The organism is Oerskovia sp. PE-21s (genome assembly GCF_056158145.1).
Genome location: NZ_JBUXJM010000006.1, coordinates 56,763 through 112,684 on the forward strand (window position 1 = coordinate 56,763; position 55,922 = coordinate 112,684).

Consider the following 55,922-nt stretch of genomic DNA (forward strand, 5'->3'; position numbering starts at 1 on the left):
GTGGCCGTGGGCGTGCACACGACGCAGTTCGAGATCCGCGACGTCGGTCTCTACCGGCCCGTGCTCGAGCTCGCGGCCGAGGTGTCGCGCGAGACGCTGGGCGGGAACGCGCCCGCAGGTTCCGCGACCACGGGGCCGCGTCCGCTCGTCCAGGTCGCCGGAGCCGCGGGCCCCACGGCCCAGGCCGTGACCGAGGCGCAGGTCGCGGCCGAGCTCGGCTACGACGCGGTGCTCCTCGCACCGCGTGTCGCGGGGCTGAGCGGCACGCGCGAGGAGGTCGAGCGCTACCTGCTCGACCGCGCGCGGGCCGTGGGCGAGGTCCTGCCCGTGATCGGCTTCTACCTCCAGGAGGCGATCGGCGGGCCGCGGCTCTCGGTCGACTTCTGGCGCGAGTTCGCGGCGATCGAGGCCGTCGTGGCCGTCAAGGCCGCGCCGTTCGACCGGTACCGGACCATCGACGTGCTGCGCGGCGTGGCCGAGTCCGGTCGCGCCGACCAGATCTCGCTCTACACGGGCAACGACGACGCGATCATCGCCGACCTGGTCTCCGAGGTCGACGTCCCGGTCGCGGGGAGCGCGAGCCCGTACACCGCGCGCTTCGTCGGCGGCCTGCTCGGCCAGTGGGCCGTGTGGACGCGGGGTGCGGTCGAGACCCTGCGCCTCGCGCAGGCCGCGCGCGGCGTCACGTCCGACGGCACGCTCACCGTGCCCGACGACGCGGCCCTGCGCCTCCTGGTCGCCCGTCAGACCGGGCTCACCGACGCCAACGCCGCGGTGTTCGACTCCACGAACGACTTCGCGGGCGTCATCGCGGGGGTGCACGAGGTCCTGCGCCGCCAGGGACTGCTCGAGGGCATCTGGTGCCTCGACCCCGCCGAGACGCTGTCGCCCGGGCAGGCCGACGATCTCACGCGCGTCACGGCCGCGTACCCGTGGCTCGGTGCGTCGGACGACGCGTTCATCGCCGAGCACCTCGACGCGTGGCTGGGATGATCCTGCGATGAGCCGCACCACGAGCGTCGTCAGCGTCTCCCCCGCGCTGCGGGCCGAGTTCTTCACGCCCGCGGCATGGGAGACTCTGACGGCGCTGACCGACGTCGTCCTCGTCGACGACCCGGCCACGCTGGGCGCGACGCTCGACGCCCGGACCGGTGCTGCGCCGTCGGGCCCCTCGCGTGCTCAGGTGCTCGTCATCTCGTGGGGCACCCCGCGCCTCGACGCCGCGCTGCTCGACCGCCTGCCGGACCTGCGGCTGGTCGCGCACACGGGCGCGAGCGTCAAGCCGTTCGTCACGCCCGAGCTGTTCGCGCGCGGCGTGCGCGTGACGCAGGCCGGGCAGGGCATGGCGCAGTCGGTCGGCGAGGTGTCGGTCGTGTTCGCCATGGCCCTGCTGCACCAGCTCCCGCGGTTCCACCACGGCCTCGCGTCGGGCGCCTCGTGGGAGGACGCCGAGGCCGCGCCACCGCGGTTCGAGATCGCGGGCACGCGCGTCGGCGTGATCGGCGCGTCCCGGACCGGGCGCGCGGCGATCACCATGCTGCGCGCGCTCGGGGCCGAGGTCGTGGTCGCGGACCCGACGCTGTCGGCCACGGACGCCCAGGCGCTGGGCGTCGAGCTCGTGAGCCTCGACGCCCTGCTCGCGACGAGCCGCATCACCATGCTCCACGCGCCCACGCTGCCCGAGACGCACCACCTCGTCGGGGCGCGCGAGCTCGCGCTCATGCCCGACGGCGCCGGGCTCGTCAACACCGCCCGGTCGTGGCTCACCGACGAGGAAGCCCTGCTGCGCGAGGTCGCGAGCGGACGGATCGACGCTGCGCTCGACGTGTTCGACGCCGAGCCGCTGCCCGTCGACCACCCGCTGCGGACACTGCCGAACGTGCTCCTCACGCCGCACCACGCCGCCGCGACGGTCCAGGGGCGGCTGCGGCAGGGGTCGATCGTGGTCGAGGAGGTCGGTCGCTTCCTCGCGGGCGAGCCGTTGCAGCACGAGGTCGACGAGGCTGCGCTCACCCAGATGGGCTGAGCCCCCCGACACGTCGGCCGCGGGGCGGTGGGAGAATCGGGACCATGCCCGACGACGTCCCCTCCTCCCCCGTGCCCGCACCCTCGCCCGGGGCCGCCGGCGCAGAAGACTGGCGCCCGCACCTCGGCACCGGCGCCGAGCGCCCGGCCCCGACGCTGCCCCACCTCGTGTTCTTCGAGCCGCGCATCCCCGGCAACACGGGCAACGCGATCCGGCTCGCGGCCGTGACCGGCGCACGCCTGCACCTCGTCGAACCCCTGGGCTTCGACCTCGACGAGCCCAAGCTCCGCCGCGCGGGCCTCGACTACCACGACCTCGCCGCGCTGGAGGTCCACGCCGACCTCGACGCAGCCCTGGCCTCGATGCCCGAGGCACGCGTCTTCGCCTTCACGACCAAGGCCACGACCCGCCACACCGACGTCGAGTACCGCCCGGGCGACGTGCTGCTGTTCGGCCCCGAACCCACCGGCCTGCCCGACGACGTCCTGGCCCACCCCCGGATCACCGACCACGTCAAGATCCCCATGCTGCCCGGTCGCCGGTCGCTCAACCTGACCAACAGCGCGTCGATCGCGATCTACGAGGCGTGGCGACAGACGGGCTTCGCGGGCGGCGTGTGAGGGATTCCCCGTACAGGGTGAAATGTCCCTGGAGGGGTTTTCACGGATGTCCTGGCACCGGCGTCCAGGATGGACTGGACCGGTCCGGGGGACGACGACGTCCCCTCACCTGAAGCGAAGGAGCTCCATGCGAACCACCGGAAAGCGCGCCCTGGCAGTCTCAGCCATCGTCGCCGCCACCGTCGCCCTGGCGCCGGCCGCGAACGCGGCCCCCTACGACGCGGGGCCCTGCACGTTCGACCTGACCCGCACCGGGAACACGTTCCGCCTCGACGCCGGCACGTGCGACTGGGTGCACCTCGAGGTGACCGCCAACGCCTGGGGCATCAACCTCTCCCGGTCGGCCTCGACGACCGACGTCACGACGTTCACGATCGAGGGACCGGCCTGGTCGGTCACCAAGGGGCTCGCCGTCGGGCGCCTCGGCGCAGTGACCGGGCCAGTGGTCCGGGTGCTCTGACGCCATGACCTGAGACGTGAGCCCAGGTGGGCCCGGTACCCGCTCGGGGACCGGGCCCACCTCGTGCGCGCGCCCGGAGCGGGTCAGCCGTCGAGGACCGAGAGCCGACCGGTCTGGACGTCCTGGACGATCACCTGACCCGGCACACGGCTCGGCGGGAAGGCCACGGCCACCATCACAGCCACAGCGACCACACAGGCCACCACGACGACCAACCACCGGGCCCGAGCCGGCCGGGCTGATGCGGCGACGTCGGGCCGCGCCAAGGAGTCCACGAGGCGCGCCGCTCGAAGCACCGCCACGGTCAGGACCGCCGCTCCCGCCCCGACGGACAGGACGTGCGCCGCGAACGCCCCCTCGCCGACCGACCACTGCCAGCTCGAGAGGTCGACGCTCCCGAAACGGTCGACCGCGGACGCCTGGAGCACGCGCCCGAGGTGCCTCAGCAGCGATGAGGCGCCGAGCAGCAAGGCCCCGGCCACGAGGAGAGGGAAGACCCGAGCAGCATGTGGTCCCGCCGCACCGGCCGACTCGCACGCCTCGTCCGGAACGGGCGGTTCGAGGGCGTCAAAGCCCTCCGCGTCCACAGGGATAAGGTCGATGGGATGCACCATCCGTGCATCCTGGCAGAAAGCACGGTCCGCGGACAGATCCATGCCTGGAGAGGCGCACGCAGATGGCCGTTCCTGGACACGGGGTCCTTTTCTGACGCTCTGCCCGCTACAGTCGTCGCGTGCTGTCGCCGGCGGTCGGTCTGCTGCGCGGGGTTCGAGCAGGGTTGCTCGCCACCGCGGTCGTCGGGCTGTCCCTGGTCTCGCACCGCCTCGCCGGGGGCGCGGGACCGGGAGCCGTCCCGGTCGTGGTCCTCGTGATGCTCACGGCCGTGGTGCTGCGCGGCCTCCTGGGCCGCCGCCTGGCGTTGCCGCTCCTGCTGGGCGTGCTCGGTCTGGGCCAGGTCGTCCTGCACTACACGTTCGAGCAGTGCGCGCTCCTCGCGGCGTCCCCGGTGCCCGCGCACGCGCACGCCGCCGAGAACCCCGTGCCCATGCTCGCCGCGCACGTGCTCGCGACGCTCGTCGTCTCGGTGCTCCTGACCCACGCGGACCGGGCGCTGTGGGCCCTGTGGTCATGGCTGACCATGCGCTCGGTCCCGCGCCTCCTGCGTCCTCCCGCTGCCCGGGGGCGGGGCGTCCTCGTCCTCGCCTCGACGTCCCCCGCCCCCGCCGCCCCCGGCCGCGGTGCGGTCATGGGGCGCGCCCCTCCCGTCCTGGTCCACGCAGCACCTTGACCTCGGTCGCGGCTCCCTGCCGCGACCCGCTCCCTGCCGCCTCGACGGCGCACCCGTCGTCGAGCCGCACCCCCACGCGTCCAGCGACCGCGGGGCCCGCGTGCCCGCGGCGGGAGCGACCCTGCGTTCGACCACGGAAGGCCTGTGCCCCGATCATGAAGCGTTCACCGAAGCTCCTCACCGTCGCCGCGGCGACGACCCTGCTCCTCGCGCTCGGCGCGAGCGGCGCGTCCGCCCACGTGTCGGTCAACCCCGACACGACCACCGCGGGCTCCTACGCCCTCCTGACGTTCGGCGTCCCGCACGGCTGCGGCGAGTCGTCGACGACGAAGGTCTCGATCCAGATCCCCGAGCCGCTCACGAGCGTGACCCCCACGGTCAACCCCGGCTGGGACGTCGAGAAGGTCATGGTGACCCTCGCGACCCCGATCGACGACGGTCACGGCGGCCAGCTCTCCGAGCGCGTCGGCGAGATCGTCTACACCGCGAGGACGCCGCTGCCCGACGGGTACCGGGACGCCCTCGTCCTGTCGACCAAGCTCCCCGACGCCGTCGGCGAGACCCTCGTCTTCCCGACCGTCCAGACCTGCCAGGAGGGCGAGTCCGCCTGGGTCCAGGTCGCGGCCGAGGGCGAGGACCCGCACGACCTCGACCTCCCCGCCCCGACCCTGACGATCACCGAGGCCGAGGAGGCGCACGGGGACGTCGAGACGGTCTCCGACGCGGCCGCCTCAGAGGCCGCGAGCGCTGACGGCACTGACGACACGGCCGACGCGGCCGGGTCGTCGGACGAGCCGTCGTCGCTGCCCCTCGTCCTGTCCGGGGTGGCGCTCGTGCTCGGTGCGGCGGGGCTCGTCCTGGGCGGCGCCGCGTTCGCCCGTCGCCCCAAGGCCTGACGCGACCGATGAACGTCGCCCGCGTCCTGCGCGGGGTGACGGCGGTCGTGGTGTCGGCCGTGGCCGGGGTGGTGCTGATGCTGGCGTCAGCGTCCCCGGCCGCGGCCCACGCCGTGATCGTCGACAGCGATCCTCGGGACGGCTCCGTCGTCGAGGACTCCCCCGCCCTGCTGACCCTCACTTTCAACGAACCCGTGCAGGTGCCGCCCGGCGGCGTCACGCTGCTCGACGCCGCCGGGACGGCCGTGGCCGTCACGCCCACGGCGGTCGACTCCCGCGTGGAGATCGCGGTGCCCGCGGTGCTCGACGACGGCACGTACGTCGTGAGCTGGCGCGTCACGTCCGGGGACACCCACCCGCTCGCGGGAGCGTTCACGTTCTCGGTCGGAGCACCGAGCGACACCGTCGCCGCGGTCCCCGAGCCCTCGACGTCGGCGGCGGTCTCGACGCTGCGGCGGGCGTCCCAGGCGCTCGTGTACGTCGGGACGCTCGGGGTGGCCGGCCTCGTGGTCTTCGAGCTCCTGCTGCTCGACGCGACCCCGGGGGCCATGCCCGTGCTCCGGCGTCGGCTCGACCGCACGCGCCGGGGGCTCGCGGTCCTCGCCGGGGCGGGGCTGCTCGTCTCGGTCCCGGTCACGGCCGTGTGGCAGGCGGGCCGCGGGGTCGGAGCGCTCCTGGAGCCGGAGGTCTGGACCGCGGCCCTGGGGTCCGAGTCGGCCCTGGCCGCGCTCCTCGGCCTGGTGGGACTGGTCGTCGCGACCATGTTCTGCCCCCGGGCGGGCCGGGCGACGCGTCGGCGGTGGCCCGTCCCGCTCGCGCTCGGCGCTGCCGCGCTGGCCGCGACCTCGCTGACGGTCGTGGGGCACACCCGGACGTTCGGCCCGGCGTGGCTCGTCCTCGGTGCCGACGTGCTGCACGTGGCCGCAGGGTCCGTGTGGTTCGGCGGGATCGTGGGGCTGTGCCTGCTGCTCGCGCGCTCCTCGGGGGCGTCTGCCCAGCGCTCGGCACGCACGGTCCTGCGCTTCTCGACCGTGGGCGCGTGGCTCGTCCTCGCGCTCGCCCTGAGCGGCGTGCTGCTGGCCTGGCGCATCCTCGGCTCGCTCGACGCGCTGGTGACCACCGGGTACGGCCGGACGCTCCTGGTGAAGGTCGCCCTTGCGCTGAGCCTCGTGGCGATCGCGGCGTGGAACCGGTACGGGTTGGTCCCGCACGTCGCGGAGGGCCCCGAGGGGCGCCTGCGTCTGCGCCGGACGGTCGTCGCCGAGGCGTCTGTCCTGACGGTGCTGCTGATCGTGACCGGGGTGCTCGTCTCCCAGAGCCCGGTCGAGGCGCAGACCCGGGCCCCCGTCGAGGCGCAGAGCGCTGCGCCCGCCCGGGAGTTCGACGAACCCCTCGGGTCCGGGTCGCTCCAGGCCAGGGTCACGCCGGGCGCGCTCGGCATCAACTCGCTCGAGCTGACCGTGCTCGACGCCGACGGCGCCCCGTTCGACCCCGTCGCGCTCCCCGAGGTGGGGCTCACGCAGCCCGAGCTGGGCATCGGCCCCTTCACGCCCACCGTCACACGGACCGGTACCGGGACCTACCTGGCCTCGATCGACCTGCCGATGGCCGGGTCGTGGGACGTCACGGTCGGCGTCCGCACCTCGAAGTACGAGAACCCGGTCGTCACGCTTCCCGTGGAGGTCTCCCCATGACGCGCCGTGCTCGCGCCGCCGCGGCCCTCGGTCTCGCCGCGCTGCTGACCCTGACGGGCGTGCAGGGCGCGGCGGCCCACGTCCTCCTGGAGACCGCGACGCCGAACGGTGACGGCACCACCACGCTCACGTTCTCGTTCGAGCACGGGTGCGACGGCGCCCCGACGACGGGCCTCGACCTCACGCTCCCCGCAGGGGTCGAGGCCGTCTCGACCGCCGAGCCGGAAGGATGGGTGTCGACCCAGGAACCGGGAGGGGTCCGCTGGGAAGGGACCCCGGTCGCCGACGGCACCGCTGCCCGGTTCGAGCTCGTCGCCAGGGTCACGGGCACCGCCGGGCAGGCCTTCTGGTTCCCCACGACGCAGACGTGCACCGAGGGCTCGTACGACTGGGTCGACACCGACCCGGCGGGCGGGCACCCCGCGCCGAGCTTCGTCGCGACCACCGCGACGCTCGCCCCGCCGGCCGCGCAGCCGGTCGCACCGGGCGGGCCGGGCACGAGCTCCGCGCCTGGAGCGAGCCTCGCGCAGACCCTCGCGGCGATGGCCGCGGCCTCGCTCGCGGCGGCGGCAGGGGGTGCCTGGTACCTCGCCCGGCGACACCCCTGAGGGCACTCCAGGTCGCGGACGGAGAAGGGGCCGCCGTTCCGGCAGGAACGGCGGCCCCTTCTCTCGACGCGTCGACGACAGCGCCCATGACCTCAGGTCAGGTCGCGCACCGCCGCGTACCCCGCGCGGATCCCGGGCTCGGGGTCCGCGTCGTAGCCCGTGCTCGACGACGTCTCCCACCGGGGAGCCTCCGCCTCGCCCGACAGCACCCACGCCGCCTGGCGAGCGGCGCCGTCGGCGACGTACTCGCCCGGCTCGGGGACCGTGACGGGCAGGCCGAAGACCTGCGGTGCGATGCGCCGCACCGCCTCGGACTGCGCGCCGCCGCCGATGAGCTGGAGGCGCTCGACCTGCACGCCCTGCGCGCGCAGGGCGTCGAGCCCGTCGGCCAGGCCGCACAGCATGCCCTCCACGGCGGCCCGCGCGAGGTGCGCGGGCGTCATGGTCGCGAGACGCATGCCGTGCAGGGTGCCGCTCGCGTCCGGCCGGTTCGGCGTGCGCTCGCCCTCGAGGTAGGGGACGAGCACGAGGCCGTCGGCGCCCGCCGGGGCCTGGAGCGCGAGCCGGGACAGGCCCGCGTGGTCCACGCCCAGGACCCGCGCGGTCGCGTCGAGGACGCGGCTCGCGTTGAGGGTCACCCCGAGCAGCAGGTAGTTGCCCGTGGCGTCGGCGAAGCCGTTGACGAGCCCGCTCGCGTCGGCCGTGGGGGACGTCGCGATCGCGGAGACGACGCCTGAGGTCCCGATCGAGACCGCGACGTCGCCCGCGCGCATGCCGAGGCCCAGGGCCGCGGCCGCGTTGTCCCCCGCGCCGGGGCCGATCAGGGCCCCGTCGCTCACCGCGGCACCGGCGACGGTGGCCGAGGCCACCCCGCCGTCCTCCCCCGGGCCGAGGACCCGGGGCAGCACCACGTCCGAGCGTCCGAGCGCGAGCTCGAGCAGGTCGGTGCGGTAGGCCCCGCGCCCGCCGTCGGCCGAGGCGTCGAAGTAGCCCGTCCCGGACGCGTCGGAGCGGTCGGTCACGAGCGCGCCGAGGTCGGGCTCGAGGCCCTCGCTCCGCGGGCCGTAGCCGGCGATCCGCCACGTCAGCCAGTCGTGCGGGAGCGCGACGGCCGCGACCCGTGCCGCGTTCTGCGGCTCGGCGTCGCGCAGCCAGCGCAGCTTCGTCACGGTCAGCGATGCGACGGGCACGGACCCGACGGCCTCGGCCCACGCCTTGGCCCCGGCACCGGTGTCCCCGGCGCCGAGCTCACGGACCAGGTCCAGCGCGGCGCCGGCCGAGCGGGTGTCGTTCCACAGGAGCGCGGGACGGATCACCTCGCCGTCGGCGTCGAGCACGACCATGCCGTGCTGCTGACCGCCCACGGCCAGGGCCGCGACGTCGTCGAGCCCGCCTGCGACCTCGGCCGCGGTGCGGAACGCCGCCCACCAGGCGTCGGGCGAGACCTCGGTGCCGTCGGGGTGCGACGCCGAGCCCGAGCGCACCAGCGCCCCGGTGCGCGCGTCACGGACGACGACCTTGCACGACTGCGTCGACGAGTCGACCCCTGCGACGAGGACGCCGGCGGCCGACCCGGGAGAGCCGCCCATCAGCCGATCAGGTGCTTGAGCGCGAGCTGGTTGAGGCGCACGAAGCCGAAGTCGCGCTCGGCGGCGGCCTCGACGTCGAACTCCTCGTAGGCGCCGCGGTCCGCGATCAGGTCGGCGACGGTCTCGCCCGCACCCAGGGTGCTCTCGCCGAGCTCGAACACGCCCGCGTGCTCGAACGCGGCCTGGACCTCGGGATCGGCCCGGTACTCGGCGGACTTGCGCGCGAGCATCGAGTAGGTCTCCATGTTGGCCTTGGCCGAGTCCCAGACGCCGACCTCGTTCTCGGTGCGCGAGGGCTTGTAGTCGAAGTGGCGGGGGCCCTCGTAGCGGGGTCCGCCGTTGGGGAAGCCGCTCTCGATGAGGTCGACCGTGAAGAACGCGGAGAGCAGGTCGCCGTGGCCGAACACGAGGTCCTGGTCGAACTTGATGGACCGCTGGCCGTTGAGGTCGATGTGGAAGAGCTTGCCGGCCCACAGCGCCTGCGCGAGGCCGTGCGTGTAGTTCAGGCCCGCCATCTGCTCGTGGCCCGTCTCGGGGTTGAGGCCCACGATGTCGCCGTGCTCGAGCTTCGCAATGAGCGCGAGGGCGTGCCCGATGGTCGGGAGGAAGATGTCGCCGCGGGGCTCGTTGGGCTTGGGCTCGAGCGCGATCTTGATGTCGTAGCCCTGGTCCTTGATGTACGCGGCCGTGAGGTCGAGGCCCTCGGCGTAGCGCTCGTGCGCGGAGTGGAGGTCCTTGGCACCGTCGTACTCGGTGCCCTCGCGGCCGCCCCACATGACGAACGTCTTGGCGCCGAGAGACGCGGTGAGGTCCACGTTGCGCAGCACCTTGCGCAGCGCGTAGCGGCGGACGCCGCGGTCGTTCGAGGTGAGGCCGCCGTCCTTGAAGACGGGGTGGCTGAAGAGGTTGGTCGTGACCATCTCGATGGTCAGGCCGGTCTCGTCGGCGGCCTTCTTGACCTCGCCGAGGAGCTGCTCGCGGGTCGCGTCGTCGGAGCCGAAGGGCACGACGTCGTCGTCGTGGAACGTGAAGCCCCACGCGCCCAGGTCGGCGAGCTTGCGCACGGACTCGGCCGGGTCGAGGTGGGGGCGGCTGGCTCCGCCGAACTGGTCCTGGCCGGTCCAGCCCACGGTCCACAGGCCGAAGGAAAAGTTGATGTTCTGGTCGATCGCGTCAGCCACGACAGTCTCCTCGTCGAGATGGGCCGGCTCCGTCATCGAGCAGGCCGTCATTTGTTGTATGGATGAACTTATGCGGTCCTGTCGGTAAGGTCAAGACGTGAACCGCGACGAGTCCTCGACCGGCGTCAGGACGCCCACCCGGGCGCGCCCCACGGCCGCCCGCCAGCACACCCTGCGCGAGTACAACCTCGCCCTGGTCTCCCAGGCGCTCTTCGACGCGCCACGGCCCCGCTCGCGCGCCGACATCGCCGCCGCCACCGGGCTCACGCGCGCCACGGTGTCCGTGCTCGTCGACCAGCTCATCGAGGCCCGCCTCGTGCGCGAGCTCCCGCCCGTGACCCCGCTGCGCGCCGGACGCCCCGCCGTCCCCCTCACGCCCGCCGAGCGCACCATCGTCGGGCTGGGCCTCGAGGTCAACGTCGACTACCTGGGCGGCACCGTCCTCGACCTCACGGGGCAGGTCGTCGCGCAGGAGGTCGTGCCGGGCGACCTGCACGGCAGCGACCCGGCCGAGGTCCTCGGACGCCTGGGCGCGCTCGCCCGCCGCCTCGTCGAGGATGTCGAGGCCCAGGACATGCAGGTCGCGGGCGCGCGCCTCGCGCTGCCCGGCCTGGTCGACGCCCGCGCGGGCCGCCTCCAGGTCGCCCCCAACCTCGGCTGGTCCTCGTTCCTGCCCCTGCCCCTGCTCGGCCTGCCCGACCGCCTGCCCGTCGAGATCGCCAACGAGGCCAACCTCGCGGGCCTCGCGCAGCTCGTCGCGGGTGCGCAGGACCACAGGCCCGACGACGCCGCTCCCCCCGTGCCGTCGTCGTTCCTCTACGTCTCGGGCGAGGTGGGTATCGGCTCCGCGATCGTGATCGACCGCGAGCTCTTCCTCGGGAACCGGGGCTGGAGCGGCGAGATCGGGCACGTCGTGGTCGACCCGCACGGGCCGCGCTGCCTGTGCGGCGCCACGGGCTGCCTCGAGCAGTACGCCGGCAAGGACGCCATGCTGCGCGCGGCCGGCATCCCCGTCGACGCGCCCGTCGAGACGTTCCTCGAGGCGCTCGCGGAGGGCACGCCGTCGGCCCGCGAGGCCGCGACCTCGGCCGGGACCGCTCTGGGGCGCGCGCTCGCGAACTTCGTCAACCTCGTCGACATCGAGACCGTGCTGCTGGGCGGCATCTACACCGACCTGCTGCCCTACCTGCGCGAGGCCCTGACGACCGAGCTCACGACCCGCGTCCTCGCGTCGCCCTGGACCGAGCTCGACCTGCGGCCCGCGCTCGTCGCGGGGCACGCGGCCATGATCGGCGGCGCGCGCACCGTGCTGCGGGACGTGGTCGCGGCGCCGTCGGCGTGGACGACGAGCGACTGACCGGTCACCTCGAGGCGTCGCGGGCGCGCACCGGCGCGCACCGGCCGGTGGCCGGTGTGACCCGCGACGCACCGTCCGCCGGGAGAACGCGGGTACCGTCGTTCGTTGGACCACCGGGGACACCCACGCCCCTGATCTGGTTGACCCACCCTCGGAAGGACCGGGCATGACGACCACCCACATCCTGCAGGCGCGCGACCTCTGGGCCGGGCACGGCGGCGAGGACGTCCTGCGCGGCGTCTCGATCGAGCTCGCGGCGGGGCAGGAGCCCGTGGGGATCGTCGGCCCGTCGGGCGTCGGGAAGTCGACGCTCGTGAGCGCGCTGCTGGGCGAGGTCAAGCCCACGAGCGGGACCGTGACGTGGGGCGGACGGACCGTGACGCGCCTCGGACGGCGCGACAAGAAGACGTTCAAGGCCGCGGTGCGACGCGTGTCGCAGGACGGCCTGCCGGGCATCGACCCCGCGAGCACCGTGACGCACGTGCTCAAGTCGGGGCTCACCGACGCACGCAAGGGCGGGCGCCCCTCGGGGCAGTCGATCGAGGACCTGCTGGACCTCGTCGCCCTCGAGCACCGCTACGCGGACCGCCCGCTGCGCACGCTGTCGGGCGGCGAGCGTCAACGCGTGGCCATGGCCCGTGCGCTCGCGACGCGGCCCGACGTGCTGCTCCTCGACGAGCCGCTCACGGCGCTCGACCCGACCATGCGCGGCGAGATCGCCGGGCGGGTCAAGGAGACTGCCACGCGGCTCGGCACGGGCGTGCTCCTGGTGTCGCACGACCTCGAGCTCGTGCACCGCATGACGTCGTCGGCGCACCTGCTCGTCGACGGCGAGTTCGTCGAGTCCGGTCCGCTGCAGCAGGTCCTCGCGGAGAGCGAGCACCCCGTGGTCCGTGAGCTCGCGGAGGCCGCGCCGCTCGCGGTCCAGCGCTGGAGCTGAGCACCTCGGTGCCGCGCCCGGGGTCGGTCAGGCACGCGCCTGACCGACCTCGGGTACCGCCGCCGGGTCGAGCGGGTGGGCTCAGCGCGTCGTGCCGTCGATGGCGAACGGCTCGATCGCCGCGATCTCCTCGGCCGTGAGCGCGGGGGCGTCGAGCGCCGCGACGTTGTTCTCGAGCTGCGCGACGCTGCTCGCCCCGACGAGCGCCGACGTGATGCGCTCGTCGCGCAGGACCCAGCTCAGCGCGAGCTGCGCGAGCGACTGACCGCGCCCCGCCGCGATCTCGTTCAGCGCACGGGCGCGCTCGAGGTACGTCTCGGAGATGGCGGCGGGCTTGAGGAAGTGCCCGACGGCGGCGCGCGAGTCCGCGGGCACCTCGCCCGAGAGGTAGCGGTCCGTGAGCAGGCCCTGCTGGAGGGGCGAGAAGACGATGGTCCCGACGCCGAGGTCCTCGACGACGTCGAGCAGGTTCTCGCCGTCGTCGTGCCCGGCCTCGGGCAGCTCGACGTGCCGGTTGAACATCGAGTAGCTGGGCTGGTGGATGAGCAGCGGCGTGCCGAGGTCGGCGAGGATCTGCGCGGCCTCGCGGGTCTGCGAGGGCGAGTAGTTGGAGACGCCGACGTACAGCGCCCGCCCGCTCACCACGGCCGTGTGGAGCGCGCCCATGGTCTCCTCGAGCGGGACCGTGGGGTCGAACCGGTGCGAGTAGAAGATGTCGACGTAGTCGAGGCCCATGCGCGCGAGCGACTGGTCGAGCGAGGACAGCAGGTACTTGCGCGAGCCGCCGTCGCCGTAGGGGCCGGGCCACATGTCGTACCCGGCCTTGCTCGAGATCACGAGCTCGTCGCGGTATGGCCGCAGGTCGCGCGCGAGGTGGCGCCCGAAGTTCTCCTCGGCCGAGCCGTAGGGCGGGCCGTAGTTGTTCGCGAGGTCGAAGTGCGTGATCCCCAGGTCGAACGCGCGGCGCAGGATCGCGCGCTGGTTGTCGAACGGGTTGACGTCGCCGAAGTTGTGCCAGAGGCCCAGCGACAGCGCGGGCAGGGCGAGGCCGCTGCGACCGGCTCGCCGGTACGTCATGGACTCGTAGCGGTCGTCGGCGGCGAGGTAGCGGGGTGCGAGAGGCATGCTGCCATTCTGCACCCAGCCCCCCACGGCGGTCTGCGGGCCGCTCGCAGTCAGGAGCGACCCGCAGGAACTCAGGCGTCCGCCGGCGGGATCGGGAAGTTCGCCGAGAACAGGTTCGTCGGGTCGACCTGACGCTTGACCTGACGCAGGCGCGAGAGCGTCGGCTCGGGGAACGCCTCACGCAGGCGCTCGGGACGCGGGTCGGTCTCGAACGACAGGTAGAGCCCGTCGGTGTGCGGGTGCACGAGCTCGTCCCACGCGCCGTCGATCCCGCCGGGCCCCCGGCGCGACCCGAAGGCCGCGACCGAGAAGTTCTGCGTGCGGTGCGCGTACGCCGTCGCGTCGGGCGCGACGTCGTTGACCGCCCCGCCGACCGCGCGGAGCTGGAGGAGCTGCGCGCCGCCGCCGTCGAGGAAGCGGGCGAGGTCGCGGGCCGTGGCCTGGTCGACGTGCTCGATCAGGCCCGAGCGCGAGCCGGGCTCTCCGCCGCCCGAGTGCTGGGCGTCGGCCCGGCGCACGATGCCCGAGTACGGCGTCAGCACGGCCTGGTGGTCGAGCAGAGGGGCCGAGTCGGCGAGGGACTCGAGCGCGCGGATCGCCGCCCCCGTGTCGTCGTCGGCCCACACGGTCATGAGCTGGGCCATGGGGCCACGTCCGCCGCGCGCCCCGCTCATGTGCAGGAAGCTCGTGAGCTCGCGCGGCGCCGACTCGACCGTCGCGGCCCAGCGCTCGAGCAGTCCCGCGGTGTCCGACGCGTCGAGCACCATGGTCGAGTAGACGAGGTCGGTCACGGGCGTCGCCTCGACGTCGACCCAGGTCACGACACCCATGTTGCCGCCCGCACCGCGCAGGGCCCAGAAGAGCTCGGGGTCGTTCTCGGCGTCGACGACGCGCACCCGACCGTCCGCGGTCACGATCTCCGCCGCGACCACGTGGTCGATCGTCAGGCCGTGCTTGCGGCCCAGGAGGCCGATGCCGCCCGTCGTGGCGAGGCCGCCGACGCCCACGCCGCCCGAGTCGCCCGAGCTGATCGCGAGGCCGTGCGGGGAGAGCACCTCGGCGACCTGGCCCCACGTCCCGCCCGCACCCAGGCGCACGCGGTGCGAGCCGTCGTCGGGCACGGTGACCTGGTCCAGGGCGCCGACGTCGAGCAGCACGCCGCCGTCGTTGGTCGAGCGACCGCTGATGCCGTGGCCCGCCGAGCGGACCGCGAGCGGCACGCCCTGCTCGCCGGCCCAGACGACGGCCTCGGCGACCTCGTGCGCGGTGCGCGGGCGGAGCACGATGCCCGGGGCGCCCGAGCGCATGTAGGTGTGGCGGACCGTGTCGTAGGCGCGGTCGCCCGGCTCGACGGCGCGCTCGGTCAACGAGTCGGGCAGGCCGTCGTAGTCGATCCCGTCGCGGCGGGCCGCGAGCGCCAGGGCGCCGCGACGGCGACCGGCCGGAGCCGTGCCGACCGACCGGCGCTCGGCCGCGACGAGCTCGCGCAGCGCCGGGGCGACCTCCTCGCCGAAGACGTGGATCTCGCGCGGGTCGTCGGTCGCGAGGACGAACCCGGAGACGCCGTCCTCGAGCGCGAGGTTGCCGAGCTCCTCGACCCACTGCTCGACGGGGCCCTGGAGGTAGCCCACGCGGCTCGGGGTGAACCTGCCGTTGACGTTGACCATGCGGCGCACCGCGCTCGGGTCGCGTCCGGCCGCGACCGCGGCCTCGTCGATCACCGCGTTGCCCCTGGCGAGGTCGCCGGGCTGGAGGTATGACAGGGACGGCAGCCAGCCGTCGCCCTTGCGGCCGATGAGCCGCTGCATGCGCGGCTTGACGGCACCGATCCAGATCGGGATGTCGTGCGCGGGGGCCGGGCCGCGCTTGGCGCCGTCGACCTGATGGTGCGTGCCGTGCACGCGCAGGGGCGTGCGGTCGCTCGTGTCCCAGATGCCGCGGATGATGTCGACGGCCTCGTCGAGGGCCGTGACCGCCTCGCCCGGCGTCAGGCGCGGCGTGCCCATGGCCTCGATCGCGTCCCAGAACGCACCGGCCCCCAGCCCCATCGCGTACCGCCCGCCTGAGAGCAGGTCGAGGCTCGCGGCCGCGCGCGCCAGGACGGCCGGCGGGCGCAGCGGCAGGTTGAGGACGTTGCCCGCGACGTGCACGCGCTCGGTCGCCGCGGCGACCCAGGTCATGAGGGTCCAGGTGTCGAGGAACCCCGCCTGGTAGGGGTGGTCCTGGAAGGTCACGAGGTCGAGCCCCGCGTTCTCGGTGATCTGCGCGAGGCGCACGGGCGCCTGCGGGTCGCTGTTCTGCGGGGTCAGGAAGGTCCCGAGGATGAGGTCGTGGCCGTAGTCCGTCATGCGTGCGCGCTCCGTGTGCCGCGGGGGCGGCGGTCGTCTCCAAAGATCGTCTGAGTAACAGACGATATCACCAGCAACTCATCTTCCATCGAGATCATTCCGATGTATCCTGGTCCCGTGACCCTCACGACGCCGGACACCACCCGCACCCCCAGCCCCCTCGGCTGGCCGCTCACCGCGCTCCTGCGGGAGTGGAGCGCACGGGTCGACTCGCTCGCCGAGGACCTGCCCGACGGGACACGCTGCTACCAGGTGCTCTCCGCCGTCGTGCACGACACCCCGCCCAGCCAGGCCGCGCTCGCCGCACGCCTCGGCATCGACCGGACCGTCATGACCTACCTCATCGACAAGTACGTCGGCTGCGACCTCGTCGAGCGGCAGGCCGACCCGACCGACCGCCGGACCCGTCGCATCGTCGCGACCGCCAAGGGGCGCGAGGTCCTCGCCGACCTCGACGCCCGCGTCGCCGCCGCCGAGGAGGACCTGCTCGGAGGCCTCGACGCCGCCGACCGTGCGACCCTGCGCCGCCTCCTCGACCGCGCCGCCGACGGGGCGACCCACGACGAGGACCGGTGCGCCGTCGTCGTGCAGGGCATGGACGCCGCGTCCTCGAAGCGGGCGCGCACCCCGCGCTAGCCGCGCCTCAGGTCGCAGGACGCGGACCGGGCGACACCGCAGGAGCCGGGGCGTCGATCGTGCGGCGCGACAGCAGCGCCGCGACCAGGAAGCACACCGCCCCCAGGAGCGTGCCGAGGTTCGCCCAGAACGCGCTCACGAGCGAGTCCGTCTGCGGCACCACGTACGCCCCCACGGCCGACGCGCCGAACGCGACCGACCCCACGAGGTTGAGCCACGTCCCGTGCCACGTGCGCGCGTCCGCGTCCCACAGGTGACCGCGGTCCCGGGTCGCGACGACCGCGAACGCGCTCGACACGAGGAACGCGACCGACCCGTAGGCGTCGGGCCGCCAGCCCGCGCCCAGACGCGTGGGGTCCGCGATCGCCGCACCCAGGGCGGCCGCGGTGCTGATGTTGAAGAAGAGGGTCCCGACGAGCTGGACCGCCGCGGCCCACCAGTCCCACCGGTCGGCCGGGAGCGTGCCCCGACGCGGCACGCGACGACCGCTGAGGCTGAGCTGGATCGCCGCCGCGAGCGTGAAGAAGACCGAGCCCACGCAGAACGTCACACCGACGACGACGGGTCCCACGGCCTGCGCGTAGAACGGCACCGCGCCGACCAGGAAGCACGCCGACCCGACGACGAACCCCCACGCCTCGCGGCGCAGGCGGCGCACGCGCGCGTCACCAGCCATGCGCCCAGCGTGGCACGCGGGGACACGGCCGTCTCGGCGGGCGGATCAGCGCGTGGGCGTCTGCACGACCTGCCCGGCCCACGCGAAGCCGCCGCCGAAGCCGATGAGCAGAGCGGGCACGCCCGCCGGGATCTTGCCCGAGTGCCACCACTTCGACAGGCCCAGCGGGATGCTCGCGGCCGACGTGTTGCCCGACTCCGTGATGTCCGTGACGACGACCTTGTCCTCGAGGCCCAGCGCCTTGGCGAGCGGCTCGATGATGCGCAGGTTCGCCTGGTGCGCGACGAGCACCTCGATGTCGTCGAGCGTCAGGCCCGACTTCTCGACCGCGGCGCGCGCCCGGTCCGCCGCGCGCGTGATGGCCCAGCGGAACACCGCGCGCCCGTCCTGCACGAACTTCTCGTCCGGGGCCTCGATGAGCACGGCCGGGGTCAGCTCGGGCTCCGAGCCCCACGCGACGGGTCCGATCCCCGGGGTGTCGGTGCCCTGCACCACGAACGCGCCCGCGCCGTCGGCCGTGAGGATGCACGTCACCCGGTCGGTCCAGTCGGTGAAGTCGGTGAGCTTCTCGGCGCCGATCACGAGGGCCGTGGTCGCGGAGCCCGTGCGGATCGCCTGGTCCGCGAGCGCCAAGGCGTGCGCGAAGCCCGAGCACGCGACGTTGACGTCCAGGATCACAGGCCCGACGACGCCGCGCAGGTCGGGTGCGTCCTCCTCCTCGGGCGTGGACTGGCCGGGCATGACGCCCGTGCGCAGGTTGTACGCCACGCGGCCCGCGGTGTTGGGCGAGCGGTCGCGTGCCGTGGCCGTCGCGACGATGACCAAGTCGACCTCGCTCGCCGCGACGCCTGCGTCCTGCAGGGCGTGCCGGGCGGCCGCGGTGGCCATGTCGGCCACGGTCTCGTCCTCGGCCGCGACGTGCCGCGTCACGATCCCCGTGCGGGACCGGATCCACTCGTCGTTGGTCTCGACCAGCTGGGCGATGTCGTCGTTGGTGAGCGTCCGCTCGGGCTGGTGGTGGCCGATCCCGACGATGCGCGAGCCGGCGGCTCCGGTGAGGGTGAGCATGGGTCGATCATTCCCCCGGGTGGGCGGATCGACCAAGTCGTCGGCGTCGACGGCCAGTCGACGAGCCGAGGAGCAGAACCGGCCCCACCGAGCACGATCGTCGCCCCGGCACGACGATGGGAGGAAGGGGGCACGACGCGGTGGTTCGGCGGACCGCGCACGCCTCACGTGGCAACCACGACGAAAGAGGCATCGGCATGTGCACAGGCATCAGGTTCTCGGACGGTCAGGGCAGCGCCTATCTCGCACGAAACCTCGACTGGACCAGCGGCTACGGTGAGCGGGTGGTGCTGACGCCCACGGGCTACGCGCCGAGGTCCCCGTTCGGCGCGGTGTCCGGCATCAAGCACGCGACCATCGGCATGGGCATCGTGGAGGAGAGCACGCCGCTCTACTTCGACTGCGGCAACGACGCGGGCCTGGCCGTCGCAGGGCTCAACTTCCCGGGGTACGCGGCCTACGCCCCCGGCCCCGTCGACGGCGCGGTCAACGTCGCCGCGTACGAGTTCCCCCTGTGGGTGAGCTCCCAGTTCGCGAGCGTGGACGAGGTCGAGGCAGCGCTCGCGGACGTGGTGATCGTCGACAAGCCGATCAACGACAAGTACCCGAGCTCGCTGCTCCACTGGATCATCGCCGACGGGAAGCGCGCCATCGTGGTGGAGCACACGAGCGAGGGCATGCAGGTCTTCGACGACGACGTCGACGTCCTGACGAACCAGCCCGGGTTCGCCTGGCACCACGAGAACCTGCGCAACTACCTCAACACCTCGCCCGAGTTCCCCCAGGAGACCGAGCTGGGCAGGGCGCACCTCACGCCGTTCGGCTCGGGCTCGCACATGCGCGGCATCCCCGGGGACTACTACTCGCCCTCCCGGTTCGTCCGTGCCGCGTACGTCAACGCCCACTACCGGACCAAGGGGACCGAGGAGGAGAACGTCTCCCGGGCCTTCCACACGCTGCAGCAGGTCGCGATGGTCGACGGGTGCGCCGCGATGGGCTCGGGCGAGTTCGAGATCACGATCTACACCGGGCTCTTCTCCTCGCGGACCGCGACGTACTACTGGAACACCTACGACGACCCGACGGTCCGCAGCGTCGCGATGGCCGAGCACGCGACGGACGGCGAGGAGCTCGTCCTCGCGTAGACCTCTGTCGCGGGCCGACCCCGGGGCCCGCCCGCCGTCTACCGACGGTCGAGCGCGGCCCGCTCCTCGTCGCGCGGTGCGAGGACCACGGGGTCGCCCTCGCCGTCGAAGACCCGCACGGGGCGGGTCTCGTCCCAGCGCTGCCAGCCCGGGTCGCCCGTCGTCGCGAACGCGACCCAGGCGGAGTGCATCGAGGTCGCGAGCGACTGCGGGGCCTCGGGCCCGGCGAGCGCCCGCGAGTCCGGCGACGCCAGGGCGTCGAACACGAACCCCAGCTCGACGGCGTGGGCCGCTCCGAGGTCCGCGACCGGGCTGCGCCAGGCGAACTCGTACACGTAGGTCTCGGCTCCCGCGGACCGGCGGGCGTCGGCGACCCGCTGGAGCGGGACGCGCAGCAGGACGTCCGTGGCGAGCGCCCCGAGGACGGCCCCCACGGGCGCCCCGGGGCGGTTGCGGCGGAACAGCCGGACTGCCCGCGCCGAGATCCCGACCTTGCGACGGGCCACCGCCAGGTGCAGGCGCCTGAACGTGCCGAGCAGCCCCGTGGGGACGAACCAGAGGCGGTACTCCTCGGTCGTGGCGCCGACGAGCAGCGGGATCGTGCGACCGGCCCCCGCCACGAGCGCGTCCTCGGGAGTGCAGGGCACCAGGTCGTCGTCGAGGCACAACGCGAACCCCGGTCCTCCCGTGAGCGGGGTCGCCCCGGCCGTGACGCGGTCCTGCGAGGCGATCAGCGCCTCGGGCAGGACGGTCGCGAACCCCTCGCGCGTCGTCGGGACGGCGAGGTCCTTGCCCATGGCGCGCGTGATGCGCCCTGCCCGGGCAGCCGGCTGCGCGGACAGCGGTCCGCTCTGCACGATCGCGCGCGCGACGAGCCCCGGCGCCGAGGGGTGGGCCAGGATCGCCGAGACCGTGTTCCCGCCCGCCGACTGGCCTGCGAGCGTCACGCGCCGCGGGTCGCCGCCGAACGCCGCGACCTCGTCCTGGACCCAGGCGAGCGCCGCGAGCTGGTCGGCCAGGCCCAGGTTGCGCGGCGCACCGTCGAGCACCGAGAACCCCTCGGCGCCGAGCCGGTAGTTGACCCCGACGAACACGACGCCGTCCTGCGCGAACCGCGTCCCGTCGTAGGCCGCGAGCGCGTTCGACCCGTGCGCGAGCGACCCGCCGTGCACCCAGACGAGGACGGGCAGCAGCTCGGTGCCCCGCTGCGCCGGGGTCCACACGTTGACGTGCAGGACGTCCTCGCCGTCGATCGTCACGGTCGGCAGCAGCTCGCCGAGCGCACCCGGGTACGGGGACTGCGGGGACGTGGCCCCGTACCGGGTCGCGTCCCGCACCCCGTCCCAGGGCTCGACCGGACGGGGCGCGGCGAAGCGACGGTCACGGAAGGGCGGCGCCGCGTACGGCACCCCGAGGAACCGCTCGACGCCGTCCGCGACCGTCCCCTCGACCGCGCCCTTGCCCGTCACGACCCGTACCCGGCCGGCGACCTCGCTGTCAGCACTCATCCCGTCATGGTCTCTCCGGTAGGCCCGTGGTGTCGGCGGCGCGCCGGTCGCGCGCGGGACGGGCGTGGCGCCGTCGGGCCTGGCGGGCGAACCTCGAGGTCGTGTGCGCCCTGGCCGGGGGTGGACCGGACGGTTCCTTCGTCATGACACCTCCCTGCCCGGCGCAGAGCACCCGGACGGCCTCCGCCGTGGTCGCGGCGGTCGTCGTCCTCGGGGCGCTCGTCCTCCTGCTGGTCGTGCGCCGTCGGCCGTGGGCCCTGCGCCCGGGGACGGGACGCGCCCTGTTCGTGGCGTTCGTGCTCGTGACCGCCGTGGCGGTCGTCACGGCGTTCTTCTCGACCGGGGTCGCTCCGGCGATCTAGGGTTCGGTGGATGTCGAGCATCCAGCGGTTCCGCGGCCGCATCGCCGGGTGGGGCACGGCGTCAGGGACCCGACTGGTCGTCGGCAGGTGGGACGTGTCCCCGTTCGGCGCGTTCGCCGACGTCATGGTGGAGCGGCCCGACGGCGAGCGCGTCCTTCTCGCCCCGTCGCACCAGGTCGCGGACCTCGTCGCGACGACGTACTGCTTCGACCGGGTCGAGGTGTGCCCCGTCGCCGTGTCCGAGGACTGGCACGTGGTCGCCGGGCCGCTCGAGGCGTGGGTCGGCGTCGGGCGCCGGACGGTGCTCGGCGGCGTGCTGCGCGTGGTGCCCCGGCGGGTCGCGGCCTCCCACCGGACGACGGTCCTCACCGACCCGGTCGCTCGGGTCTTCCTCCGCGGTGTCCGGACGCGTGGGAGCGCCGGACCCGGCCGGGTCGAGCACTACGGCGCGACGGACGTGCACGAGATCACCGGCGCCTGCACCGAGTGGGTCGGCGAGCCGCTCGGGGACCTGCGGGACGTCGACCCGCCCGTCCGGTTCGGGTTCGGTTCCACGCCGCGCCGACCGGCCGTGACGGACGTCGTGACGACGATCGTCGGGCGCTGACGCGTGCACGGGTGGCCCCGTTGCCGGATGATCGGTGCCATGCGCAGCACACTCATGAACCACGTCGAACAGCCGGGCGAACCGGGGAGCTTCCAGCTGCAGAACGACCGCATGCTCAAGGTCGACCTCGCGGGCACGGGCGGGTTCTTCTACGCCCGTCAGGGCTCGATGGTCGCCTACCAGGGTGACGTCGACTTCGCGTACGAGGGCTCGGGCGGCGTCGCCAAGATGTTCAAGAAGGCCTTCACGGGCGAGGGCATGTCCCTCATGAAGGTCTCGGGCAGCGGCGACGTCTTCCTCGCGCAGGACGCGGACCAGGTGTTCGTCCTGCACCTGGAGGACGAGGCCGTCACGGTCAACGGGTCGAACGTCCTCGCGTTCGAGAGCACCCTGACCTGGGACATCAACCGTGTCGAGGGCGCGTCCATGATGAGCGGCGGCCTCTTCAACACGACGTTCACGGGGACGGGTTCGCTCGCCGTGACGGCGTACGGGACACCCGTGGTCCTCGACGTCGACGAGCCCACGTACGTCGACATGCAGGCCGCGGTCCTGTGGTCGAGCTCTCTCACGTCCACGATCCGCAAGACCGCGAAGCTCTCGGCCGCGATCGGCCGCGGGTCGGGCGAGGCGTACCAGCTCGGTCTCACGGGGCGCGGCATCGTCGTCGTGCAGGCCTCGGAGGGGCACCCGGTCCCGACGGCGAAGTAGCACGGGGTACCGGCGGCCGGGACGCCGGACTGCCGACGGAGCCGAGAGGAGGAGGCCGTGATCGGGCTCGAGCTCGTCGTCGTCCTCGGCGTCGTCATCGTCGTGTGCGGCATCCTCGCGCGCCGCACCCGGGTCGCGGACCCGATCCTGCTGCTCGTCGCGGGGATCGCGCTCGGGTTCGTCCCGGCGCTGCGGCAGGTGCACCTGCCGCCCGAGCTCATGCTGCTGGTGTTCCTCCCGGTGCTCCTCTACTGGGAGGCCATCACCATCTCGCTGCGGGAGATCCGGGCGACGCTGCGCGGGATCGTGCTGACGAGCACGCTGCTCGTGGTCGTGACGGCTGCCGCGGTCGCCGCGGCGGCCCATGCGCTGGGCGTGCCCTGGGGACCCGCGTGGGTGCTCGGGGCGGCGGTCGCACCGACCGACGCGACCGCCGTCGGGGTCCTCGCGCGAGCGCTGCCCCGACGCACGGTCACGGTCCTGCGGGCCGAGAGCCTCGTCAACGACGGCACCGCGCTCGTGCTCTACGGCGTCGCGGTGGGCGTGACCGTGGGCGAGGAGACGCTCAGCGCCGGGCACGTGACCTGGCTGTTCGTGCTCGCGTACGGCGGCGGCATCGCGGTGGGTCTGCTCGTCGCGTGGCTCGCCGTCCAGGTGAGGCGCCGCATCGACGACCCGCTGCTGGGCAACGTCGTGGTCCTGCTCATCCCGTTCACGGCGTACCTGCTCGCCGAGCTGATCGAGGCGTCCGGGGTGCTGGCCGTGGTGGTGTGCGGGCTGGTCATGAGCCAGGTCGGGCCGCGGATCGGGCGCGCGGTGACCCGGCAGCAGACCGTCGCGTTCTGGTCGGTCTCGACGTACCTCATCAACGCGTCGCTGTTCGTGCTCGTGGGGCTCGAGGCGCAGTCCGCGGTGCGCAACCTGGTCTCGGAGGACCTCGTGACGGCGGTCGTCGGGGTCGCGGTCGTGTGCGCGGTCATCCTCGTGGTGCGGTTCGGCTTCCTCGTGCTCTCGGCGTACACGATCCGGCTCGTCGACCGGCGACCCTCCCAACGTGGGCGGCGCGTCACGAACCGGGCGCGCGCGGTCAGCACCGTCGCGGGGTTCCGGGGCGCGGTCTCGCTCGCCGCGGCGCTCGCCGTACCGACGACCCTGAGCTCGGGGGCTCCGTTCCCCGACCGGGACCTCATCGTGTTCATCACGTGCGGCGTGGTCGCGACGACGCTCGTGGTCCAGGGGCTCCTGCTGGCACCCACGATCCGGTGGGCCCGCCTGCCCGACGACGACGGGGTCGCCCGCGAGCGCCGGCTCGCCGACGAGACGGCTGCGCAGGAGGCCCTCGACGCGTTGCCCGACGTCGCGGCGGCGCTCGGCACCGACCCGTCGGTCGTCGACCGCCTGCGCGGTGAGTACGAGGAGCACCTGACGCTGCTGCGCGCCCGGGACGCGGAGGGCGACGAGGGCGGCGAGCCGGACCCCGCGGTGCGCCTCGACGACGAGTACACCGAGCTGCGGCTCGCGCTCCTGGCCCGCAAGCGCGACACGGTCGTGCGGCTGCGCGACCAGCGCGCGATCGACGACACCGTCCTGCGCCAGGTCCAGGCGCGGCTCGACCTGGAGGAGATCCGGCTCAGCCGGGGCGGCCCCGCGCCGGAGTGAGCGGGCCCCGCAGCGGAGCGACCCGGCCCCCGCCGCGGCCAGTCGACCGGGGCTCTCGGCACGTGGTCAGCGCGACCTCGATCTCGCGGGAGAATGGAGAGCTGGGTGCTGCGTCCCGCGCGGATGCGCCCCACCCCCTCGACCTCGATCGCGCAGGAAACTGCAGGAAGCCACAGGACGTTCCAGTGCCCTCAGCGGACCAGCCCACCACGACCTCCAGCACCACCGCTCCCGCGGCCGCCTCCCCGGCGAGCCCCGCGAAGGAGCGGGCGACCGTCCTCGCGGAGGCCTCGCGCCGCCGCTCGTTCGCGGTCATCAGCCACCCGGACGCGGGCAAGTCGACGCTCACCGAGGCGCTCGCGCTGCACGCCAACGCGATCCGCGAGGCGGGACGCGCGGACGGCAAGGCGGGCAAGCGCACGGTGTCCGACTGGATGGACATGGAGCAGGACCGCGGGATCTCGATCACGTCGGCCGCGCTGCAGTTCACCTACCGGGACGCCATGATCAACCTGGTCGACACCCCGGGCCACGCCGACTTCTCCGAGGACACATACCGCGTGCTGTCCGCGGTCGACGCGGCCGTGATGCTCGTCGACGCGGCCAAGGGGCTCGAGGTCCAGACCATGAAGCTCTTCGCGGTCTGCAAGCACCGCGGCATCCCCCTCATCACCGTCATCAACAAGTGGGACCGTCCGGGCAAGGACGCGCTCGAGCTCATGGACGAGATCCAGGAGCGCACGGGCCTGGTCCCGACCCCGCTCACGTGGCCCGTGGGCGTCGGCGGCGACTTCCGCGGTGTCCTGGACCGCCGGACCGGTCAGTACGTGCACTACACCCGCACGGCCGGCGGCACCACCATCGCGCCCGAGGAGGTCATGGACCCGGACGCGGCCCTGACACGCGAGGGCGACGCCTGGACGACCGCCGTCGAGGAGGCCGAGCTGCTCGCCGACACCAACGGCGACCACGACCAGGAGTCGTTCCTGGCCGGCCAGACCACGCCGGTGCTGTTCGGCTCGGCCGTGCAGAACTTCGGTGTCCACGCGCTGCTCGACGTCCTGGTCGACGTCGCCCCCTCCCCCTCGCCGCGCGTCACCGTGAACGAGGACACACGTCCCGTGGAGGCACCCTTCAGCGCGTTCGTCTTCAAGATGCAGGCCGGCATGGACACCGCGCACCGCGACCGCCTCGCGTTCGCGCGCATCTGCTCGGGCGTGTTCGAGCGCGGCATGGTCGTGAGCTCGGCCCGCACGGGCAAGCCGTTCGCGACCAAGTACGCCCAGCAGGTCTTCGGGCGCGAGCGCACGATCGTCGACACGGCCTACCCGGGCGACGTCGTGGGCCTCGTCAACGCGGCGGGCCTGCGCGTGGGCGACACGCTGTACCTGGACAAGAAGGTCGAGTTCCCGCCCCTGCCGACGTTCGCGCCCGAGCACTTCGCGGTCATGCGCGCCAAGGACGTCTCGCGCTACAAGCAGTTCCAGCGCGGCGTCATGCAGCTCGGCGCCGAGGGCGTCGTCCAGGTCCTGCGCTCGGACCTGCGCGGTGACCAGGCGCCCGTCCTGGCCGTGGTCGGGCCCATGCAGTTCGAGGTCGCCGAGCACCGTATGGCGACCGAGTTCAACGCGCCCGTGACGCTCGACCGCCTGGGCTACTCGATGGCGCTGCGCACCACGAAGGACTGGGTCGCGAAGCTCAACGAGCAGCCGGGGGTCGAGGTGCTCCAGCGCGAGGACGGCGAGTACCTGGCACTGTTCCCGGACCGCTGGCGCGTGACGTCGGTGCGCAACCGCCTCGACGACGTGGTGCTGCTCGAGGACGAGATCTTCGGCTGACGCGCCGGGCGCGACGGCCGCAGCGCCGTAGATGCCCGCAGAGCCCTCGACGCCCGACGGCGGAGCGCCCCCACGTACCCGGGTGCGCTCCGCCGTCGGGCGTCCTCGTGCAACGACGTGACGGCACCTCAGTGCGTGTCGTCGCTCCTGTCCTGCCCGTGGGGAGCCAGCACCGCAAGCACCTGGTAGGCGCGCCGCGCCGGGTCCGGTGACTCCTTGGCCTCGGTGAGCGCGCGGTCGGCCCAGCGTTCGAGCAGGTCCGCCAGGTCCTGCGTCATCTCCGCAGCCAGCCCTGGCGTGAGGACGAGCGCGTTGATCGCGAGCAACCGGTCGTCCAGCCGGGCCTTCTCGTCGTTCGCCTCGACGAACAGGCGCTCGGCCCACACCAGTGCCGGGCGGACGACCTCCCGGACCGTCTCGGGCGACCCTGGGTCGACGACGTACCTCTCGGCGACGTTCGTCCACACGCGGTCGCGCCGGTCGCGCGCGTGCTCGGGTGCCTCGGCGATCATGCCCGCCTTGGCCAGCACCCGCAGGTGAAAGCTGATGGAGTTCGCGGGCTCTCCGATCGCCTGTGCGAGGTCCGCGGCCCGGGCGTGCCCGAGGGCCGCGAGCTCGGTGAGGATCCGCTGCCGCATGGGGTGCGCGACGGCCCGGAGCGCCGTGGGGTCCTGGACGTGGAAGGTCTCGCGCATCCCCCGAGGCTAGCAACGCCGTCGCCGTCCGCACGACCACTTGCGCAATCATCATTGCGCATCAGTTGTTGCGAGACTACGGTGTGTCGCATGTCGACCACCCAGAGCACGCCGCCACCTCCCCGCGCCTCGACGGACACTGCGGCCCCGGACCCGGTCCTGCTCCCCGCCTCACCCGCAGCCCCCGTCTCGCCCGAGGCGCCCGGCGACGCCCCCTCCCCCGCTCCACCCCTCCTGCGCAACCGGTCGTACATGCTCCTGATGTCCGGGCTGACGACCGAGTCGCTCGGCGCCGGCCTCGCACTGTTCGCCGTCCCGCTCGTCGCCTACTCGCTGACCGGGTCGGTCCTCCAGGCCGGAGCCGTCGCAGCGGTCGGCCAGGTCGGGGCCCTGCTCGCGACGCTGCCGGCCGGCGTCGTCGCGGACCGCGTCGACCGGCGTCGGCTCATCGTCGCCGCGAGCACCGTGGGCGCCGCCCTCTGGGCGACCGTGGGCGTCGCAGCAGCGCTCGGATCGCTCACCGCCTGGCACCTCGCGCTGGTGCTGTTCGGCGCCTCGGTCGTGGGAGCCTTCGTCGACCCCGCGACGAGCGGAGCCTTCCGCTCCGTCGTCCCGACCCCCCAGCTCCCGACCGCGCTCGCCGCGTCCCAGGGGCGAGACGCCGTCGCGAGCCTGCTCGCAGGCCCCGTCGGCGGTCTGCTCTTCGCCGTCGGGCACGCGGTCCCGCTCGTCGCCGCGGCGATCGGGTCGGCCGCGACCGCGGCATGCACGTGGGCCGTGCGCGAGCCCCTCAACGGCGACACCGCGGAGGCCCGCACGACCCGACCCGTCGAGGCGCTGCGCCAGGGCCTGCGCTTCGTCTGGTCGGTCCCGCTCTTCCGGACGCTCCTGGGCCTCTTCGTCGTCATCAACGTCGCGTTCGGCGGGCTGCTCGTCGGGATCAACCTCGAGCTCGTCCGGACCGGGGTCGCCCCCGTCCTCATCGGGATCATCGACCTCGCCGTAGGTGCGGGCATCCTCGTCGGGGCCGTGCTCGCACCGCGGCTCGTCGCGCGCGTCCGGGCCGGGGCGCTCACGGTCGCCGCACTGGCCGCCCTCGCCCTCGGCGCGACTCTCATGGCCGCCCTCCAGACGTACCCCGCCTACGTGGCCGTGCTGCCGCTCGCCGTCCTCCTGGTCCCGGCCGTCAACGCGGGCCTCGCCGGCTACGCAGCGGCGATCACCCCGCTCGAGATGCAAGGACGCCTCGCCTCGATCATGGGACTGACCGGGCTCGCCGCCGGACCCCTGATCCCGCTCGTCGGTGCCGGGTTGCTCGACCGGTTCGGGATCGGGACCGCGCTCGTGGCGCTCGCGGGGCTGCTCGTCGCCACGGTCGCCGTCATCGCAGCGGCACGCCCGCTCTGGCGCGTCGGCACCCCGGAGACGTGGGCCGACGACGCGCTGCCGTCGGCCGCCAGGGCCACGGACTGACCTCGCGCCGGCCGGGCGCCGGTGTCGCTCAGCGCGCCAGGTCCGCAGGGTCCGTGTTCGCCCCGCACAGCACGACGGCGACGCGCTCGCCGGGGTCGGGCACGTACGTGCGCGACTCGAGCGCCGCGAGCGCCGCCGCGGCCCCGTGCTCGACGACGAGCCGCCGCTCGTCCCACAGGTGCCGGCGCGCGGCGACGATCGCGTCGTCGGACACCAGGACCGAGCGCACGTCCGCGTGCTGCGCGAGCGACAGCGCCATCTCGGAGGTGCGGCGGGCGCCGAGCGAGTCGGCGGCGACCGACGCGACGGGGACGTCCACCACGCGACCCGCGTCGAGCGCGGCGCGCAGGGCCTGCGCACCGTGCGGCTCGACCGCCACGACCCTGATCCCGTGCGGACGGGCCGCGGCGGCCACGCCGCTGAACAGCCCGCCGCCGCCGACCGCGACGACGACCGTGCTGACGTCGGGGCGGACCGCGACGATCTCCTGCAGGAGCGTGCCCGCGCCCGCCGCGATCAAGGGGTTGTCGTAGGCGTGCGACGCCAGGGCCCCGGTCTCGTCCGCGAAGGACTGCGCGGCGTCGAGGGCCTCGGCGTACTCGGACCCGACCTGGTGGACCTCGGCGCCGAGGGTGCGCAGGCGCGCGACCTTGACCGGCGGCGCGGTCTCGGGCACGAACACGGTCGCCCGGACCCCGTGCGCCCTCGCCGCCCACGCGTTCGCCATGCCCGCGTTGCCGCCCGACGCGATCACGATCCCGGCGTCGGGCAGCGTGCCTGCGTCGAGGTGGGCACCCACGAAGTTCAGGGCACCGCGCGCCTTGAACGAGCCCGTGTGCTGCATGAGCTCGAGCGCGAACACGCCCGTCGCGGCACCGAGAGCACCCGGGTCCGTGGGGGCCAGCGCGACGGGCCGCACCTGCCCCGCGATGCGCTGCGCCGCGGCGAGGACGTCCAGGTGGTCGATGGTCATGCGGAGTCCTCCGGGGGGTGGGCGGCGGACCGGTGGGCCCAGAGGAACACTACGACGTGGCCGCCCGGGCCCGCGCTTCGCGGGGGACGTACGCCGAGGTAGGGGGCTGCCCCCTACCTCGCGCGCCCCGGGGTCCGACTCACAGCCCCGCCTCGCGGTAGAAGCCCTCGATGTGCTCGCGCACGGCCACGACCGCGCCCGCGGCGTCACCGTTCGCGACCGCGTCGAGGATCGCGCGGTGCTCGGCGCGCAGCCGCACCGCGGTGCGGGGCCAGTCCTCCAACCGTTCGGTCCCGGCAGCGACGTAGGACTCGATGGCCCCTCGGAGCCCGGTCATGACGGCCTCGACGAGCGTGTTGCCCGCGAGCCGGACGAGTTCCACGTGGAACGCCGCGTCGAGCTCGCGGAAGCGGGCCGCGTCGAGCGAGGGGTCGTCCATGGCGTCGAGCAGCGCGACGGCCTCCGCGAGCCCGGCGCCCGCGGCCTTCGCGGCGGCCTGGCCGACCGCCCAGGTCTCCAGCAGCACCCGGGTCTCCACGACGTCCCGGACCACGAGGGTCCCGGACGCGACGTGCAGTCGCACGGCCGCCCCCAGGCCTGCGGCGGGCCGGTCGATGACGGTGGCTCCGGCGTCGGGCCCTGAACCGACCGCGGTGCGGACGATGCCCATGGCCTCCAGGACGCGCAGCGCCTCGCGGACCGAGGGGCGCGAGACGCCGAGCTCCTCGGCGAGCGCACGCTCGGCCGGGAGGCGTTCGCCGAGGCCCCAGCGGCCGGCGGTCAGGTCCGCCTCGATCCGGGCGAGGACGATCTCGTGGGTGCGCACGAGGTCAGCGTAGTGCCGGGTGCCGTCGTCGGGTCAGGTGGCGTCAGGACGCCCGCGCCGCAGGATCAGGGCCACCGTTCCGCCGACGACGAGCAGGGCCGCCACGCCGACCACCGGGCCGAGCGCGGTTCCCGTCGCGGCGAGCCCGTCGGACTTCTGCGCCTCCCGGGCCTCGTCGGTGGGCGCGGGTGCCGACGCGGTGGAGGGCGTGCGCTCCGTCGTCGTGCCCTCCGTCGTCGTACCGGACGTCGAGGCACCCGGCGACGAGCCCGAGCTCGACCCGTCGTCCGGTGCGACGGCGGTCGGCAGGTCGGTCGGCGGGTCGGTCGGCAGGTCGGTCGGCGGACCCGACGGCTCAGACGAGACCGTGACCGTCTCGCTGTCCTGGAACGGCGCCGGCTCCCACGTCGCGTAGATCTGGCAGGCCTCTCCGAGGGGAGTGCTCGTGACGTCGCTCTGGTGGTAGGACGTGCCGTCCCCGCCGCCGCGCGCCGTCAGCGCGACGACTCCTTCGTCTGCGACGGCATCGGTGCACAGCCTGACCTCCGCAGGGTAGGTGGGGGCGTCGCGGACGACGAGCGTGCCGTCGCTCGCGAGCTCCGCGTGCCCGGCGGACTCCTCGCACACCCGGACGGGCACGTCCGAGGTGATGGTGATGGGGCTGTCGAAGACAGTGGTCCTGAGCTCCCACGAGATCTCCTGCCCGAGCCGGACGGTCGGGTTCGTCGCGGTCACGTCGCCCCACTCGCGGATCATGCTCGCGAGCCGGGCGATCTCGTCGTGGTCCAGTCCGAACAGGTCGCAGTTGATCCCGTCGGTGACGCACCAGATCATGGACTGGAGCGCGAGCCGCTCCGGTACCGTCCCGTCGGCCCGGCCGGTGAGGCCCAGCGGGGACGTGTAGCCGTCGCGGATCATCGTGTCGACGGCGGCGAGCTGCTGCTGGTTGAGACGCTGCGGTCTGACCAGGGTGGGGAACGGGACGGGGACGTCCCCTTCCGCGAGCACACCACCTGGCAGCAGGTTGTTGCACGTGTTCAGCAGGGCGTCGGTGCAGAACGACCACTCGGAGACCGGACCGTCGATCGCGGCGTCGTAGCGGACGGCGCACAGCGGGGGGTGCGAGGCGGCGTCGGCCGTCCCGTCGACGTCGTAGAGCGGGACGAGCCTGCCCGCGTTGTACGCCTCGAGCCGCTCGCCGGAGACGAGGGTGAGGTCGGTGTAGTAGTCGGGCCCGGAGCGCCTCGGGTCGCGGTCCGTGGCACCGGGGCACACGGGGGCACGGAACGTGCCCACGGGGGACGACGGAGCGTCGGCCGCGGCGTCCTGTGCGGTCGCCACGAGCCCGCCGTCGGCGGGTCTGGCGGTGGTGGTGGGAGTGGCTGTCGCGGTGGCGACCGGTGCGGTCACCACGAGCCCTGCGGTCGCGGCGACGAGTGCGGTCAGTGCTGCGACTGCGCCGACGGCGAGCCTCCGGGAACGAGGGTGATCGCGGTCAGGGACAGGCATGACGAAGTGAACCTCCAGCGACGAGAAGAGCGCGCGCCCGAGGATGCCGGGCTCGACGACTCAGCCCACGGCGGGCCGGCGATCGGCATGATACGACACGCGTCTGTGCGCCCCGGACGCCCCGCTCGCACCGCGCCCATGTGGTCCGACCACAGCGACGCGATGGTCTACAGTGGCTCGGACATCATGTGGTCAGACCTCAGCCCGCTCATCGTCGAGCGGAGGACGGGACGGCCGCACGGCACCTCCGACGGGCACTCGCCGCCCGCCGGGACCAGACTGAATCCCACCGCCCCCTGCCCGGCTGGAGTACCCAGTGCGTATCGCCCTCGCCGCCACCTGCATCGCCGACGCGATGTTCCCCCAGGCCCCTCGGGCCACCGTCCAGCTCCTCGAACGCCTCGGCCACGAGGTGTTCTTCCCCGAGCAGCAGACGTGCTGCGGGCAGATGCACGTCAACACGGGCTACTTCGACGAGGCCGTGCCCGTCATCAGGAACCACGTCGAGGCGTTCGCGCCCGCGCTCGACGGCGAGTGGGACGCGATCGTCGTGCCGTCGGGCTCGTGCACCGGCTCGATCCGCCACCAGCAGGCCATGGTGTGCCGGCGCGCGGGCCAGGAGAAGCTCGGCGCGACCGCCGAGGCCCTGGCCGCCAAGACCTACGAGCTGTCCGAGCTGCTCGTCGACGTGCTCGGGGTGACCGACGTCGGCGCGCACTTCCCGCACCGCGTCACCTACCACCCCACGTGCCACTCGCTACGCATGATCCGCGTGGGCGACAAGCCGCTCCAGCTCCTGCGCGCCGTCGGCGGGATCGACCTCGTCGAGCTCCCCGGCGCCGAGAGCTGCTGCGGGTTCGGCGGGACGTTCGCGCTCAAGAACTCCGAGACCTCGACCGCGATGCTCAGCGACAAGATGTCGAACGTGAAGTCGACGGGCGCCGAGGTCGTCACGGCGGGCGACTACTCGTGCCTCATGCACATCGGCGGCGGGCTCTCGAAGCTGCGCTCCGGGGTGCGCACCATGCACCTCGCGGAGATCCTGGCCTCGACGCAGGACGCGCCGACGCTCGTGGCCGAACCGGCCCACGCCCGCTCCGACGACGAGGAGGCCGCACGATGAGCACCTTCCTGGGATTCCCCACCCGTCGCGGCGCGAGGACCCTGCCCGAAGGCGGCACGCACCACGGCTCGCCCGGCACCACCGCGAGCCCCGGCTGGGCCGACGACGTGCCGCACCCCGACGCTCCGCTGCGCTGGGGCGAGACGTTCCCCGAGGCCGCCAAGCAAGCGCTGGGGAACACGCAGCTGCGCCGCAACCTGGCCCACGCGACCTCGACCATCCGGGCCAAGCGCGCGGCCGTCGTCGGCGAGGTACCCGACTGGGAGGCGCTGCGCGACGCGGGCTCGACCATCAAGGCCCACGTCATGAGCGACCTCCCGCACCTCCTCGAAGAGCTCGAGCGCAACGTAACCGCGCGCGGCGGCGTCGTGCACTGGGCCCGCGACGCCGCCGAGGCCAACCGCATCGTGACAGAGCTGGTCAAGGCCACGGGCGAGACCGAGGTCGTCAAGGTCAAGTCCATGGTCACGCAGGAGATCGGGCTCAACGAGGCGCTCGCCGAGGAGGGCATCGCGGCGTTCGAGACCGACCTCGCAGAGCTCATCGTGCAGCTCGCCGACGACATGCCCTCGCACATCCTCGTGCCGGCGATCCACCGCAACCGCTCCGAGATCCGCGAGATCTTCCTCGAACGCATGGGCGACGCCCCGCCCGACCTGACCGACGCCCCGCGCGAGCTCGCCATGGCCGCCCGTGCGCACCTGCGCCGCAAGTTCCTCTCCGCGAAGGTCGCGATCAGCGGCGCGAACTTCGCGGTCGCGGACACGGGCACGCTCGCGGTCGTCGAGTCCGAGGGCAACGGGCGCATGTGCCTCACGCTCCCCGAGACCCTCATCACCGTCATGGGCATCGAGAAGCTCATCCCCACCTACCAGGACCTCGAGGTCTTCATGGCGCTCCTGCCCAGGTCCTCGACCGGCGAGCGCATGAACCCGTACACGTCCCTGTGGACGGGCGTCACGCCGGGCGACGGACCGCAGGAGTTCCACCTGGTCCTGCTCGACAACGGGCGCACCAAGGCTCTGGCCGACGACGTGGGCCGCGCGGCCCTGCACTGCATCCGCTGCTCGGCCTGCCTCAACGTGTGCCCGGTGTACGAGCGCGTGGGCGGGCACGCGTACGGCTCGGTCTATCCGGGCCCCATCGGCGCGGTCCTCACGCCCCAGCTCACGGGGTCGACGGGGAAGTCCGACCCCAACAACTCGCTGCCGTACGCCTCGACGCTGTGCGGCGCGTGCTACGACGTGTGCCCCGTGAAGATCGACATCCCGTCGCTGCTCGTGCACCTGCGGGCACGTGAGGTCGACCAGGACCGGGGCCGCCCCACGGCCTGGGGAGCGGCCATGAAGGCCGCGTCGTTCGTCATGGCCAAGCCCGGCCGGTTCGAGCTCGCCGAGAAGGCCGGCGGCGTGACCCGGGTCCTGGGCGGCAGCTCTGGCCGCATCTCGTCGCTGCCGTTCCCGGGGTCGAGGTGGACCGACGCGCGCGACCTGCCGGTCCTGCCCAAGCAGAGCTTCCGCGAGTGGTGGGCCACCGACCACGCTCCGCACGAGCCGGTCCCTCCCGTCTCCCCCGACACGACCGGAGACGCCCGATGAGCGCGCGCGACGACATCCTGGCCCGCGCGCGCGCGGCCGTCATCACCGACGGCGCGCACCTCGGGGACGCCGTGGCCGCACAGGCACCGGTCTCGCGCGAGTACCGGACGACGGGCGAGCACTCCCCCGGGTCGCCCGAGGCGGTCGAGATCCTGGTCGACCGGCTCGTCGACTACCGCGCGATCGTGCACCGGGCAGCGACCGAGACCGACCTGGCCCGCACCGTGGGCGAGCTGCTCGCCGACGCGCGCTCCGTCGTCGTGCCCCCAGGGGTGCCCGCGCCCTGGACGAGCGCGCTCGGGGCCACGACCGCCGTCGTGCACGACTCGCGGGAGGACCGGCGGACCGCCGCCGAGCTCGACCAGGTCGACGGGGTCCTCACCGCGTCGCGGCTGGCCGTCGCGGACACCGGGACGATCGTCCTGGACGGCGAGGACGACCAGGGGCGCCGCGCGATCACGCTCGTCCCGGACCTGCACGTGTGCGTCGTGCGGACCGGCGACGTCGTGCACACGCTGCCCGAGGCCGTGACGATCCTCGCCGCGCACCCCACGCGCCCGCAGACGTGGATCTCGGGGCCGAGCGCGACGAGCGACATCGAGCTGTCGCGCGTCGAGGGGGTCCACGGCCCGCGGACGCTGCACGTGATCCTCTGGGGCTGAGCCCCTCACCCCACCCTCGGTGCCGAGCATGCGCTCAGCCCACCTGGCGTCGCACCGCGCGGCGTACGCGCTCGGGGTCGAGCGGGGCGTCGAGCGGGCCCGTCGACAAGGCCGCGTGCAGCACGAGCCCCTCGATGAGGGCGTCGAGCTCGGGCACGACGTCCGCGTCCACGTGCCGCCGCAGCGCGGCCTGGCTCGCGGCCATCCACCGCTGCGTGACCGTGCGGAAGGCGGGCTTGCGGGCCGCGAGCACGTAGAGCTCGAGCGCGACCAGCAGGTCCCGCTGGTAGCTGCCCGACTCGTCGCAGACCAGCGCGACGAGAGCCTCGACCGGGTCGCCGCCCTCGGGGACCGCGTCCATCGCCGCCTCGAAGCGCGCCGCGGCCTGGGCCGCGTGCCGCTCGAACGCGAGCCGCAGCACGTCGTCGAGGTTCTCGAAGTGGTACGTCATGGACCCGAGCGGGACGTCGGCCGCGGCGGCGATCACCCGGTGAGTCGCGCCCGCGACGCCGTGCTCGGCGATGACATCGAGGGCCGCGTCGACGATCCGGTCCTTGCGGTCGGGGTCGACGCGGCGCACCGCGGTCACTCGTCGATGTGACGCAGCACGCGGGCCGGGTTGCCCACGGCCACGACGTTCGCGGGCAGGTCGCGCGTGACGACGGACCCGGCGCCCACGACCGTGTTCTCGCCGATCGTCACGCCCGGGCACACTGTCACACCGCCGCCGAGCCACACGTTGTCGCCGATCGTGATGGGCTGCGCGGCCTCCCACTTGTCCCGGCGCGGGCCGGGCTCGACGGGGTGCGTGGGCGTCAGGAGCTGGACGTTGGGGCCGATCAGCACGTCGTCACCGATCGTCACGGGCGCGACGTCGAGGCACACGAGGTTGAAGTTCACGAAGACGCGCGCGCCGACCGTGGTCCGGTAGCCGAGGTCGCAGCGGAACGGGGGGCGGATGTCGCTGCCCTCGCCGAACGCGCCGAGCAGCTCGGTCAGCACCTCGCGGCGAGCCGTGCCGTCGTGGGGGTCCAGGGTGTTGAGGCGGTGGCTGAGCGACATGGCACGCTCCGAGTCGGCCGCGATCTGCGGGTCGTCGGCGAGGTAGAGGTCGCCCGCGAGCATGCGCTCGCGCATGGTGCGCTGGTCGGAGGGGTCCGGGAAGGTCATGTGTACAAGCGTACACATGACCGTGGGCACCCGTCAGTCCGAGGCCCGACGGCGGTGCGTCATCTCCTCGAGGACCGTCCGGAGCCGCACGGGGAAGTCCTCGGGCGTGTCGGGCGGGAGCCGGTCGACACGGAACCACGCGACGGCCTCGCTCTCGTCGCTGACCACGGGCAGCGCCTCGAGGTCCGCGAACGCGACATAGCCCACGTCCCAGTGGACCAGACACGTGCCGAAGCGGGAGGACAGCGCGTGCCGGTGCAGGTCCACGGGCGCGCCGCCGGGCTCGAAGGGCTCCAGCCCGACGATGCCGCTCTCCTCGCGGGCCTCGCGGAAAGCCGCTGCCGCCAGGCTCTCGTCGCGCGGCTCGACGTGACCGCCGACCTGGACCCAGAACTGGCCCTTGCGGTGGAAGCACAGCAGCACGTGCAGCAGGTCCGGGGTCAGCACGAAGCAGCTCCCCGTCAGGTGCTCGGCGCCACCGCGGAAGATCACGTCCCCCCGGCCCTCCTCGACGAACGCCACGTACTCCTCGCGCAGCGCGGACTGCGCGGGGCTCAGCGGCACCCAGGACCGGATCGAGTCGAGGGCGGTGGCGGCAAGGTCTTCGGCGGAGGTCACCCGGGAAGCCTACGACCGACGTGCGCGAGGTAGAGGGTCGCCGCCGAGGCAGAGGGCTCCAACCCTCCACCCCGGCGCGGTCCCTCTCCCTCGGCACCGGCCTCAGGGGGTCAGCACGCCCCCTCGTCCTTCCACGGGCCCCAGTCGCTGGCCACGGGCGCGTTGCCCTGCGTCCAGTACCGGGCCGACCACCTGTGGCCCGCGTGCGTGACCTGCGCGCCGCCGTTGTACGCCGTCCCGGCCGCCCACGGCGCCGCCGAGCAGCCGGCACCGCCCGTGTTCCCGCCCGGGGTACCCCCGGGAGTGCCGCCCGTCGTCCCGCCGGAGACCACCGGGTTCACGACCTTCACACCGCGCGGGTGGTCGTAGGTCGTGGCGTAGGTGTTCGTCCCGATCGTCACGCGGACGTTCGAGATCTGCGCCATGGGCAGCCGCCACGACAGCTTGGTGTACGCCGAGCCGCCCGCCGGGATGCCGCCCGAGGGCACCTTGAGCGTCGCGGAGTGCAGGTCCCCCTTGAGCCCGCCCACGTTGTTGCCCGAGTGCCCCGCGACCGTCGTGATGCCCCAGCCGTTCTGCTCGCCGATCGTGGCCGAGGTGGTCGTCGCGAAGTCGAACGAGATGGTCGACCCCGCTGGGATCGCGACCGTCGACCGGTTGGAGAACGTCACCCGGGGGTTGATCGGGTAGTTGTTGTCCCCGAGCGCGAACTCCGAGAACGACACCCCGAGGTCGATCGCCTGCGCCGGCGTCGCGGTCTTGGACTTGGCCGCGCCGTAGGGCGCCGCGGAGGAGAACGTCGAGTGCATGCGCGTCACGAGGCTGTCTCCCATGCCGTACTCGCCGCTCGCCGCGTCCAGGCCGTAGTCCCCGGCCAGCTCCCAGATCATCAGGCCGCCGTAGCCACCCGCGACCACGTAGTCGGCCTTGGCCTGGATCGCCTGGTTGGAGTCGCCCGAGATGAACGACTTCGTCTGCGCGTTCCACCACCACTCGGTCTTGGTGACCGGGTCGAAGTTGTGCTGGTAGGTCCCGGTCAGCGGACCGGTCGGCGCGCCGTAGGCCGCCGCGTACGAGCCGACCTTCCCGTTCTGCAGGTTCAGCATGTGCCAGATCGGGTTGCCGCCCGCGGGGATCTTCGCCCCGGCCTTGTCGACGTCGTACCAGACGTTGTCGATCCCGCCCGCGCCGTTGCCGCACTTGGACGTGCCGCCCAGCGAGGGCCCGGTGCCCGGCGGGCACTTGGTCTGGTCGGGCAGCGCCGCCTTGCCCCACAGTCCGTTGGTCCCACCCTGGACGTTGGTCCAGCCGCGCGTGTAGAACGGGACGCCGATGTTGATGCGCCCGGCCTGCACGGCGCCGCGGAAGTAGTGCGCTGCCCAGTCGGCGTTGAGGTACCCGATCCCGTCGTACGCCCCGTACACGCCGGCGGCCGCGAGCTCGCCGTCCTTGCCGTCGTCGTACAGGGCGCCGTTGCCGCCCACGAAGTCGTTCCACGTCCCGTGCAGGTCGTAGGACATCACGTTGACGTAGTCGAGGTACGGCATGATCTGGAAGACCTCCATGCCGCGCAGCAGCCACCCGGACGCGGGTGCCGCGATGGTCAGCATGTAGTACTCGCCGTCCTGCGCCGCGGCCTTGTCGAGGGCCTCGCGCGTGGTCTTCATGAGCTGCTCGTAGTTCTTCCAGAGCTGGCCGCGCCGCGCGTCGGCGATCTGGAAGTCGTCCGGGTTCCCGGCCTTGACGTTCGAGGTCGGGTACTCGTAGTCGATGTCGATACCGTCGAACCCGTAGGTCCGCACCATCGCGACCGCGGACGCCGCGAACGCGTCGTACTCGGCCTGCGTGTCGAGGGTGTAGAAGCCCCCCGAGGCGACGCGGTTCCCGTCGGCCCCGAAGTAGCCGCCGGTCTCGGCCCAGCCGCCGACCGACACGAGCGTGCGGACGCCCGGGTGCTGCTTCTTGAACTTGGTGAGCTGGTTGAAGTGGCCTTTGTAGGGGACGGTCGGGTCGAGCGCGTTCTCGGCCCCCATGAACGTCAGGCCCGTCGCCTCGCTCGTCGCCGACTCGGCGTTCACCGAGATCTTCGAGTCCGGTCCGACGTGCGCGAACGCGTAGTTGATGTGCGACAGCTTGGTCCACGGGATGTCGCTCGCCAGGTACGACGGCGTCCCCTCCTTGCCGGTCCGCCACGACGTGAAGTACCCGATCACGCGGCGGTCGAGACCGTTGGGCAGCTTCTCGCGCCCGGCCTCGTCGTACACGTCGCAGTAGGGCACGTCGACGGTCTTGTTGACGGCGAGCCCGTCGGGGCGGCACTTCTCCTGCGGGTTCGTGGAGATGGGGGTGCCGGGGTCGGCGCCGGTCGGGTCGCCTCCGGTCGTCCCACCGGTCGTGCCGGTCGTGCCGCCGGTCGTGCCGGTCGTCCCACCGGTCGTGCCGCCGGTCGTGCCCGTGGTCCCACCGGTCGTGCCGGTCGGGTCCGTCCCGCAGGGCCCGACGACCTTCCACGCGCCCCACTGCTGCGTGCCGGGCGTCTCGCCCTGGGTCCACCAGGACGCCTTGTAGTTGGACCCGCTGTACGACGCGACGCTCCCGCCCGTGTACGCCGACGACGCCGACCACGCGGGCGCGCACGCCTCGGCCGCGGACGCCACGGGTACCTGCGCGACGAGCGGTACCGCCACCACTGCCGTCGCGGCGACTCCTGCGAGCCACCGCCTCACGGACCGTCTGCTTCGTTGCATGATCGACCGCCTCCCCAGCACGGCTGCGGCACCGTTGCCGCGGCATCGTGTGCCGTCACGCTAGGCCGCGCGTCGCGGCGCCCACATCAGGGGCGCCCGCACAGTTCGCTACGTACGTGGTTCCCGCAGCCCTCCGATGTGGCTCTCAGGCGTCGCGTCAGGACGAGCGTGGCCTCGGAGCCACGCTCGTCCTGACACCAAGCAGCGGCCCGACGGCGCCGCGCACGAGGTGCGTCCGCGGGCTGGGAGAATGGTCGGGTGACGAACGGCCTCTTCGACCTGCCCGAGGGCACGCGTGTCCCACCCCGTCGGATCGTCCTGCTGACGGGGCCGTCGGGCTCGGGCAAGACGTCGCTCACCCGGCGCCTGGGCCTGCCGGTCGTCGAGCTCGACGACTTCTACCACGACGTCGACCACCCCGGGATGCCGCAGCGTTTCGGGATCGTCGACTGGGACTCCCCCGGGAGCTGGGACTCGGCGAGCGCCATGGACGCGCTGCTCGCGCTCGTCACGACGGGCCACTCGGACGTCCCGGTGTACGACATCCCCACGTCGCGCCGCACGGGCACGACGCATCTGGACGTGTCCGGGTCGCGCCTCGTGATCGCGGAGGGGATCTTCGCGGCCGAGCTCGTCGCGGCCTGCCGTGCCGAGGGCATCCTGGCCGACGCGATCTGCCTGCGCAGGCCGCGGCTCATGACGTTCTGGTTCCGGCTGCTGCGCGACCTCGGGGAGTCGCGCAAGCCGCCCCTGACGCTGCTGCGCCGCGGCTGGGGGCTGCTGCGCGACGAGCCACGCCTGATCCAGGGCTGGGTCGACAAGGGCTGCCGCACGGCGTCGCCCGGTCAGGCCGAGCGGGACATCCGGGCGCTCCTCGCGGGCTGACGCGGCCCGCGAGGGCGAGCGACGCCGTCGGGACGGCGGCTCAGCCCAGGTGGACCGCGACCTGGTCGCCCTGCGGCAGGAGGCGCTCCTTGGGACCGCGGATCAGCACGGCCGCGAGGACGGCACCCACGACCATCGTGACCGCGGTCGCGACGAACGCCGCCGAGTAGCCGTCGACGAACGCCGCGAGCCGTGACGCCTCGTCCGTGACGACGGCCCCGGCGACCGCGCCGGCGTAGAGCGTGGTGAAGACCGACAGCCCGATCGAGCCGCCGATCTGCATCGAGGCGTTGACGGTCGCGCTCGCGGCCCCCGCGTCGTGCGGCTCGACCCCCGCGAGCGCGACGTTCTGCAGCGGCACCAGCACCAGGGCCATTCCCGCGCCCAGCACGAGGAGAGCCGGCAGGACCTCGACCGCGTACGACCCGTCCACCGTGATCCGGCTCAGGTAGGCGAGCGCCGCGGCGGCGACCAGCGGCCCACCGATCATGAGGGGGCGGGGACCGAACCGCGCGAGGAGCTGGGTGACCACGGGCGCCAGGACGAGCGTCATGATCGTCATGGGCAGCGTGCCCATGCCGGCCTGCAGGGGCGAGAGGCCCATGACGATCTGCAGGTGGAGCGCGAGGTACAGGAGCGCACCGATCATGAGCGCGCCGAAGATCGCCTGCAGCGCGAACGCGCCCGCGCGGACCTTGTTCGTCAGGACCCGCAGCGGCAGCAGCGGCTGCGCGACGCGCGACTCGATCCACACGAACAGCGCGAGGAGGACGACACCCGCTGCGAGGCACGCGATCGTCTCGGGCGCGGCCCAGCTGTGCTCGGCGAGGGTGAACCCGTAGACGAGCGAGCCGAGGCCGAGCACCACGACGACCGTCCCCAGGACGTCGTACCGGTTGTCCCCCTCCGCCTTGCTCTCACGGATCAGCACCTGGCCGGCGACCAGCGCGACCACCACGACGGGCACGTTGACCCACAGGCACCAGCGCCAGTCGGCGAACTCGGTCAGGGCACCACCCAGCACCAGCCCGACGGCGGCGCCCACCCCCGCGACCGACCCGAAGACCGCGAAGGCCGTGTTCCGCTCCTTGCCGCGCGGGAACGAGACCGTGAGCAGCGCGAGCGCGGCCGGCGCGAGCAGTGCCGCGAACACGCCCTGCAGGCCGCGCATCGCGACGAGCTCGGTGCCGTTGCGCGCGAGGCCCGCGAGCAGGGACGCGACCCCGAACCCGACCATCCCGAGCAGGTAGGTGCGCTTGCGTCCCCAGTAGTCGGCGATGCGCCCGCCGAGGAGCAGGAGCGCGCCGAACGCGAGCGCATAGGCCGTGACGACCCACTGGCGCTCGGTGTCGGTCAGGCCCAGCTCGAGCTGGGCCTGCGGGAGGGCGATGTTGACGATCGTGCCGTCGAGCACGACCAGGAGCTGCGTGAGCGCGAGGATGACGAGGATCCACCAGCGACGGGGGCCGGTCGCGACCGGCGCGTCCGGCTCGACCGGTGCGGAGCCGTGGGGCTCGGCGGAGGGAGGGATCACCTGGGCCGAGGGCGCAGAGGTGGAGGGAGAGGAGACGGGCATGACCGACCTTCGGGGACGCAGCGGGGATCGTGGGGTTTCCAGCCCGGATCGAGACGTGTCGCGAGATGCCGCAGACCGTTCGACCGCCCCAACTACGAAGTCGGACAGACGGACCATCTTAACGTGTCCCGGCGTCAGCAACCGGTGTGAGGTCGCCCACGGCCGCTCCGCGCCGGGGGCGGCATGCGCCCCGGGGTGAGCGGCGCCGTCGGGCCTCGGCCGCTCCCCGGCCGGTCTGCGGGCCCGGTGCTAGCGTGGAGACGCCTGATCCTCGCGGCCCTGCACCGCCGCCCGTCGCCGACCGGCGACCACTCACGGACACCGCCGTCCACACCACCGTCGCCCGAGCGAGGAGCTCCCATGGCCGACGAGACGATCTCCCGACGCGCACGCGACCTCGCGCGTTCCACCCCGTTCGACTTCCTGCTGGGCTTCTTCGCGCACGAGTACCCCGAGCGCCGAGCCCGCCCCGGGGTCCTCGACCTCACGTTCGGCAACCCGCACGACCCCGCCCCGACCGAGTACGTCGAGGCGCTGCGCGCGAGCGCCGTCCCGCGCGACGAGCACTGGTTCGGGTACAAGGTCAGCGAGCCCGCCGCGCGGGCCGCCGCCGCGGAGTCCCTGCGCGGCGTGGTGGACCTGCCCTTCGAGCCCGACGACGTGCACCTCACCACGGGCGGCTTCACCGCGCTCGCCCTCGCGCTCAAGCTCGTGTGCGACCCGGGCGACGAGGTCGTCTACAGCGTGCCGCCCTGGTTCGCGTACGAGGTGATCGTGCGCGAGGCCGGGCTCGTGCCGGTCAAGGTGCCGGTCTCTGCCGAGACGTTCGACCTGGACCTCGACGCGATCGCCGACGCGATCACGCCGCGCACCCGCGTCGTGCTCGTCAACACGCCCAACAACCCGACCGGGCGCGTCTACCCCCTGGGTGAGCTGCGCCGTCTGGCCGCGCTGCTCGACGAGGCCTCGGCGCGGGCGGGACGCCGCATCTTCGTGGTCTCCGACGAGCCCTACCACCGGATCGTCTTCGACAGCACGGAGTTCCACAGCCCCGCCGAGGTCTACCCGTGGACCCTGCTGGCCTACAGCTACGGCAAGACGCTGCTCGCGCCGGGGCAGCGCATCGGGTACCTCGCGGTCCCACCGACGCTGCCGGGGCGCGCGGAGCTGCGGCCCGCGATCGAGGCGCTCCAGATCGCGATCGGGTACGCGTTCCCCAACGCCGTCCTCCAGCACGCGCTGCCGCTCCTGGAGCGCATCCCGTTCGACGTCGCGCTCTACCAGCACAAGCGCGACCTCATGGTCGCCGGGCTGCGCGACATCGGCTACGACCTGCACCGCCCCGAGGGCACGTTCTACCTCTTCCCCCGCTCCCCCGACCCCGACGACCGCGCCTTCGAAGCCCTCCTCGCCGAGCACGACGTCCTGGTCCTCGGCGGGAAGTACTTCGAGACGCCGGGCCGGTTCCGCATCTCGCTCACGGCGAGCATGGACACGCTCGAGGCGAGCCTGCCGCGCTTCGCGGCGGCGTTCGGCGAGGCGGGCTGAGCCCCCGGGCCCCTCCGGCCCGACGACGTCTCTCGCCTCGTGCTCTCGGGCGCAGGCTCGTGGACGGCCGGGCCCGTGCGCCCCGCACGTGCCGACCACGGCCCCGAGGGCTACGGTCGGGGAAAACCGCTCGAAGAGGAGAGGTCCATGACCGGACTCGTCGCCACCGCCTCGATCCACATCGCCGCCCGCCCCGAACGCGTGTGGGCCGAGCTCGTCCACCCCTCCGCGACGTGGATGCTGGGGGCCAACGTCGAGACGGACTACCAGCCGGGCAGCACCATCACGTTCGAGGGCCAGTACCAGGGCAAGCACTTCGAGGACCACGGCACGGTGCTCGAGGTCGACCGGCCCCGCACCCTGCGCTTCACGCACTTCTCACCGAGCAGCGGCCTTCCGGACGTCCCGGAGAACCACCACGAGGTCGCGATCACGCTCGCCCCGGACCCCAAGGGCACGCGCGTGACGATCCGGCAGGACAACAACGACACCCCCGAGGCGGTCGAGCACTCCGAGGAGCTGTGGCGCTCGGCGCTCGCCTCGCTCGCGGGGCACGACTGACCTCGCCGGAGCCGACGCGGCACCGTCCCGGGTCGGCCTGCGGACGGGCGGCAGCCGGACGGCCACAAGCCTCGGGCCCTGACGGTGCGCCCTTGCTCCGGGACGTCAGACCGCCGAAGCCGTGGCCCCCGCGCGCACGACGCTGACCGGGGTCGCGTTCATCAGGTTGTCCGCGACGCAGCAGCGTTCCTCGGCGGCCACGAGGAGCGCGTCGATCTCCTCGTGGGTCGCGTCGGCGTCGACGTCGATCTCGAGCCGGATGCCCTGGAAGCCTGCGCGGTCCTGGGTGGGACGCCCCATCAGCCGCTGGGGGTTGAGCGATCCCGTCGCGGTGACGCTCAGGCTCCGCACCTCGATGCCGCGCTCCTTGGCGACCATGTGGGTCGTGATGTTGAGGCAGCCGGCGAGTCCGGACAGGACGAGCTCGACGGGGTTGGGGCCGGTGTCGTCGCCACCGAGCGACGCGGGCTCGTCGATCGTGACGGAGAAGTCCCTGATCTGGACGTCGAGGCGGGTCGGGGACTTCGCGGTGCCGGTGACCGTCGCGGTGTACTGGGGGGCCATGTGCCTGCCGTTCTCTTGAACTGATACCGAAGTACCAGTTTCCCCGGGAGCGAGCCCCCGCATCAGGGACGTTGGTCCTGAACCCGCGGCCCTACGTCCCCGGACGCGCCCCTACGTCCCCCCGGACGCGCCGAAGGGCCCCGATCCGTGAGGATCGGGGCCCTTCGTGCCGGTCGGCGTCAGACGACCGGGGATCGACAGCCGGTGGCTGCCGGGAGGATCACTCCGCGCCGGCCTGCAGCTCGCCGGTCGGCGGGAGGTCGGCCGTCGAGATGCCCCCGGGAGCGTTGAGCGCTGCCGTCGCGGCGACGCTCACCGGGCCACGCTCGTGGTCGTCCTTGGAGACGCCGCGGAACGTGAACTCGCCCAGCAGGCCCTCGCCCTCGGCGTCGACCAGGACGATCTGACCGGCCTTGAGCTCGCCGAACAGGATCTTCTCGGACAGCACGTCCTCGATGTCCCGCTGGATCGCGCGACGCAGCGGACGAGCACCCAGGACCGGGTCGTAGCCCTTCTCGGCGAGCAGAGCCTTCGCGGCGGTCGTGAGCTCGATGCCCATGTCCTTGTCGCGCAGGCGCTTGTCCAGCTTGGCGATCATCAGGTCGACGATCTGGACGATCTCGGTCTGCGAGAGCTGCGGGAAGACCACCACGTCGTCGACGCGGTTGAGGAACTCCGGGCGGAAGTGCTGCTTCAGCTCGTCGTTCACCTTGGCCTTCATGCGGTCGTAGCTCGTCACGAGGTCACCGCCGGCGTTGAAGCCGGTCTGGAGACCCTTGGCGATGTCCCGCGTACCGAGGTTCGTGGTCATGATGATGACGGTGTTCTTGAAGTCCACCACGCGGCCCTGCGAGTCGGTCAGGCGACCGTCCTCGAGGATCTGCAGGAGCGAGTTGAAGATGTCGGCGTGCGCCTTCTCCACCTCGTCGAACAGGACCACGGAGAACGGACGGCGACGGACCTTCTCCGTCAGCTGGCCACCCTCGTCGTAGCCGACGTAGCCGGGGGGCGAACCGAAGAGACGCGAGACCGTGTGCTTCTCCGAGAACTCGGACATGTCGAGCTGGATGAGCGCTTCCTCGTCCCCGAAGAGGAACTCGGCGAGCGCCTTGGCCAACTCGGTCTTACCGACACCCGTGGGGCCGGCGAAGATGAACGAGCCACCCGGACGCTTGGGGTCCTTGAGGCCTGCACGCGTGCGGCGGATCGCCTGGGAGAGGGCCTTGATGGCCGTCTCCTGGCCGACGACGCGCTTGTGCAGCTCGTCCTCCATCTTCAGCAGGCGCGACGACTCCTGCTCGGTGAGCTTGAGCACCGGGATGCCGGTGGACATCGCGAGCACCTCGGCGATCAGGTCCTCGTCCACCTCGGCGACGGTGTCCAGGTCTCCGGCCTTCCAGGCCTTCTCCTTGTCCGCGCGCTGCTGCGTGAGCTGCTTCTCGGTGTCGCGCAGGCGCGCGGCCTTCTCGAAGTCCTGCTCGTCGATCGCGGACTCCTTGTCGCGACGCGCCTCGGCGATCTGCTCGTCGAGCTCCTTGAGCTCCGGCGGGGCGGTCATGCGACGGATGCGCAGGCGCGCACCGGCCTCGTCGACCAGGTCGATCGCCTTGTCCGGCAGGTACCGGTCGTTGATGTACCGGTCGGCCAGCGTCGCGGCGGCCACCAGCGCGGCGTCCGTGATGGACACGCGGTGGTGCGCCTCGTAGCGGTCGCGCAGACCCTTGAGGATCTCGATCGCGTGCGGCAGGCTCGGCTCCGAGACGAGGATCGGCTGGAAACGACGCTCCAGGGCCGGGTCCTTCTCGATGTGCTTGCGGTACTCGTCGAGCGTGGTCGCACCGATGGTCTGGAGCTCTCCACGGGCCAGCATCGGCTTGAGGATGCTCGCGGCGTCGATCGCGCCCTCGGCAGCACCCGCACCGACGAGGGTGTGGATCTCGTCGATGAACAGGATGATGTCGCCGCGCGTGCGGATCTCCTTGAGGACCTTCTTCAGGCGCTCCTCGAAGTCACCGCGGTAGCGGGAACCGGCGACCAGGGCGCCGAGGTCCAGCGTGTAGAGCTGCTTGTCCTTGAGCGTCTCCGGCACGTCGCCGCGGACGATGTCCTGGGCGAGGCCCTCGACGACGGCGGTCTTGCCGACGCCCGGCTCACCGATCAGCACCGGGTTGTTCTTGGTGCGGCGCGAGAGAACCTGCATGACGCGCTCGATCTCCGAGGTGCGTCCGATGACGGGGTCGAGCTTGCCCTCGCGTGCGGCCTGCGTGAGGTTGCGGCCGAACTGGTCGAGCACGGCCGAGCCCGACGGCTGGCCCTCGGCGGGGCCGCCCGCGGCGACGGGCTCCTTGCCCTGGTACCCGGACAGCAGCTGGATGACCTGCTGGCGCACGCGGTTGAGGTCGGCACCCATCTTGGTGAGGACCTGGGCTGCGACCCCCTCTCCCTCACGGATGAGCCCGAGCAGGATGTGCTCGGTGCCGATGTAGTTGTGGCCGAGCTGAAGGGCCTCGCGGAGCGAGAGCTCCAGGACCTTCTTGGCGCGCGGCGTGAACGGGATGTGCCCGCTGGGGGCCTGCTGGCCCTCGCCGATGATCTCGGTGACCTGCGAGCGCACACCGTCGAGGGAGATGTTGAGGGACTCCAGCGCCTTGGCTGCGACTCCCTCTCCCTCGTGGATGAGGCCGAGCAGGATGTGCTCGGTGCCGATGTAGTTGTGGTTGAGCATCCGTGCCTCTTCTTGGGCAAGGACGACGACCCGACGGGCTCGGTCGGTAAATCTCTCGAACATGTGCTGCTCCTCACGAGCGGCGTACACCCGCACCGGTGGTGCTCAGGCCTGACCGCAACGACTCTATCCGGGACCAACGGGGCCGACCCCACGGATATGCCCTTGTTCGCCAGGGGCGTGACGAGGGGCTCGCTCCGTGACCTTCGGCAGGACCGTGACCGGTGTCCGGAGGCTGTCCGTTCCGCCCGTCGGTGCCCGTTAGGCGAGGTGGGGATGACCGAAACGCGAGGTCAGGGCACCACGGCCGTCGCGGTGCCCGTCCCGAGGGCGACCGACGCGACGGACCCGGCCACCTCGGACGTCTGCGGCAGCACGAGCGCCACGACCGCCACCAGAACGCTCGCCGCGACCTCGCCCATCCCGAACTGCAGGGGCTTCGCTGCGGTGCGCGGCACCCAGACCGCCCGCACCGTGAGCCCGGCGAACAGCACCCCGGCGGGCCACCACACGAGCCCTGCCGCCGCGAGGGCGGCGGACGCGACCACGCCGGCCGCCAGGTGGTAGACGACCGACGCGACGAGGTAGGAGCGCTCGCCGCGCTCCCGGATCAGCGTCTTGACGTAGAGGATCGTCCCCGCGAAATAAGCCAGCACGAGCACGAACAGCGCCCACACCTGGGGCCACCCGATCCCCGCGACTCCCGTGACGCCGTCGGGCAGGGGCGCGTCCGGCCACCCGCCCAGCCACGCCGTGCCCGGCCACCCACCCGGCACCGGGTCCACGCCCGCCGCGAACGCGACCGGCAGCATGAGGCACGCCGCGAGCACCGTGGCGCCGTCGTTGAGCAACGAGCGCTCGCTGCGTCGGTACGAGCTCCACAGGCTCACCGCGACGAGCGGGAGGAAGAGCGGCACCCACGCGAGGAGGTCGGGGCGCACGAGCAGGACCGCGACGGCTGGGACGACCGTCGCGATCCCGTACGCCCGCACAGGCGGCCACCAGCGCGCCTTGAACCGCGACTTGAGCCACAGGCCCGTCGCGAAGAACGCGAAGTACCCGACGAACCACAGGACGGCGAGCGGCACGTGCACCCACGCAGGCCCGCCGAGGAAGATCCCGACCAGCAGCGGCACCGCGAGCATCGCCCAGGCGCCGTGCTGGTCGGGCACCCAGCCGGGGCCGCGGCGTCGTCGACGCCTCGTGGGACGCCGCTCAGGCTGCGTGCTCCCCTGGGTCATGCCCCGAGGTTGGCACGCGTCGTCGCAGACCAGGGCGTCGTCCCGGCGGGCGGACCACACGTTCCGCCGACCGGACTCACCCGCTCCCGACGTGCGCGACGGACGCGCCGCCACCATCGTTGACCCCAGGACGCCACAGGGGCAGTCTCGAGGCAGGGGCACGCGCCAGTCCGAGGGAGGACGATGCACAAGCCGGACGAACCAGCAGGAGCCCACGAGTCGTGGGAGCAGATCGTCGCGCGCTTCGCCCGCTTCAGCGGTGTCGTCGGCGAGATCACGGACCCGCTCACGTGGGGCCTGGACCTCGAGGAGGAGACCGTCACCGGGACGGGCGCCGGGGACGACGACCGCGACCCGACCGAGGAGCGCTTCCTGCGCGCCTATGTGTCGTTCGTCGGCGAGGCGGTCGACGTCGAGACGCTGCGCGTCGGGACGGACGACCCGCAGCAGATCGAGGACATCGTGCGCGCGGCCTTGAGCGGTGCGCTCGCCGCACCCCTGCACAACGACGCCCCCGACGGCACCGAGGGGCCGACGGGCGCGGACTTCGCCGACGCCTACCAGGACTACCGCTCCGCGATGCGGGCCATCGTCGAGGAGGTCGACGAGGCGCCTCTCCAGCACACGGCCTTCGTGGTCGACGACGTCTCGCACCCGTGCGTCCGGGTCGCCGTCCGGGCGACCGTCGCGGTGTACGTGCCCCTCGCCGACCGGGCCGTGATCGTGTCCGGGCCGACCGACCTCGTGGACCGCGTGGACATCTCCACGGCCCCGATCCGCAACCTCCTGCACGGCGACGACGGGCCTCGTTTCTGAGGCCCTGGCACGGTCCGGGCGATGCTGACGGCCCCTCGTGATCAAGCAGACACGCCCAGGCGTGACGTGGCTCGCGGGAACGGCCAAGATGGAGGTGCGGACGGTGCGCAGGAGCCCCGGCTGGTCGTCGAACGAGAGAGCAGGTGACGTCGATGAGTGACGTGGTCGTCGGTGTGGACGGATCGGTCCGGTCCCAGGAAGCCCTCGACTGGGCGCTCGTCGAGGCGGGTTCGCGGGGTGTGCCGCTCACGGCGGTCCTCGCCTGGGAACCGTCCTGGAAGGACGGTCCTCGTCCCTCGGAGCCGGCCGACTTCAGCCATCTCGCGGACCTCAAGCAGGACCAGGTCCTGACCCTCCTGGACGAGGCCCGGCACCGCACGGGGGTCGACGCGGTCACGCACGCGGAGCAGGTCCAGGGCTCGGCGGCCACCGCGCTGCTGGCCCGCGCGGAGCACTCGGAGATGCTCGTGGTGGGCAGCCGTGGGCTGGGTCGGCTGGGTCGGCTCGTGCTGGGCTCGGTGTCGTCGGCCGTCGTCCAGGGCGCGACGCAGGTCCCGGTGACGGTCGTGCGGTCTGCCGGTGATGACGAGACGGACGACGCCGGAGCCTCTGCCGCGGCCGACGCGCCCCCGCGTGTCGTGGTGGGGGTGGACGGCTCGCGCACGTCGGTGCACGCGCTGCGTCACGGGCTCGAGGTCGCCCGCCGCAGGGGCTCGGTCCTGGACGCGGTGTTCTGCTGGCAGATCGTCACGCTGGCCCCGCTGCCCGACTCGTGGGGCTGGACCCCGCCCATCGACGACTACGAGAAGTTCGCCGGCGAGCAGCTCGACCGTGCGCTCGAGGCCGCGGGCGTGGACCTGCCCGAGGACCAGGTCCGCCGCAGCGTCGTGCACGCCCACCCTGCGAAAGGGCTCCTCGAGGCGTCGGAGGGCGCCGAGCGCCTGGTCGTCGGCAACCGGGGTACGGGCGGGTTCGACCGCCTCCTCCTGGGCTCGGTGAGCCGGCAGGCCGTCGAGTACGCGACGTGCCCGGTGACCGTGGTCCGGCGCCCGGCCGACTAGGGCCGACTAGCTGGGTAGCGGGCCGATCGTGAACGTCGACGTCACGATCGGCCCGACGGCGCCGGTCGCGCGGTCGACGTAGCGCAGCCCGAGCGTGTGCTCGCCCGGCGCGAGCCCTGAGGCGACGAGGCCGAGCGGCCTGCCCGTCATCGTGTGCGTGTTGCCCGTCGACCGCCCGTCGAGGAACGCCTCGGTCGTGAGCCCGGCGCGTCCGTCGATCCGCACCGTGATCGACGGCGCCCAGTCGACGACGTCGCCGTCCACGGGGGCGAGGATCGAGGGCAGCAGGAACATGAACGGCCCCGGGACGTTCGTGGCCTCGGAGGTCGTGCCGTTGCGCTCCTGCGTCACGGTGAGCCTCTCCCACACGGTCGCACTGCCCGACGGCGTCGCTCGCCACGTGCCGTCGGGTCCGACGTCCGCGCTGGCGACGACGGCAGAGGCTCCGTGGCCGGTCGCCGAGATCGTGACCGTCGCACCGGGCTCGCCCGTGCCCGAGAGCTCGGGCAGGTAGACCAGCTCGCCCGCGGGCGGGGCGACCAGGGTCGGCGCGCCGAGCTCCGGGTCGACGGGGGTCTCCGGGTCGACGGGGGTCTCCGGGTCGACAGGGGTCTCCGGGTCCACAGGAGTCTCGGGACTGGGCGGAGGCACCGGCACAGGGTCCACGGGCGGCCCGGACGGTGGCACCAACGGAACGGCTGGAACCGGTGCCGGGACGACCGAGGTCGTCGCGCGACCGGTCCCCGCCCCCCGGGACGGGAGGTCCGCCGCGGTGCCCTCGTCCTGGCCCGCAGCAGGTGCAGGCACCGGCAGCACCTCGTCCGGGACCGTCGTGGGATCTGTCGGGTCCGCCCCCGGCACGAGGGCCAGCCCGTCGTCCGACGGGGCCTGGGACGCCCCGTCGGACGAGGTCTCGGGGCTCGGTCCTGAGTGCTCCGCCACGACGGGCGGGGTGTCTCCCCACGGCTGCGCGACCGCGACCGCACCGACCGCGACGGCGACTCCGGCGGTGACGAGAGCGAGGATCGCCCCGCCCGAGAGCCCGGAGGCCGCGGCCGCCCCCGTGACCCCGGCACCTGCGGCCCCCACCGGGACATTGCTCGCGGCCCCGCCCGCGGACCCGGTCGCCCCACCGCCCGCTCCACCACCGGACCCGCCCGCCATGCCCTCGGTGCCCGCGACACCCAGGGCGACGTCCGCCGTCGGGTCGATGAAGACGCCCTTGGCCGGGACGAACCCCGCTCCCCCGAGCGCCGCCGAGGTACCGCCCAGGACTGCCGGGACACCCAGCACCAGCGGGACGAGCAGGAGCCCCAGCCGCGAGGCGACCTGGTCGACCTCGTCGACCAGGATCGAGCACGGCAAGCACCCCGTGAGGTGCTCCTCGAAACGGTCCTTGTTCCGCGCGCTCAGGGCGCCGCGGTTGTAGTCGCCCATCTGCTCCGCGGCCCAGCGGCACTCGTCGGAGACGGCGACCGTGTTGACGTGGGCCTGGAGCCAGGACCGGCGCAACCCTTCGCGCGCCCGGTAGGCCAGGGCCGAGACCGACCCCGCGCTGAGGCCGAGCAGCGGCGCGACCTCGCGAGCCTCCATGCCCTCGACCTCGGTGTACCAGAGCACGGCCTGCCACCGTGCGGGCAGCGCCTTGAAGGCCGTGACCGTGACCGACCCCTCGACCACGACGTCGGCCATGTCGACCGGGTCGGCCACCTCGGGCACCTGGTCGACCGAGATCGGGTCAGGCGCGTGCGACCACGTGATCGCGACGCTACGCACCGTCTGGTAGAGGTAGGGGCGGAAGGGGCCGGTCGGTCCGTTGCCCGCCTGGATCGCGCGCAGGATGCGCAGGAAGGACTCCTGGACCAGGTCGTCCGGGTCGAACGACGACGTGACGCGGCGCGCCGCACCGCGGCCGGCCCCCGAGTGGCGCGACCACAGGACCGCGTACGCGTCCTGCGAGCCACCGCGGACGGCGTCGACCAGCTCCTCGTCGGCCAAGGCCCGGAGGTCGGTCTCGCTCGTCGTCGACATGGGTTGGGTCCTTCCGCGGCGTGCCCGAGGGTCGGGCGTGAAGCGCCTGTCAGGGGAAGGGACACGATCCCGAGGCGATCATGACGCGAACGTGACGCGTCTCACCGCGCCGCCGGGGAGCCTCGGCGTGTCGTCGGTGCGCGCCCCGCCCAACCGCACTCAGCGCGTCCGCACGGCCCACCCACACTCAGCGCGTCCGCACGACCCACCCACACTCAGCGCGTCCGCACGTCCAGGCCCAGGGCCTCGGCGACCACGAGCGCCTGCGCCGGGTCCACGATCGCCCCCTGCACGATGCTGCTCAGAGGGTCGAGCGCGCTGAGGTCGCTGCCACGCAGGTCCGTGCCCGTGAAGTCGGCCTTGTGCAACCAGGCCCCGGACAGGTCGAGGTCGCGCAGCACGGCCCCCTGGCAGCGGGCGCCCGTCAGGTCCGCCTCGCGGAAGCGCGCCCCGGTGACGGTGACGCTGCGCAGGTCCGCCCCGACCATCGTCACGAACGACCAGTTCCCGCCCACGACCTTGAGGAGGTCGAAGCTGCACTCGGTGAACGTCGACCCCACGGTCTTGCAGCGCGTGAACGTGGTGTCGAAGAAGGAGCAGCGCGAGAAGGTGCAGTTCGCGAAGGCAGAGTCCGTGTGCGTCGACGCGTTGAACCGGACGTTGCGGAACGTGCACCCGGTGAACGTGGCGCCCGTCGTCGTGATCTCCGAGAAGTCGCAGTCACCGAACGCGACGCGCTCGAACGTCTCGCCGTCGAGGTCACGGCCGTACCAGTCCTCGCGGTCGACCGAGGAGTCGGTGGGCGGGGTGGGGGTGCCGTGCGCGCGATCAGCCATGAGGTGGACCGTAGCGGGAGGCACCGACGGCCCTGGCGCCTACCGCCGACCGAGCCCCCGGCGCACCGCGTAGATGACGAACCCCGCTCCGGCGAGACCGACGAGCCAGCCCCCGGTGCCGAGCACGGGGCCGCTGGTGCAGTAGGACGCACCGGGCGTGACGGAGTCGACGCACTGGCCGGACTGGACGCTCACGGCGAGGAAGGACACGACCGCGGCCACCACGGCGAGGAGCAGCCAGCCCCAGCGGAGACGGCGGGGGGCGTCGTCGGGCGCGTCGGGCTGGTCCTGCTCATCGGGCTCGTCGGGCATGCTCCGAGGGTAGTGGTGCCGACCACGGGACTCTGCGCCGTCGAGCACGGGAGAAAGGCCGCCATCCCCACGAGAACGACCTCGGACCCGTTCTCGGCCGCCCCCGTCCGACGCCGGGTCAGTGTGCGCGCGGGGGGACCTCCACACGGTCGAGGTCCTCCGCGACCGTGAGCTCGCCGTCGAACACGGTCCTGGCCTCGGCCCAGAACTCGGCCGGGTCCTGGTAGCGCTGCGAGAAGTGCGTCAGGACGAGCGACCGGACGCCGCACTCGGCCGCGACCGTCGCTGCCTGGAGCGCGGTCAGGTGACCGAACGCGTGGGCGAGGTCGCGGTCCCTGTCGAGGAACGTCGCCTCGATCACGAGCAGGTCGACTCCCCGCGCGAGCGAGAAGACCGCGTCGCACAGGCGCGTGTCCATGACGAACGCGAACGACTGCCCAGGTCGCACGACGCTCACGTCCTCGAGCCCGACCGTCCCGGCACCCACCTCGACGACGCCCTCGCGCTGGAGCAGCCCGACCGTGGGCCCGTGGATCCCGGCGGCCGCGAGCAGCTCCGGGACCATGCGCCGTCCCGCCGGCTCGTCGAGCCGGTAGCCGAACGCCTCGACGCCGTGGTCGAGCCGCTCGGCGCGCAGGACGAACCCGGGTTCGGCCCGGACTGGCGGGACGACCCCGTCATCGGAGAGCGGCTGCAGCGCGAGGTCCGCACGGTGGTGGTAGGACGTGGCGTCGAGCAGGTGGTCGACCCAGGTCGCGCCCGAGGCCGGGAAGGACACCGGGACCGTGTGCGGCACGCCGTCCAGGCTGATCCGCTGCACGACGCCGGCCAGCCCCAGGCTGTGGTCGCCGTGCAGGTGCGTGATCGCGATCCGCGTCAGGTCCGTCGCCGACACCCCCGCCCGCAGCATCTGCCGCTGCGTGCCCTCGCCCGGGTCGAACAGGACCGCCTCGTCGTCCCAGAACAGGACGTAGCCGTTGTGGTTGCGGGTACGCGTGGGCACCTGGCTGGCGGTGCCGAGGACGACGAGCTCGCGACGGGACATCTCCTACCAGCCCCGGTCGGCCGGGGCGCCCCGGAACGCGTAGATCAGCACGCGGATGCTGAGCACCGCACCGATGAACAGCATCACGGCGCCGAACACCGAGTACCAGCTCAGGTCGTTCGTGAGCTGCGGGCCGTTCTCCGCGATGAGGAGGAAGACCCCGCCCACGACGCTCGCGGCCGCGATGATGGTCGAGATGACCTGCTGCACGAGGCTCGTGACGAACTTCCGGTCACCCGGGTCGGCGAACGCCCGGACGTTGACGGTGAACCTGCCCGCCTCGAGGTCCGACGTGATCTTGTTGAGGCGCCGGGGAAGGCGTTCGATCGACGGGGCGAACGCCAGGAGCTGGGACCCGGCCTTCGCGCGGATCTTGCGCAGGCTGACCATGTTGCGCAGCAGCTCCTCGCCCTCGTCGCGCGCCGAGGAGACGAGCTCGAACGAGGGCGAGAGCAGGTGCAGCGTCCCGTCGAGCGCCGCGATCGTGCGGAACGCCGCAGCGACCTGCGGCGGCACGCCCATGCCTGCGTCGTTCACGAGGCGGACCATCGCCGCGAACAGCGAGCCGCTGCTCGCCGCCCCTGCCCCGCGGAACCGCAGGATGAGCCGACCGACCGAGCGCTCGAACCTGCGCTCGTCGAAGCTGTCGGGCTGGTCGAGCAGCTCGATGAGCGCGTCGGTCGCCGCGATCGAGTCGTCGGCCTCGACCGCGAGCAGCACCGCCGCGAGAGCGACCCGCTCGGCCTCGTCGAGCCGGCCGACCGAGCCGAAGTCGAGCAGCCCGAGCGAGCCGTCGTCACGGAGGAAGACGTTGCCCGGGTGCAGGTCGGCGTGGAACACCCCGGTCACGACGATCTGGTCGAGCGTGACGCGCAGCAGGCGGGCCGCGATGTCGTGGCGCGTGTCGTCGTCGAACGTCGCGAGCAGGTCGGCCGCGTCCCCGACGGGAGTGCCGTCGAGACGGTCCATGACCAGGAGCGTCGAG

At 73.2% G+C, this 55,922-nt stretch carries 51 protein-coding genes (2 of these 51 cut by a window edge); 26 read left to right on the forward strand and 25 right to left on the reverse strand.

Going from position 1 to position 55,922, the window contains the following annotated elements:
- From ACZDYF_RS12780 to ACZDYF_RS12795, 4 genes are all read left to right on the forward strand, one after another.
- Window positions 1-993, forward strand: the 3' portion of a protein-coding gene (locus ACZDYF_RS12780) for a dihydrodipicolinate synthase family protein (protein WP_475057307.1). The gene continues 153 nt to the left of window position 1, outside the view; only the last 993 of its 1,146 coding nucleotides appear in the window; its start codon lies off the left edge, out of view; the stop codon is at window positions 991-993.
- Window positions 994-1,000: 7 nt separating this feature from the next.
- Window positions 1,001-2,026 carry a hydroxyacid dehydrogenase gene (locus ACZDYF_RS12785; RefSeq protein WP_475057309.1) on the forward strand — a complete coding sequence of 342 codons (1,026 nt, stop codon included), beginning with the start codon at window positions 1,001-1,003 and terminating at the stop codon, window positions 2,024-2,026.
- A gap of 155 nt (window positions 2,027-2,181) precedes the next feature.
- Window positions 2,182-2,646, forward strand: a complete 465-nt coding sequence (locus tag ACZDYF_RS12790) for a tRNA (cytidine(34)-2'-O)-methyltransferase (RefSeq protein WP_225227372.1) — start codon at window positions 2,182-2,184, stop codon at window positions 2,644-2,646.
- A 127-nt stretch (window positions 2,647-2,773) separates the two neighbouring features.
- Window positions 2,774-3,106, forward strand: a complete 333-nt coding sequence (locus tag ACZDYF_RS12795; protein WP_475057311.1) for a hypothetical protein — start codon at window positions 2,774-2,776, stop codon at window positions 3,104-3,106.
- 83 nt (window positions 3,107-3,189) lie between these two features.
- Here the strand turns inward: ACZDYF_RS12795 and ACZDYF_RS12800 are convergent, their stop codons facing one another.
- Window positions 3,190-3,720 carry a hypothetical protein gene (locus tag ACZDYF_RS12800; protein WP_475057313.1) on the reverse strand — a complete coding sequence of 177 codons (531 nt, stop codon included), beginning with the start codon at window positions 3,718-3,720 and terminating at the stop codon, window positions 3,190-3,192.
- Window positions 3,721-3,839: 119 nt separating this feature from the next.
- On the opposite strand from ACZDYF_RS12800, the gene ACZDYF_RS12805 reads away from it, so the two are divergent.
- From ACZDYF_RS12805 to ACZDYF_RS12820, 4 genes are all read left to right on the forward strand, one after another.
- Window positions 3,840-4,394 carry a hypothetical protein gene (locus tag ACZDYF_RS12805; RefSeq protein WP_475057315.1) on the forward strand — a complete coding sequence of 185 codons (555 nt, stop codon included), beginning with the start codon at window positions 3,840-3,842 and terminating at the stop codon, window positions 4,392-4,394.
- Window positions 4,395-4,549: 155 nt separating this feature from the next.
- Window positions 4,550-5,290, forward strand: coding sequence for a YcnI family copper-binding membrane protein (locus tag ACZDYF_RS12810; protein ID WP_475057317.1), 741 nt, complete (start codon window positions 4,550-4,552; stop codon window positions 5,288-5,290).
- 8 nt (window positions 5,291-5,298) lie between these two features.
- A complete protein-coding gene (locus tag ACZDYF_RS12815) occupies window positions 5,299-6,984 on the forward strand; it encodes a copper resistance CopC/CopD family protein (protein WP_475057319.1) in 1,686 nt (561 codons plus the stop codon).
- Window positions 6,981-7,592: a DUF1775 domain-containing protein gene (locus ACZDYF_RS12820; protein WP_475057321.1), complete on the forward strand. Its 612-nt coding sequence runs from the start codon at window positions 6,981-6,983 to the stop codon at window positions 7,590-7,592. Before ACZDYF_RS12815 ends, ACZDYF_RS12820 begins: the two co-directional genes overlap by 4 nt.
- Before the next feature lie 92 nt (window positions 7,593-7,684).
- Here the strand turns inward: ACZDYF_RS12820 and xylB are convergent, their stop codons facing one another.
- Window positions 7,685-9,181 (reverse strand): xylulokinase, encoded by a 1,497-nt coding sequence (gene xylB, locus ACZDYF_RS12825; RefSeq protein ID WP_475057323.1) that lies wholly within the window; start codon window positions 9,179-9,181, stop codon window positions 7,685-7,687.
- Entirely contained in the window at window positions 9,181-10,398 is a 1,218-nt protein-coding gene (gene xylA, locus ACZDYF_RS12830) for a xylose isomerase (RefSeq protein ID WP_204807740.1), read from the reverse strand. Before xylA ends, xylB begins: the two co-directional genes overlap by 1 nt.
- A gap of 61 nt (window positions 10,399-10,459) precedes the next feature.
- On the opposite strand from xylA, the gene ACZDYF_RS12835 reads away from it, so the two are divergent.
- Window positions 10,460-11,719: an ROK family transcriptional regulator gene (locus ACZDYF_RS12835; protein ID WP_191791847.1), complete on the forward strand. Its 1,260-nt coding sequence runs from the start codon at window positions 10,460-10,462 to the stop codon at window positions 11,717-11,719.
- A 166-nt stretch (window positions 11,720-11,885) separates the two neighbouring features.
- Window positions 11,886-12,659 (forward strand): ABC transporter ATP-binding protein, encoded by a 774-nt coding sequence (locus ACZDYF_RS12840; protein ID WP_475057325.1) that lies wholly within the window; start codon window positions 11,886-11,888, stop codon window positions 12,657-12,659.
- Between the two features lie 81 nt (window positions 12,660-12,740).
- Here ACZDYF_RS12840 and mgrA read toward each other — a convergent pair whose 3' ends face one another.
- Both mgrA and ACZDYF_RS12850 read right to left on the reverse strand, forming a co-directional pair.
- Window positions 12,741-13,784, reverse strand: coding sequence for an L-glyceraldehyde 3-phosphate reductase (mgrA, locus tag ACZDYF_RS12845; RefSeq protein ID WP_475057327.1), 1,044 nt, complete (start codon window positions 13,782-13,784; stop codon window positions 12,741-12,743).
- A 71-nt stretch (window positions 13,785-13,855) separates the two neighbouring features.
- Window positions 13,856-16,132, reverse strand: a complete 2,277-nt coding sequence (locus ACZDYF_RS12850) for an LLM class flavin-dependent oxidoreductase (protein WP_475057329.1) — start codon at window positions 16,130-16,132, stop codon at window positions 13,856-13,858.
- A gap of 117 nt (window positions 16,133-16,249) precedes the next feature.
- On the opposite strand from ACZDYF_RS12850, the gene ACZDYF_RS12855 reads away from it, so the two are divergent.
- Entirely contained in the window at window positions 16,250-16,768 is a 519-nt protein-coding gene (locus ACZDYF_RS12855) for a MarR family winged helix-turn-helix transcriptional regulator (RefSeq protein ID WP_475057331.1), read from the forward strand.
- Between the two features lie 7 nt (window positions 16,769-16,775).
- Here ACZDYF_RS12855 and ACZDYF_RS12860 read toward each other — a convergent pair whose 3' ends face one another.
- Window positions 16,776-17,444: a hypothetical protein gene (locus ACZDYF_RS12860; protein ID WP_475057333.1), complete on the reverse strand. Its 669-nt coding sequence runs from the start codon at window positions 17,442-17,444 to the stop codon at window positions 16,776-16,778.
- A gap of 45 nt (window positions 17,445-17,489) precedes the next feature.
- Complete coding sequence (locus ACZDYF_RS12865) at window positions 17,490-18,512, reverse strand: beta-ketoacyl-ACP synthase III (RefSeq protein ID WP_475057337.1); 1,023 nt, start codon at window positions 18,510-18,512, stop codon at window positions 17,490-17,492.
- A 197-nt stretch (window positions 18,513-18,709) separates the two neighbouring features.
- Here ACZDYF_RS12865 and bsh point away from each other — a divergent pair, with 197 nt between their 5' ends.
- Window positions 18,710-19,657, forward strand: a complete 948-nt coding sequence (gene bsh / locus ACZDYF_RS12870) for a choloylglycine hydrolase (protein WP_475057340.1) — start codon at window positions 18,710-18,712, stop codon at window positions 19,655-19,657.
- Window positions 19,658-19,695: 38 nt separating this feature from the next.
- Here bsh and ACZDYF_RS12875 read toward each other — a convergent pair whose 3' ends face one another.
- A complete protein-coding gene (locus tag ACZDYF_RS12875) occupies window positions 19,696-21,165 on the reverse strand; it encodes a carboxylesterase/lipase family protein (RefSeq protein ID WP_475057344.1) in 1,470 nt (489 codons plus the stop codon).
- 143 nt (window positions 21,166-21,308) lie between these two features.
- Here ACZDYF_RS12875 and ACZDYF_RS12880 point away from each other — a divergent pair, with 143 nt between their 5' ends.
- The 5 genes from ACZDYF_RS12880 to ACZDYF_RS12900 all read left to right on the forward strand — a co-directional run bounded on the left by ACZDYF_RS12880 (window position 21,309) and on the right by ACZDYF_RS12900 (window position 26,342).
- Window positions 21,309-21,527, forward strand: coding sequence for a hypothetical protein (locus ACZDYF_RS12880; RefSeq protein WP_475057348.1), 219 nt, complete (start codon window positions 21,309-21,311; stop codon window positions 21,525-21,527).
- 10 nt (window positions 21,528-21,537) lie between these two features.
- Entirely contained in the window at window positions 21,538-22,134 is a 597-nt protein-coding gene (locus ACZDYF_RS12885) for a hypothetical protein (protein ID WP_475057352.1), read from the forward strand.
- 39 nt (window positions 22,135-22,173) lie between these two features.
- Entirely contained in the window at window positions 22,174-22,845 is a 672-nt protein-coding gene (locus tag ACZDYF_RS12890; RefSeq protein ID WP_191791836.1) for an AIM24 family protein, read from the forward strand.
- A 57-nt stretch (window positions 22,846-22,902) separates the two neighbouring features.
- Entirely contained in the window at window positions 22,903-24,504 is a 1,602-nt protein-coding gene (locus ACZDYF_RS12895) for a Na+/H+ antiporter (protein ID WP_475057355.1), read from the forward strand.
- 185 nt (window positions 24,505-24,689) lie between these two features.
- The gene (locus tag ACZDYF_RS12900; RefSeq protein WP_191791834.1) at window positions 24,690-26,342 is read left to right on the forward strand and encodes a peptide chain release factor 3; all 1,653 of its coding nucleotides are present in this window, start codon (window positions 24,690-24,692) and stop codon (window positions 26,340-26,342) included.
- A 128-nt stretch (window positions 26,343-26,470) separates the two neighbouring features.
- Here the strand turns inward: ACZDYF_RS12900 and ACZDYF_RS12905 are convergent, their stop codons facing one another.
- The gene (locus ACZDYF_RS12905) at window positions 26,471-27,037 is read right to left on the reverse strand and encodes an ArsR/SmtB family transcription factor (RefSeq protein WP_191791833.1); all 567 of its coding nucleotides are present in this window, start codon (window positions 27,035-27,037) and stop codon (window positions 26,471-26,473) included.
- 90 nt (window positions 27,038-27,127) lie between these two features.
- Between ACZDYF_RS12905 and ACZDYF_RS12910 the strand changes: the two genes are divergently transcribed.
- Window positions 27,128-28,510, forward strand: coding sequence for an MFS transporter (locus ACZDYF_RS12910; RefSeq protein ID WP_475057359.1), 1,383 nt, complete (start codon window positions 27,128-27,130; stop codon window positions 28,508-28,510).
- A gap of 28 nt (window positions 28,511-28,538) precedes the next feature.
- On the opposite strand, the gene ACZDYF_RS12915 is transcribed toward ACZDYF_RS12910, so the two are convergent.
- From ACZDYF_RS12915 to ACZDYF_RS12925, 3 genes are all read right to left on the reverse strand, one after another.
- On the reverse strand, window positions 28,539-29,483 hold the full coding sequence (locus tag ACZDYF_RS12915) for a threonine/serine dehydratase (RefSeq protein WP_475057361.1): 945 nt from the start codon (window positions 29,481-29,483) through the stop codon (window positions 28,539-28,541).
- Between the two features lie 139 nt (window positions 29,484-29,622).
- Entirely contained in the window at window positions 29,623-30,309 is a 687-nt protein-coding gene (locus ACZDYF_RS12920) for a FadR/GntR family transcriptional regulator (RefSeq protein WP_191791830.1), read from the reverse strand.
- Window positions 30,310-30,342: 33 nt separating this feature from the next.
- The gene (locus tag ACZDYF_RS12925) at window positions 30,343-31,818 is read right to left on the reverse strand and encodes a hypothetical protein (RefSeq protein WP_475057366.1); all 1,476 of its coding nucleotides are present in this window, start codon (window positions 31,816-31,818) and stop codon (window positions 30,343-30,345) included.
- Window positions 31,819-32,134: 316 nt separating this feature from the next.
- Between ACZDYF_RS12925 and ACZDYF_RS12930 the strand changes: the two genes are divergently transcribed.
- From ACZDYF_RS12930 to ACZDYF_RS12940, 3 genes are read left to right on the forward strand one after another with little or no spacing between them, the layout of a single operon-like run.
- Window positions 32,135-32,941 carry a (Fe-S)-binding protein gene (locus ACZDYF_RS12930; protein WP_475057370.1) on the forward strand — a complete coding sequence of 269 codons (807 nt, stop codon included), beginning with the start codon at window positions 32,135-32,137 and terminating at the stop codon, window positions 32,939-32,941.
- Window positions 32,938-34,539 (forward strand): LutB/LldF family L-lactate oxidation iron-sulfur protein, encoded by a 1,602-nt coding sequence (locus tag ACZDYF_RS12935; protein ID WP_475057373.1) that lies wholly within the window; start codon window positions 32,938-32,940, stop codon window positions 34,537-34,539. Before ACZDYF_RS12930 ends, ACZDYF_RS12935 begins: the two co-directional genes overlap by 4 nt.
- Entirely contained in the window at window positions 34,536-35,201 is a 666-nt protein-coding gene (locus ACZDYF_RS12940) for a LutC/YkgG family protein (protein ID WP_475057377.1), read from the forward strand. The genes ACZDYF_RS12935 and ACZDYF_RS12940 overlap by 4 nt, the downstream gene beginning before the upstream one ends.
- 34 nt (window positions 35,202-35,235) lie before the next feature.
- Here the strand turns inward: ACZDYF_RS12940 and ACZDYF_RS12945 are convergent, their stop codons facing one another.
- The 4 genes from ACZDYF_RS12945 to ACZDYF_RS12960 all read right to left on the reverse strand — a co-directional run bounded on the left by ACZDYF_RS12945 (window position 35,236) and on the right by ACZDYF_RS12960 (window position 39,736).
- Window positions 35,236-35,790 carry a TetR/AcrR family transcriptional regulator gene (locus ACZDYF_RS12945; protein ID WP_475057380.1) on the reverse strand — a complete coding sequence of 185 codons (555 nt, stop codon included), beginning with the start codon at window positions 35,788-35,790 and terminating at the stop codon, window positions 35,236-35,238.
- Window positions 35,787-36,371 (reverse strand): sugar O-acetyltransferase, encoded by a 585-nt coding sequence (locus ACZDYF_RS12950; RefSeq protein WP_475057383.1) that lies wholly within the window; start codon window positions 36,369-36,371, stop codon window positions 35,787-35,789. Before ACZDYF_RS12950 ends, ACZDYF_RS12945 begins: the two co-directional genes overlap by 4 nt.
- 33 nt (window positions 36,372-36,404) lie before the next feature.
- Window positions 36,405-36,989 carry an NUDIX domain-containing protein gene (locus ACZDYF_RS12955; protein ID WP_475057386.1) on the reverse strand — a complete coding sequence of 195 codons (585 nt, stop codon included), beginning with the start codon at window positions 36,987-36,989 and terminating at the stop codon, window positions 36,405-36,407.
- Between the two features lie 110 nt (window positions 36,990-37,099).
- Window positions 37,100-39,736, reverse strand: coding sequence for a glycosyl hydrolase family 18 protein (locus ACZDYF_RS12960; RefSeq protein WP_475057389.1), 2,637 nt, complete (start codon window positions 39,734-39,736; stop codon window positions 37,100-37,102).
- A 258-nt stretch (window positions 39,737-39,994) separates the two neighbouring features.
- Between ACZDYF_RS12960 and ACZDYF_RS12965 the strand changes: the two genes are divergently transcribed.
- The gene (locus tag ACZDYF_RS12965) at window positions 39,995-40,621 is read left to right on the forward strand and encodes a uridine kinase family protein (RefSeq protein WP_204807638.1); all 627 of its coding nucleotides are present in this window, start codon (window positions 39,995-39,997) and stop codon (window positions 40,619-40,621) included.
- Window positions 40,622-40,661: 40 nt separating this feature from the next.
- Here the strand turns inward: ACZDYF_RS12965 and ACZDYF_RS12970 are convergent, their stop codons facing one another.
- Window positions 40,662-42,197, reverse strand: a complete 1,536-nt coding sequence (locus tag ACZDYF_RS12970) for an MFS transporter (RefSeq protein WP_475057392.1) — start codon at window positions 42,195-42,197, stop codon at window positions 40,662-40,664.
- A gap of 360 nt (window positions 42,198-42,557) precedes the next feature.
- Between ACZDYF_RS12970 and ACZDYF_RS12975 the strand changes: the two genes are divergently transcribed.
- Both ACZDYF_RS12975 and ACZDYF_RS12980 read left to right on the forward strand, forming a co-directional pair.
- Entirely contained in the window at window positions 42,558-43,745 is a 1,188-nt protein-coding gene (locus ACZDYF_RS12975; protein WP_475057395.1) for an aminotransferase class I/II-fold pyridoxal phosphate-dependent enzyme, read from the forward strand.
- A 147-nt stretch (window positions 43,746-43,892) separates the two neighbouring features.
- Window positions 43,893-44,306, forward strand: coding sequence for an SRPBCC family protein (locus ACZDYF_RS12980; RefSeq protein ID WP_191792274.1), 414 nt, complete (start codon window positions 43,893-43,895; stop codon window positions 44,304-44,306).
- Between the two features lie 105 nt (window positions 44,307-44,411).
- Here the strand turns inward: ACZDYF_RS12980 and ACZDYF_RS12985 are convergent, their stop codons facing one another.
- From ACZDYF_RS12985 to ACZDYF_RS12995, 3 genes are all read right to left on the reverse strand, one after another.
- The gene (locus ACZDYF_RS12985) at window positions 44,412-44,870 is read right to left on the reverse strand and encodes an OsmC family protein (protein WP_475057398.1); all 459 of its coding nucleotides are present in this window, start codon (window positions 44,868-44,870) and stop codon (window positions 44,412-44,414) included.
- 220 nt (window positions 44,871-45,090) lie between these two features.
- Window positions 45,091-47,658, reverse strand: coding sequence for an ATP-dependent Clp protease ATP-binding subunit (locus tag ACZDYF_RS12990; protein ID WP_475057401.1), 2,568 nt, complete (start codon window positions 47,656-47,658; stop codon window positions 45,091-45,093).
- A gap of 230 nt (window positions 47,659-47,888) precedes the next feature.
- Complete coding sequence (locus ACZDYF_RS12995; protein WP_364077272.1) at window positions 47,889-48,836, reverse strand: YwiC-like family protein; 948 nt, start codon at window positions 48,834-48,836, stop codon at window positions 47,889-47,891.
- Window positions 48,837-49,019: 183 nt separating this feature from the next.
- On the opposite strand from ACZDYF_RS12995, the gene ACZDYF_RS13000 reads away from it, so the two are divergent.
- Both ACZDYF_RS13000 and ACZDYF_RS13005 read left to right on the forward strand, forming a co-directional pair.
- Window positions 49,020-49,652, forward strand: coding sequence for a hypothetical protein (locus ACZDYF_RS13000; protein ID WP_475057404.1), 633 nt, complete (start codon window positions 49,020-49,022; stop codon window positions 49,650-49,652).
- 152 nt (window positions 49,653-49,804) lie between these two features.
- The gene (locus ACZDYF_RS13005; RefSeq protein ID WP_475057407.1) at window positions 49,805-50,713 is read left to right on the forward strand and encodes a universal stress protein; all 909 of its coding nucleotides are present in this window, start codon (window positions 49,805-49,807) and stop codon (window positions 50,711-50,713) included.
- 6 nt (window positions 50,714-50,719) lie between these two features.
- On the opposite strand, the gene ACZDYF_RS13010 is transcribed toward ACZDYF_RS13005, so the two are convergent.
- From ACZDYF_RS13010 to ACZDYF_RS13030, 5 genes are all read right to left on the reverse strand, one after another.
- Entirely contained in the window at window positions 50,720-52,744 is a 2,025-nt protein-coding gene (locus ACZDYF_RS13010; RefSeq protein ID WP_475057410.1) for a sigma-70 family RNA polymerase sigma factor, read from the reverse strand.
- 215 nt (window positions 52,745-52,959) lie between these two features.
- On the reverse strand, window positions 52,960-53,580 hold the full coding sequence (locus ACZDYF_RS13015; RefSeq protein WP_475057413.1) for a pentapeptide repeat-containing protein: 621 nt from the start codon (window positions 53,578-53,580) through the stop codon (window positions 52,960-52,962).
- A 39-nt stretch (window positions 53,581-53,619) separates the two neighbouring features.
- Window positions 53,620-53,892: a hypothetical protein gene (locus tag ACZDYF_RS13020; protein ID WP_400274389.1), complete on the reverse strand. Its 273-nt coding sequence runs from the start codon at window positions 53,890-53,892 to the stop codon at window positions 53,620-53,622.
- A gap of 118 nt (window positions 53,893-54,010) precedes the next feature.
- Window positions 54,011-54,937, reverse strand: a complete 927-nt coding sequence (locus ACZDYF_RS13025) for a ribonuclease Z (protein ID WP_475057418.1) — start codon at window positions 54,935-54,937, stop codon at window positions 54,011-54,013.
- Between the two features lie 3 nt (window positions 54,938-54,940).
- Window positions 54,941-55,922: the 3' end of an ABC1 kinase family protein gene (locus ACZDYF_RS13030; protein ID WP_364077280.1), read on the reverse strand. It continues 1,106 nt past the right edge of the window; only the last 982 of its 2,088 coding nucleotides appear in the window; its start codon lies beyond the right edge, outside the window; it ends in the stop codon at window positions 54,941-54,943.

Bases quoted from the DNA above. Each gene is read 5' to 3' on its own strand.
- ACZDYF_RS12995 (WP_364077272.1), bottom strand. From the start codon at position 48,836: ATGACCCAGGGGAGCACGCAGCCTGAGCGGCGTCCCACGAGGCGTCGA.
- ACZDYF_RS12940 (WP_475057377.1), top strand. From the start codon at position 34,536: ATGAGCGCGCGCGACGACATCCTGGCCCGCGCGCGCGCGGCCGTCATC.
- ACZDYF_RS13025 (WP_475057418.1), bottom strand. From the start codon at position 54,937: ATGTCCCGTCGCGAGCTCGTCGTCCTCGGCACCGCCAGCCAGGTGCCC.
- ACZDYF_RS13000 (WP_475057404.1), top strand. From the start codon at position 49,020: ATGCACAAGCCGGACGAACCAGCAGGAGCCCACGAGTCGTGGGAGCAG.
- ACZDYF_RS12800 (WP_475057313.1), bottom strand. From the start codon at position 3,720: ATGGTGCATCCCATCGACCTTATCCCTGTGGACGCGGAGGGCTTTGAC.
- ACZDYF_RS12795 (WP_475057311.1), top strand. From the start codon at position 2,774: ATGCGAACCACCGGAAAGCGCGCCCTGGCAGTCTCAGCCATCGTCGCC.
- ACZDYF_RS12970 (WP_475057392.1), bottom strand. From the start codon at position 42,197: ATGCCCGTCTCCTCTCCCTCCACCTCTGCGCCCTCGGCCCAGGTGATC.
- ACZDYF_RS12975 (WP_475057395.1), top strand. From the start codon at position 42,558: ATGGCCGACGAGACGATCTCCCGACGCGCACGCGACCTCGCGCGTTCC.
- ACZDYF_RS12865 (WP_475057337.1), bottom strand. From the start codon at position 18,512: ATGCTCACCCTCACCGGAGCCGCCGGCTCGCGCATCGTCGGGATCGGC.
- ACZDYF_RS13005 (WP_475057407.1), top strand. From the start codon at position 49,805: ATGAGTGACGTGGTCGTCGGTGTGGACGGATCGGTCCGGTCCCAGGAA.
- ACZDYF_RS12960 (WP_475057389.1), bottom strand. From the start codon at position 39,736: ATGCAACGAAGCAGACGGTCCGTGAGGCGGTGGCTCGCAGGAGTCGCC.
- ACZDYF_RS12815 (WP_475057319.1), top strand. From the start codon at position 5,299: ATGAACGTCGCCCGCGTCCTGCGCGGGGTGACGGCGGTCGTGGTGTCG.
- ACZDYF_RS12910 (WP_475057359.1), top strand. From the start codon at position 27,128: ATGTCGACCACCCAGAGCACGCCGCCACCTCCCCGCGCCTCGACGGAC.
- ACZDYF_RS12890 (WP_191791836.1), top strand. From the start codon at position 22,174: ATGCGCAGCACACTCATGAACCACGTCGAACAGCCGGGCGAACCGGGG.
- ACZDYF_RS12820 (WP_475057321.1), top strand. From the start codon at position 6,981: ATGACGCGCCGTGCTCGCGCCGCCGCGGCCCTCGGTCTCGCCGCGCTG.
- ACZDYF_RS12880 (WP_475057348.1), top strand. From the start codon at position 21,309: ATGACACCTCCCTGCCCGGCGCAGAGCACCCGGACGGCCTCCGCCGTG.
- ACZDYF_RS12860 (WP_475057333.1), bottom strand. From the start codon at position 17,444: ATGGCTGGTGACGCGCGCGTGCGCCGCCTGCGCCGCGAGGCGTGGGGG.
- ACZDYF_RS12905 (WP_191791833.1), bottom strand. From the start codon at position 27,037: ATGCGCGAGACCTTCCACGTCCAGGACCCCACGGCGCTCCGGGCCGTC.
- mgrA (WP_475057327.1), bottom strand. From the start codon at position 13,784: ATGCCTCTCGCACCCCGCTACCTCGCCGCCGACGACCGCTACGAGTCC.
- ACZDYF_RS12785 (WP_475057309.1), top strand. From the start codon at position 1,001: ATGAGCCGCACCACGAGCGTCGTCAGCGTCTCCCCCGCGCTGCGGGCC.
- ACZDYF_RS12925 (WP_475057366.1), bottom strand. From the start codon at position 31,818: ATGCCTGTCCCTGACCGCGATCACCCTCGTTCCCGGAGGCTCGCCGTC.
- ACZDYF_RS12980 (WP_191792274.1), top strand. From the start codon at position 43,893: ATGACCGGACTCGTCGCCACCGCCTCGATCCACATCGCCGCCCGCCCC.
- bsh (WP_475057340.1), top strand. From the start codon at position 18,710: ATGTGCACAGGCATCAGGTTCTCGGACGGTCAGGGCAGCGCCTATCTC.
- ACZDYF_RS12950 (WP_475057383.1), bottom strand. From the start codon at position 36,371: ATGACCTTCCCGGACCCCTCCGACCAGCGCACCATGCGCGAGCGCATG.
- ACZDYF_RS13015 (WP_475057413.1), bottom strand. From the start codon at position 53,580: ATGGCTGATCGCGCGCACGGCACCCCCACCCCGCCCACCGACTCCTCG.
- ACZDYF_RS12935 (WP_475057373.1), top strand. From the start codon at position 32,938: ATGAGCACCTTCCTGGGATTCCCCACCCGTCGCGGCGCGAGGACCCTG.
- ACZDYF_RS12915 (WP_475057361.1), bottom strand. From the start codon at position 29,483: ATGACCATCGACCACCTGGACGTCCTCGCCGCGGCGCAGCGCATCGCG.
- ACZDYF_RS13010 (WP_475057410.1), bottom strand. From the start codon at position 52,744: ATGTCGACGACGAGCGAGACCGACCTCCGGGCCTTGGCCGACGAGGAG.
- ACZDYF_RS12875 (WP_475057344.1), bottom strand. From the start codon at position 21,165: ATGAGTGCTGACAGCGAGGTCGCCGGCCGGGTACGGGTCGTGACGGGC.
- ACZDYF_RS13020 (WP_400274389.1), bottom strand. From the start codon at position 53,892: ATGCCCGACGAGCCCGATGAGCAGGACCAGCCCGACGCGCCCGACGAC.
- ACZDYF_RS12990 (WP_475057401.1), bottom strand. From the start codon at position 47,658: ATGTTCGAGAGATTTACCGACCGAGCCCGTCGGGTCGTCGTCCTTGCC.
- ACZDYF_RS12885 (WP_475057352.1), top strand. From the start codon at position 21,538: ATGTCGAGCATCCAGCGGTTCCGCGGCCGCATCGCCGGGTGGGGCACG.
- ACZDYF_RS12985 (WP_475057398.1), bottom strand. From the start codon at position 44,870: ATGGCCCCCCAGTACACCGCGACGGTCACCGGCACCGCGAAGTCCCCG.
- xylB (WP_475057323.1), bottom strand. From the start codon at position 9,181: ATGGGCGGCTCTCCCGGGTCGGCCGCCGGCGTCCTCGTCGCAGGGGTC.
- ACZDYF_RS12810 (WP_475057317.1), top strand. From the start codon at position 4,550: ATGAAGCGTTCACCGAAGCTCCTCACCGTCGCCGCGGCGACGACCCTG.
- ACZDYF_RS12850 (WP_475057329.1), bottom strand. From the start codon at position 16,132: ATGACGGACTACGGCCACGACCTCATCCTCGGGACCTTCCTGACCCCG.
- xylA (WP_204807740.1), bottom strand. From the start codon at position 10,398: ATGACGGAGCCGGCCCATCTCGACGAGGAGACTGTCGTGGCTGACGCG.
- ACZDYF_RS12840 (WP_475057325.1), top strand. From the start codon at position 11,886: ATGACGACCACCCACATCCTGCAGGCGCGCGACCTCTGGGCCGGGCAC.